Annotated in this window: 55 protein-coding genes and 1 tRNA gene (1 of these 56 cut by a window edge); 41 read left to right on the top strand and 15 right to left on the bottom strand. The window is 68.7% G+C overall.

The window, feature by feature from the left end; genetic code table 11:
* Window positions 1–347, top strand: partial view of a DNA-directed RNA polymerase subunit alpha gene (locus RS83_RS06595; RefSeq protein WP_045278736.1) — the end only. It extends 643 nt beyond the left edge of the window; 347 of the gene's 990 nt are visible here — the last part of the coding sequence; its start codon lies beyond the left edge, outside the window; its stop codon occupies window positions 345–347.
* 32 nt (window positions 348–379) lie between these two features.
* Window positions 380–925 carry a 50S ribosomal protein L17 gene (gene rplQ / locus RS83_RS06590; RefSeq protein WP_045278735.1) on the top strand — a complete coding sequence of 182 codons (546 nt, stop codon included), beginning with the start codon at window positions 380–382 and terminating at the stop codon, window positions 923–925.
* Between the two features lie 73 nt (window positions 926–998).
* Here rplQ and RS83_RS06585 read toward each other — a convergent pair whose 3' ends face one another.
* The gene (locus tag RS83_RS06585) at window positions 999–2,573 is read right to left on the bottom strand and encodes an AMP-binding protein (RefSeq protein WP_045278734.1); all 1,575 of its coding nucleotides are present in this window, start codon (window positions 2,571–2,573) and stop codon (window positions 999–1,001) included.
* A gap of 211 nt (window positions 2,574–2,784) precedes the next feature.
* On the opposite strand from RS83_RS06585, the gene RS83_RS06580 reads away from it, so the two are divergent.
* From RS83_RS06580 to RS83_RS06560, 5 genes are read left to right on the top strand one after another with little or no spacing between them, the layout of a single operon-like run.
* On the top strand, window positions 2,785–3,585 hold the full coding sequence (locus RS83_RS06580) for a sulfite exporter TauE/SafE family protein (RefSeq protein WP_045278733.1): 801 nt from the start codon (window positions 2,785–2,787) through the stop codon (window positions 3,583–3,585).
* A gap of 40 nt (window positions 3,586–3,625) precedes the next feature.
* Window positions 3,626–4,072 carry an FAS1-like dehydratase domain-containing protein gene (locus RS83_RS06575; RefSeq protein WP_045278732.1) on the top strand — a complete coding sequence of 149 codons (447 nt, stop codon included), beginning with the start codon at window positions 3,626–3,628 and terminating at the stop codon, window positions 4,070–4,072.
* A complete protein-coding gene (locus RS83_RS06570) occupies window positions 4,072–4,470 on the top strand; it encodes a MaoC/PaaZ C-terminal domain-containing protein (protein WP_045278731.1) in 399 nt (132 codons plus the stop codon). The genes RS83_RS06575 and RS83_RS06570 overlap by 1 nt, the downstream gene beginning before the upstream one ends.
* Window positions 4,471–4,483: 13 nt before the next feature.
* A complete protein-coding gene (locus RS83_RS06565; protein WP_045278730.1) occupies window positions 4,484–5,614 on the top strand; it encodes a UDP-N-acetylmuramate dehydrogenase in 1,131 nt (376 codons plus the stop codon).
* A gap of 32 nt (window positions 5,615–5,646) precedes the next feature.
* Window positions 5,647–6,048 (top strand): VOC family protein, encoded by a 402-nt coding sequence (locus tag RS83_RS06560; protein WP_045278729.1) that lies wholly within the window; start codon window positions 5,647–5,649, stop codon window positions 6,046–6,048.
* Window positions 6,049–6,109: 61 nt separating this feature from the next.
* On the opposite strand, the gene RS83_RS06555 is transcribed toward RS83_RS06560, so the two are convergent.
* Complete coding sequence (locus RS83_RS06555; protein WP_045278875.1) at window positions 6,110–7,327, bottom strand: pyridoxal phosphate-dependent aminotransferase; 1,218 nt, start codon at window positions 7,325–7,327, stop codon at window positions 6,110–6,112.
* Between the two features lie 154 nt (window positions 7,328–7,481).
* Entirely contained in the window at window positions 7,482–8,567 is a 1,086-nt protein-coding gene (gene ald, locus RS83_RS06550) for an alanine dehydrogenase (protein WP_045278874.1), read from the bottom strand.
* A 131-nt stretch (window positions 8,568–8,698) separates the two neighbouring features.
* On the opposite strand from ald, the gene RS83_RS06545 reads away from it, so the two are divergent.
* Complete coding sequence (locus RS83_RS06545) at window positions 8,699–9,208, top strand: Lrp/AsnC family transcriptional regulator (protein WP_045278728.1); 510 nt, start codon at window positions 8,699–8,701, stop codon at window positions 9,206–9,208.
* A 151-nt stretch (window positions 9,209–9,359) separates the two neighbouring features.
* On the opposite strand, the gene RS83_RS06540 is transcribed toward RS83_RS06545, so the two are convergent.
* The 3 genes from RS83_RS06540 to aceA form a co-directional block, all read right to left on the bottom strand.
* Entirely contained in the window at window positions 9,360–9,794 is a 435-nt protein-coding gene (locus RS83_RS06540) for a hypothetical protein (RefSeq protein ID WP_045278727.1), read from the bottom strand.
* Between the two features lie 110 nt (window positions 9,795–9,904).
* Window positions 9,905–11,560, bottom strand: a complete 1,656-nt coding sequence (gene aceB / locus RS83_RS06535) for a malate synthase A (protein ID WP_045278726.1) — start codon at window positions 11,558–11,560, stop codon at window positions 9,905–9,907.
* Between the two features lie 20 nt (window positions 11,561–11,580).
* Window positions 11,581–12,921 (bottom strand): isocitrate lyase, encoded by a 1,341-nt coding sequence (gene aceA, locus RS83_RS06530; protein WP_045278725.1) that lies wholly within the window; start codon window positions 12,919–12,921, stop codon window positions 11,581–11,583.
* A gap of 149 nt (window positions 12,922–13,070) precedes the next feature.
* Here aceA and RS83_RS06525 point away from each other — a divergent pair, with 149 nt between their 5' ends.
* The 8 genes from RS83_RS06525 to RS83_RS06490 all read left to right on the top strand — a co-directional run bounded on the left by RS83_RS06525 (window position 13,071) and on the right by RS83_RS06490 (window position 22,180).
* A complete protein-coding gene (locus tag RS83_RS06525; RefSeq protein WP_269429880.1) occupies window positions 13,071–14,585 on the top strand; it encodes a helix-turn-helix transcriptional regulator in 1,515 nt (504 codons plus the stop codon).
* A gap of 122 nt (window positions 14,586–14,707) precedes the next feature.
* Entirely contained in the window at window positions 14,708–16,264 is a 1,557-nt protein-coding gene (locus RS83_RS06520; protein WP_045278724.1) for a glucoamylase family protein, read from the top strand.
* Window positions 16,265–16,301: 37 nt separating this feature from the next.
* Complete coding sequence (locus tag RS83_RS06515; protein ID WP_045278723.1) at window positions 16,302–16,928, top strand: TetR/AcrR family transcriptional regulator; 627 nt, start codon at window positions 16,302–16,304, stop codon at window positions 16,926–16,928.
* A gap of 142 nt (window positions 16,929–17,070) precedes the next feature.
* Complete coding sequence (locus RS83_RS06510) at window positions 17,071–18,177, top strand: ABC transporter substrate-binding protein (RefSeq protein ID WP_231587734.1); 1,107 nt, start codon at window positions 17,071–17,073, stop codon at window positions 18,175–18,177.
* Window positions 18,177–18,974, top strand: a complete 798-nt coding sequence (locus tag RS83_RS06505) for an ABC transporter ATP-binding protein (protein WP_045278721.1) — start codon at window positions 18,177–18,179, stop codon at window positions 18,972–18,974. Before RS83_RS06510 ends, RS83_RS06505 begins: the two co-directional genes overlap by 1 nt.
* On the top strand, window positions 18,967–19,815 hold the full coding sequence (locus tag RS83_RS06500; protein WP_045278720.1) for an ABC transporter permease: 849 nt from the start codon (window positions 18,967–18,969) through the stop codon (window positions 19,813–19,815). Before RS83_RS06505 ends, RS83_RS06500 begins: the two co-directional genes overlap by 8 nt.
* Window positions 19,816–19,920: 105 nt before the next feature.
* Entirely contained in the window at window positions 19,921–21,300 is a 1,380-nt protein-coding gene (locus RS83_RS06495; RefSeq protein ID WP_045278719.1) for an NtaA/DmoA family FMN-dependent monooxygenase, read from the top strand.
* A complete protein-coding gene (locus RS83_RS06490; RefSeq protein WP_045278718.1) occupies window positions 21,293–22,180 on the top strand; it encodes a ribokinase in 888 nt (295 codons plus the stop codon). The genes RS83_RS06495 and RS83_RS06490 overlap by 8 nt, the downstream gene beginning before the upstream one ends.
* A 41-nt stretch (window positions 22,181–22,221) precedes the next feature.
* On the opposite strand, the gene RS83_RS06485 is transcribed toward RS83_RS06490, so the two are convergent.
* On the bottom strand, window positions 22,222–22,812 hold the full coding sequence (locus RS83_RS06485) for a PadR family transcriptional regulator (RefSeq protein WP_045278717.1): 591 nt from the start codon (window positions 22,810–22,812) through the stop codon (window positions 22,222–22,224).
* Between the two features lie 103 nt (window positions 22,813–22,915).
* On the opposite strand from RS83_RS06485, the gene RS83_RS06480 reads away from it, so the two are divergent.
* Window positions 22,916–23,425, top strand: coding sequence for a flavin reductase family protein (locus RS83_RS06480; RefSeq protein ID WP_045278716.1), 510 nt, complete (start codon window positions 22,916–22,918; stop codon window positions 23,423–23,425).
* Window positions 23,422–23,829 (top strand): riboflavin kinase, encoded by a 408-nt coding sequence (locus tag RS83_RS06475; protein ID WP_045278715.1) that lies wholly within the window; start codon window positions 23,422–23,424, stop codon window positions 23,827–23,829. Before RS83_RS06480 ends, RS83_RS06475 begins: the two co-directional genes overlap by 4 nt.
* Window positions 23,830–23,841: 12 nt before the next feature.
* On the opposite strand, the gene RS83_RS06470 is transcribed toward RS83_RS06475, so the two are convergent.
* Window positions 23,842–25,341 carry a PucR family transcriptional regulator gene (locus tag RS83_RS06470; protein ID WP_045278714.1) on the bottom strand — a complete coding sequence of 500 codons (1,500 nt, stop codon included), beginning with the start codon at window positions 25,339–25,341 and terminating at the stop codon, window positions 23,842–23,844.
* 121 nt (window positions 25,342–25,462) lie between these two features.
* On the opposite strand from RS83_RS06470, the gene gabT reads away from it, so the two are divergent.
* From gabT to poxB, 8 genes are all read left to right on the top strand, one after another.
* A complete protein-coding gene (gene gabT, locus RS83_RS06465) occupies window positions 25,463–26,830 on the top strand; it encodes a 4-aminobutyrate--2-oxoglutarate transaminase (protein WP_045278872.1) in 1,368 nt (455 codons plus the stop codon).
* 79 nt (window positions 26,831–26,909) lie between these two features.
* Window positions 26,910–28,316, top strand: a complete 1,407-nt coding sequence (locus RS83_RS06460) for a flavin monoamine oxidase family protein (RefSeq protein ID WP_045278713.1) — start codon at window positions 26,910–26,912, stop codon at window positions 28,314–28,316.
* The gene (locus RS83_RS06455; RefSeq protein ID WP_045278712.1) at window positions 28,313–29,197 is read left to right on the top strand and encodes a universal stress protein; all 885 of its coding nucleotides are present in this window, start codon (window positions 28,313–28,315) and stop codon (window positions 29,195–29,197) included. The genes RS83_RS06460 and RS83_RS06455 overlap by 4 nt, the downstream gene beginning before the upstream one ends.
* On the top strand, window positions 29,197–30,738 hold the full coding sequence (locus RS83_RS06450; protein WP_045278711.1) for an APC family permease: 1,542 nt from the start codon (window positions 29,197–29,199) through the stop codon (window positions 30,736–30,738). Before RS83_RS06455 ends, RS83_RS06450 begins: the two co-directional genes overlap by 1 nt.
* Before the next feature lie 27 nt (window positions 30,739–30,765).
* Window positions 30,766–32,241 (top strand): NAD-dependent succinate-semialdehyde dehydrogenase, encoded by a 1,476-nt coding sequence (locus RS83_RS06445; protein ID WP_045278710.1) that lies wholly within the window; start codon window positions 30,766–30,768, stop codon window positions 32,239–32,241.
* Window positions 32,242–32,307: 66 nt separating this feature from the next.
* On the top strand, window positions 32,308–33,672 hold the full coding sequence (locus RS83_RS06440) for an NAD-dependent succinate-semialdehyde dehydrogenase (protein ID WP_045278709.1): 1,365 nt from the start codon (window positions 32,308–32,310) through the stop codon (window positions 33,670–33,672).
* A gap of 380 nt (window positions 33,673–34,052) precedes the next feature.
* A complete protein-coding gene (locus RS83_RS06435) occupies window positions 34,053–34,871 on the top strand; it encodes an endonuclease domain-containing protein (RefSeq protein WP_052678919.1) in 819 nt (272 codons plus the stop codon).
* A 270-nt stretch (window positions 34,872–35,141) separates the two neighbouring features.
* The gene (gene poxB / locus RS83_RS06430) at window positions 35,142–36,863 is read left to right on the top strand and encodes a ubiquinone-dependent pyruvate dehydrogenase (RefSeq protein ID WP_045278708.1); all 1,722 of its coding nucleotides are present in this window, start codon (window positions 35,142–35,144) and stop codon (window positions 36,861–36,863) included.
* 200 nt (window positions 36,864–37,063) lie between these two features.
* Here poxB and RS83_RS06425 read toward each other — a convergent pair whose 3' ends face one another.
* Together RS83_RS06425 and RS83_RS06420 are read right to left on the bottom strand one after the other, a co-directional pair.
* Window positions 37,064–39,862 (bottom strand): tetratricopeptide repeat protein, encoded by a 2,799-nt coding sequence (locus RS83_RS06425; RefSeq protein WP_045278707.1) that lies wholly within the window; start codon window positions 39,860–39,862, stop codon window positions 37,064–37,066.
* A 43-nt stretch (window positions 39,863–39,905) separates the two neighbouring features.
* Window positions 39,906–41,750, bottom strand: a complete 1,845-nt coding sequence (locus RS83_RS06420; RefSeq protein WP_045278706.1) for an HSP90 family protein — start codon at window positions 41,748–41,750, stop codon at window positions 39,906–39,908.
* 173 nt (window positions 41,751–41,923) lie between these two features.
* On the opposite strand from RS83_RS06420, the gene RS83_RS06415 reads away from it, so the two are divergent.
* The 8 genes from RS83_RS06415 (at window position 41,924) to RS83_RS06380 (ending at window position 47,282) form a co-directional block, all read left to right on the top strand.
* Window positions 41,924–41,996: transfer RNA gene (locus RS83_RS06415), tRNA-Trp, on the top strand.
* A 39-nt stretch (window positions 41,997–42,035) separates the two neighbouring features.
* A complete protein-coding gene (gene secE, locus RS83_RS06410; RefSeq protein ID WP_045278705.1) occupies window positions 42,036–42,308 on the top strand; it encodes a preprotein translocase subunit SecE in 273 nt (90 codons plus the stop codon).
* A 41-nt stretch (window positions 42,309–42,349) separates the two neighbouring features.
* A complete protein-coding gene (nusG, locus tag RS83_RS06405) occupies window positions 42,350–43,405 on the top strand; it encodes a transcription termination/antitermination protein NusG (RefSeq protein WP_045278870.1) in 1,056 nt (351 codons plus the stop codon).
* A gap of 292 nt (window positions 43,406–43,697) precedes the next feature.
* Window positions 43,698–44,129, top strand: coding sequence for a 50S ribosomal protein L11 (gene rplK, locus RS83_RS06400; protein ID WP_045278704.1), 432 nt, complete (start codon window positions 43,698–43,700; stop codon window positions 44,127–44,129).
* Between the two features lie 11 nt (window positions 44,130–44,140).
* Window positions 44,141–44,827, top strand: coding sequence for a 50S ribosomal protein L1 (rplA, locus tag RS83_RS06395; protein WP_045278703.1), 687 nt, complete (start codon window positions 44,141–44,143; stop codon window positions 44,825–44,827).
* Window positions 44,828–45,007: 180 nt separating this feature from the next.
* The gene (locus RS83_RS06390; RefSeq protein WP_045278702.1) at window positions 45,008–45,826 is read left to right on the top strand and encodes an amino acid ABC transporter substrate-binding protein; all 819 of its coding nucleotides are present in this window, start codon (window positions 45,008–45,010) and stop codon (window positions 45,824–45,826) included.
* Window positions 45,827–45,829: 3 nt separating this feature from the next.
* Window positions 45,830–46,495, top strand: a complete 666-nt coding sequence (locus tag RS83_RS06385; protein ID WP_045278701.1) for an amino acid ABC transporter permease — start codon at window positions 45,830–45,832, stop codon at window positions 46,493–46,495.
* The gene (locus RS83_RS06380) at window positions 46,482–47,282 is read left to right on the top strand and encodes an amino acid ABC transporter ATP-binding protein (RefSeq protein ID WP_045278700.1); all 801 of its coding nucleotides are present in this window, start codon (window positions 46,482–46,484) and stop codon (window positions 47,280–47,282) included. The genes RS83_RS06385 and RS83_RS06380 overlap by 14 nt, the downstream gene beginning before the upstream one ends.
* Before the next feature lie 37 nt (window positions 47,283–47,319).
* On the opposite strand, the gene RS83_RS06375 is transcribed toward RS83_RS06380, so the two are convergent.
* Complete coding sequence (locus RS83_RS06375) at window positions 47,320–47,868, bottom strand: GNAT family N-acetyltransferase (RefSeq protein WP_045278699.1); 549 nt, start codon at window positions 47,866–47,868, stop codon at window positions 47,320–47,322.
* A gap of 91 nt (window positions 47,869–47,959) precedes the next feature.
* Between RS83_RS06375 and RS83_RS06370 the strand changes: the two genes are divergently transcribed.
* Complete coding sequence (locus tag RS83_RS06370) at window positions 47,960–48,313, top strand: iron chaperone (RefSeq protein ID WP_045278698.1); 354 nt, start codon at window positions 47,960–47,962, stop codon at window positions 48,311–48,313.
* 27 nt (window positions 48,314–48,340) lie between these two features.
* On the opposite strand, the gene RS83_RS06365 is transcribed toward RS83_RS06370, so the two are convergent.
* Window positions 48,341–49,003, bottom strand: coding sequence for a LysE/ArgO family amino acid transporter (locus RS83_RS06365; RefSeq protein ID WP_045278697.1), 663 nt, complete (start codon window positions 49,001–49,003; stop codon window positions 48,341–48,343).
* A gap of 70 nt (window positions 49,004–49,073) precedes the next feature.
* Between RS83_RS06365 and RS83_RS06360 the strand changes: the two genes are divergently transcribed.
* Window positions 49,074–49,967 (top strand): LysR family transcriptional regulator ArgP, encoded by an 894-nt coding sequence (locus RS83_RS06360; protein ID WP_045278869.1) that lies wholly within the window; start codon window positions 49,074–49,076, stop codon window positions 49,965–49,967.
* On the opposite strand, the gene RS83_RS06355 is transcribed toward RS83_RS06360, so the two are convergent.
* Window positions 49,964–50,461, bottom strand: coding sequence for a MarR family winged helix-turn-helix transcriptional regulator (locus tag RS83_RS06355; RefSeq protein WP_045278696.1), 498 nt, complete (start codon window positions 50,459–50,461; stop codon window positions 49,964–49,966). The two genes, RS83_RS06360 and RS83_RS06355, sit on opposite strands and share 4 nt — an antisense overlap.
* Window positions 50,448–52,163 (bottom strand): MDR family MFS transporter, encoded by a 1,716-nt coding sequence (locus RS83_RS06350; protein WP_082071558.1) that lies wholly within the window; start codon window positions 52,161–52,163, stop codon window positions 50,448–50,450. Before RS83_RS06350 ends, RS83_RS06355 begins: the two co-directional genes overlap by 14 nt.
* Window positions 52,164–52,445: 282 nt before the next feature.
* Between RS83_RS06350 and RS83_RS06345 the strand changes: the two genes are divergently transcribed.
* From RS83_RS06345 to RS83_RS06325, 5 genes are read left to right on the top strand one after another with little or no spacing between them, the layout of a single operon-like run.
* On the top strand, window positions 52,446–53,081 hold the full coding sequence (locus RS83_RS06345; protein WP_045278695.1) for a SipW-dependent-type signal peptide-containing protein: 636 nt from the start codon (window positions 52,446–52,448) through the stop codon (window positions 53,079–53,081).
* 7 nt (window positions 53,082–53,088) lie between these two features.
* A complete protein-coding gene (locus RS83_RS06340) occupies window positions 53,089–53,706 on the top strand; it encodes a SipW-dependent-type signal peptide-containing protein (RefSeq protein ID WP_045278694.1) in 618 nt (205 codons plus the stop codon).
* A 37-nt stretch (window positions 53,707–53,743) separates the two neighbouring features.
* Window positions 53,744–54,364, top strand: a complete 621-nt coding sequence (locus RS83_RS06335) for a signal peptidase I (protein WP_052678917.1) — start codon at window positions 53,744–53,746, stop codon at window positions 54,362–54,364.
* Complete coding sequence (locus RS83_RS06330; RefSeq protein WP_045278693.1) at window positions 54,361–55,002, top strand: hypothetical protein; 642 nt, start codon at window positions 54,361–54,363, stop codon at window positions 55,000–55,002. The genes RS83_RS06335 and RS83_RS06330 overlap by 4 nt, the downstream gene beginning before the upstream one ends.
* Window positions 54,999–55,490, top strand: coding sequence for a hypothetical protein (locus RS83_RS06325; protein ID WP_045278692.1), 492 nt, complete (start codon window positions 54,999–55,001; stop codon window positions 55,488–55,490). The genes RS83_RS06330 and RS83_RS06325 overlap by 4 nt, the downstream gene beginning before the upstream one ends.
* A 19-nt stretch (window positions 55,491–55,509) precedes the next feature.
* On the opposite strand, the gene RS83_RS06320 is transcribed toward RS83_RS06325, so the two are convergent.
* Window positions 55,510–56,202: a YqaJ viral recombinase family protein gene (locus tag RS83_RS06320; protein WP_045278691.1), complete on the bottom strand. Its 693-nt coding sequence runs from the start codon at window positions 56,200–56,202 to the stop codon at window positions 55,510–55,512.
* Window positions 56,203–56,299: the final 97 nt, after the last annotated feature.

The following is a 56,299-nucleotide window of genomic DNA, read 5'->3' as shown; positions in this document are numbered from 1 at the left end:
TGACCGAGCTGTTCGGCCTCGCCCGAGAGCTGAACGTCGAGGCCGAGGGCATCGAGATCGGTCCGGCGCCGGTGGAGGCAGTGAACTCCAGCGAGCTGTCGATGCCGATCGAAGACCTCGACCTGTCGGTCCGCTCGTACAACTGCCTGAAGCGTGAGGGCATCAACACCGTTTCCGAGCTCGTCGCCCTGTCGGAGACGCAGCTCATGAACATCCGCAATTTCGGCCAGAAGTCGGTCGACGAGGTGCGCGACAAGCTCATCTCGCTCGGTCTGTCGCTCAAGGATTCGGTGCCCGGTTTCGACGGCGCCCACTTCTACGGCGGCAGCGAAGACGAGTCCTTCTGAACCCCGACCTTCTGACCAGGAGTTAGACGATTATGCCCAAGCCCACCAAGGGTCCCCGCCTCGGAGGCGGCCCCGCCCACGAGCGCCTCATGCTTGCCAACCTCGCAGCGGCGCTCTACACCCACAAGTCGATCAAGACGACCGAGACCAAGGCCAAGCGCCTGCGTCCGCTCGCCGAGCGTCTGATCACCTTCGCCAAGCGTGGCGACCTGCACGCGCGTCGTCGCGTGCTCGCCGTCATCGGCGACAAGAGCGTCGTGCACACGCTCTTCGCTGAGATCGCTCCGCTGGTCGCTGACCGTGAGGGTGGCTACACCCGCATCACGAAGGTCGGCAACCGCAAGGGTGACAACGCCCCCATGGCAGTGATCGAGCTCGTTCTCGAGCCCGTCACGCCGAAGGCGAAGTCGGCCAAGAAGACCGCTGCCGCTGAGAAGCCGGCAAAGGTCGAGGAAGCCCCCGCCGAGGAGGCTCCCGTCGAGGAGGCTCCCGCCGAGGACGCTGCCGACGCCGGTGCCGAGTCGCAGGCCGAGGGCGAAGCAGCCGAGGCTGCCGCCGAGGACGCTGTCGAGAAGTAAGCACTCTCATCACGACGAAGCCCGCCGCCCCTTCCGGGGTGGCGGGCTTCGTCGTTCTCCGGAGCCGCGGGGGTCAGCGCGAGCGGAGGTCCTTGCGCAGGATCTTGCCGGACGCCGACTTCGGGATCGCCTCGATGAACTCCACCTGCCGGACCTTCTCGTGCGGCGCGACGCGTGCGGCGACATGGGCCATGACAGCATCCGCGTCGAGCTCCGCGCCCTGCTGCACCACGACGAACGCCTTCGGCACCTCCTGACCGTCGTCGTCGGATGCACCGATGACTGCGGCATCCGCGATCGAAGGATGCTCCAGCAGCACCGCTTCGAGCACGGCGGGCGCGACCTGATAGCCCTTGTACTTGATGAGCTCCTTCAGACGGTCGACGATGCGGAAGATCCCATCGTGCGTCACCGTCGCGACGTCGCCCGTGTGCAGCCAGCCGTCGCCGTCGAGCATCTCGGCGGTCGCGTCCGGGCGGTTCAGGTAGCCCTTCATCACCTGGGGGCCGCGGATCAGGATCTCGCCGGGCTCGCTGACGCCCTCGGTGGGCGCTTCGACGTCACGGCCCGTCTCGGAGTCGACCAGCCTGGCCTCGGTGCCGGCGAGGAGCAGCCCGACGCTCGAGCGGTCCAGGTCGTCTCGGTCTGCGGGGATCGCGTGCGTCACCGGGCTCGTCTCGGTCATGCCGTAGCCCTGGCAGACCGTGCAGTGCAGACGTGTCGCGACCGCAGACGCGAGTGCGCCGTCGAGGGGCGCGGCGCCGGAGAAGATCACCTTGATCGACGACAGGTCGTACTGGTCGACGAGCGGATGCTTCGCCAGGGCGACCGCGATCGGCGGTGCGATGAACACCCAGGTCGTCCGATGCTCTGCCACGACCCTGAGGAAGTCGGTGAGGTCGAACCTCGGCATGGTGACGAGCGCAGCGCGCTGGCGAAGTGCGAAGTTCAGCAGCACGGTCATGCCGTAGATGTGGAAGAAGGGGAGCACTGCGAGCACGCGGTCGTCGTCGGCGAGTGAGATCGTCGAGCGGCACTGGCTGACGTTGGCGACCAGGTTGCGGTGCGTCAGCATCACGCCCTTCGGGCGGCCGGTCGTGCCGGAGGAGTACGGCAGCACTGCGAGGTGCTCGGCCGGGTCGAACGACACCTCCGGAGCCGGGTGGCCTTCGCCGAGGAGTGCGGGGAGAGAGGGATGCCCGTCGGCGCCGTCGAGCACGATGAGATGGTCGGCCGCGATGCCGACCTTCTCGGCTGCCGCCTGCGCGCCTGGGAGCAGTGGTGACACGGTGACCAGCCAGTCGGCCTCGGCGTCGGTGAGCTGGTTGGCGATCTCGTCGGGTGTGTAGAGCGAGTTGATGGTGGTTGCGGTGGCGCCGGCGCGGAGGATGCCGTGGAAGACCGTCGCGAAGGCGGGGATGTTCGGGCAGAGCACGCCGACCCGGGTGCCGACGCCGACCCCGCGCGCTGCGAGCGCGCCCGCGAAGAGCTCGATCTGGCCGATGAGCTGGCGGTACGTGGTCTCGGCGCCGCTGGTGCCGTCGATCAGTGCGACGGCGTCGAGTCTGGCTTCGTCGAGGTCGCCGAACAGGAAGTCGAAGACGGAGACGTCGGGGATCTCCACATCGGGGAACGTGCTGCGAACCATGAGATCTCCTTCGATCCGGCCGGAGACCGCGTCGTCCCCGGGAGTGGGATCAAGTGTCGCATAGTCGGGGACTGCGTCCCAGGGGTCATCGAGGATTCGTGTGGGAACGGATGCAGAGCCTCGCCGCCTGAGCGCGAGACGGGACGAACGCGGTGCGGGAGTAGGCTGGGATCGGTGCGGCCTTCGTCGGGTCGCGTGGGAGGAACGAAGCGTGAACGACGTCGCCACCGGTCTGCATCGGGGCCCGCGAGCATACGCGGCCTTCATCGGGATCGGCCTTCTCGCCGGGCTCCTCTCCGGCCTGTTCGGCGTCGGAGGCGGCACGGTGATCGTGCCCCTGCTCGTCCTGTTCCTGCACTTCGATCAGCGCCTCGCCGCGGGCACCTCGCTCGCCGCGATCGTGCCGACCGCGAGCGTCGGCGTGATCTCGTACGCTGCGTCCGGTTCGGTCGCCTGGATCCCGGCGCTGATCCTCGCCGCCGGCGCAGTGGTCGGCGCGCAGATCGGCACCCGCCTGCTGCCTCGGATCTCGCAGACCGCGCTGCGATGGGGCTTCGTCGGCTTCCTCGTCGTCGTGATCGTCACGCTGTTCCTCGTCGTCCCCTCTCGCGATGCCGTGTTCGAACTCACCTGGCTCACCGGCGTCGCCCTGGTCGCGGTCGGTGTGGGGACCGGCGTCCTGGCTGGACTCATCGGCGTCGGCGGCGGAGTGATCGTGGTGCCGGTGCTGATGCTCGTCTTCGGCACCAGCGACCTCGTCGCGAAGGGCACCTCGCTGCTCATGATGATCCCGACCGCGATCTCCGGAACGATCGGCAACATCCGTCATCGCAACGTCGACCTGCTGGCCGGCGCGATGATCGGCATCGCTGCCTGCACGACCACGGCCCTTGGCGCATGGATCGCGACCATCGTCGACCCCTCCGTCGGCAACGTGCTGTTCGCGGCATACCTCGTCGTGATCGCAGTGCAGATGGCGCTCAAGGCGATCCGCGGTCGCAAGAAGGGCTGACCGGAGCGCGGGTGTCGGCTGCCCTCGGTAGGATCGAGGGGTGGCAGTGAACCCAGAACTGGTCGGCCGGGAGTTCCCGCCGACGCCCCCGTATCTCGTCGGACGAGAGAAGGTCCGCGAGTTCGCTCGCGCCGTCTTCGCCGATGCCCCGCAGCACACCGACGTCGAGGCGGCCCGCGCGGCCGGATTCGCCGACGTCGTCGCGCCGCCGACCTTCGCGATGGTGGTCCAGGATCAGACGCTGCAGCAGCTGCTCGCCCTCGACGACTCCGGCATCGTGCTCGCGCGCACGATCCACGCCGAGCAGCGCTTCACGTATTCGCGTCCGATCGTGGCCGGTGACGAGCTCGTCGGGCAGCTGAAGGTCACCGGCATCCGCACGATGGGTGGCAACGCGTTGATCACCAGCGAGGCCGAGATCACCGACGTCGACGGTGCTCATGTCGTGACCGCGACCAGCGTGCTGCTGGTCGGAGAGGGGGAGTGATGGCCTACGCAGTCGGAGACACGATCGCCGCGCGCACCGTGCACCTCGATCGGGAATCGCTCGTGCGCTACGCCGGTGCCTCCGGAGACTTCAACCCCATCCACTACCGCGATGACATCGCGGCGTCCGTCGGGCTTCCCGGCGTGCTCGCGCACGGCATGTTGACGATGGGCATCGCCTCATCGGTCGTCGTGGCCGCCCTCGAGCCGGGCACGCGGATCCTCGATTACGGCGTCCGCTTCACCAAGCCCGTCGTGGTCGACCCAGTCGACGGCGCCGACGTGCACGTGCTCGCGACCGTCGGCGCGGTCGACGGCGAGTCTGCTCGCATCGATCTGAAGGTCACGTTCGACGAGACCACTGTGCTCGTCAAGGCGCAGCTGCGCGTCGCCGTCTGATGGGCGTCGTCTGATGCGCGAGATCGAGCCGATCCGTCTCGCCGAGCTCACGACGTTGCGCACCGGCGCCGCCCCCGAGCGGATGCAGGAGGCGCACACCACCGAGGGCCTCGTCGAAGCGCTGCGCGACACGTGGTCCCGCGGAGACGACTGGTTCGTGCTCGGCGGCGGATCGAATCTGTTCGTCGGCGACGAGCCGTTCGAGGGCACCGTCATCCGGGTGCTGACCGAGGGCATCGAAGAGCTGCCCTCTCCGCACGCAGGGCGCGTCCGTCTCAGGGCCCAGGCAGGACACGGGTGGGACGCGCTCGTCGCCTACGCGGTCGAGCACGGCTACGCGGGCCTCGAAGCGATGTCAGGCATCCCGGGCACCGTCGGCGCCGCGCCGGTGCAGAACATCGGTGCCTACGGTCAGGAGATCCAGGAGACGCTGGTCGAGGTCGAGCTGATCGACGAGAGCACCGGCGAGATCTCGACCGTGCCGGCATCCGAACTCGGTCTCGGCTTCCGCACCTCCGTGCTCAAGCACCACTACGGCAGCGTGCCGGAGCGACGTGCCGTGATCCTGTCGGCCACGGTCGACCTGGTGGTCGCGAGCGAGCGCATCGTGCGAGGCGAACAGCTGCGACGGGCACTCGGACTCTCCGACGACACTCCCGTGCCGCTCGCCTGGGTGCGCGACCGCATCCTCGCGACCAGGGCGTCGAAGGGCATGCTGCTCGACGAGAACGACCCGGACACCCATGGCGTCGGCTCGTTCTTCCAGAACGCGATCGTGCCGGAGGGCGTGGCGCGCGCACTGCCGCCGGAGTGCCCGCGCTGGCCGGTCGCGCCGGATCTCGACGCCGTGACCGTGATCCCGCTCGCGACGTACGAGGGGCTCGTCGAGGCGCCTCGACGCCAACCGGCAGACGTCAAGGTCAGCGCCGCCTGGCTCATCGAGCAGGCCGGCATCCGCAAGGGTTTCAAGCTGCCGCAGTCGCGCGCATCGGTGTCGACCAAGCACGCGCTCGCGCTGACGAACCGAGGAGGCGCGAGTGCCGCCGAGGTCGCGCAGCTCGCGCGCTTCATCCAGAGTCGCGTGCACGCCGAGTTCGGACTCGTGCTGCAGCCGGAGCCGGTGCTCGTCGACGTCGAACTCTGACGCGGTTCGAGCTCCGGGACTACACTCGCCGCATGAGTGGACTGACTCCGTACCTGCTGTTCCCCGGGAACGCGGCCGAGGCGATGCGGCACTACCAGTCCGTGTTCGGTGGCGAGCTGCGAATGTTCGACTACGCCCAGTTCGACCGGCACGACGGCCCCGCCGACGCGATCGCGCACGCGATGTTGGAAGGGGTCGTCGACCTCTCCGGCGCGGATGCAGGCATCGACGCGGATGCTGTGCAGATGAACGGCATGTTCTTCTCACTCCTCGGCACCGCCGACGCCTCGACGCTCACCGGCTGGTTCGCCGATCTCTCGGTCGGTGGACGCGTGATCGATCCGCTGCAGCGGCGCCCCTGGGGTGACTGGGACGGAATGCTCGTGGACCGCTACGGCATCCGCTGGCTGATCGGCTATCAGCCGGAATCCTGACGACACGACGAAGGCCCCCTCCGCAGACGACTGCGCGAGGGGGCCTTCTCGATTCGTGGGGTCAGGCGAACAGACGCTGGAGGCGCTGCACCCCTTCGAGGAGCGCATCGTCGCCGAGGGCGTAGGAGAGGCGGAGGTAGCCGCTCGGTCCGAACGCCTCACCGGGGACGACCGCGACCTCGGCCTGGTCCAGGATGAGGTCGGCGAGCTCGAGCGAGGTGGTCGGCGTCACGCCGCCCCAGGTGCGGCCGAGCAGGCCCTGCACATCGGGGTACACGTAGAACGCGCCGAGCGGGTTCGGGACCCGGACGCCGTCGATCTTCGACAGCTCAGCCACGATCAGGCGGCGGCGCCGGTCGAACGCCTGGCGCATCTGCTCGGCCTCGTCCTGCGGACCGTTCAGCGCGGCGATCGCCGCCTTCTGCGCGACGTTGTTCACGTTGCTCGACAGGTGCGACTGCAGGTTCGCGGCGATCTTGATGGCGTCCGCGGGGCCGACCATCCAGCCGACACGCCAGCCGGTCATCGCGTAGGTCTTCGCGACGCCGTTGACGAGGATCGTCTGACCCGCGACCTCGGGGACCGCCTCGACGATCGACGTCGCCTTGGTCGGGGTCCCTGAGCCTGTCGAAGGGTACGTGAGGTTCTGGTAGATCTCGTCGCTGATGACCCAGATGCCGTGCTCGAGCGCCCACTCGCCGATCGCCTTCGTCTCGTCGGCGGTGTAGACCGAGCCGGTCGGGTTCGACGGTGAGACGAAGACCAACGCGGTCGTGCGCTCGGTGCGGGCCGCCTCGAGCTGTTCGACGGTGACCTTGTAGTCCTGGTCGGCACCGGCGAAGACCTCGACCGGAGTACCGTCGGCGAGACGGATCGCCTCAGGATAGGTGGTCCAGTACGGCGCAGGCAGCAGCACCTCGTCGCCGGGGTTCACCACGGCCTGGAACGCCTGGTACACCGACTGCTTGCCGCCGTTGGTCACGATGACCTGGCTCGGCGAGACCTCGAGGCCCGAGTCGCGCAGTGTCTTCGCGGCGATCGCCTCGCGCAGTGCCGGGAGTCCGGCCGCCGGCGTGTATCGGTAGCTCGCGGGGTCGGCGAGTGCCTCGGCGGCGGCATCCACGATGAACTGCGGCGTCGAGAAGTCCGGCTCGCCCGCCGCATACGAGATCACGGGCTTGCCCTCGGCCTTGAGAGCCTTCGCCTTGGCATCGACCTTGAGGGTCGCGGATTCGGCGATCGCGGACAGTTTGCGGGAGAGAGGAGCTCGTTCGGTCACGACTACGAGCGTACCCGGGTGGACACGCACCGCGCAGGGAATGACGCCCGATCGAGCGAGGAGTCAGAACACGCCGCGCCGGGCGGAGCCGGCGCGGCGTGTTCTGACCCCTCACGGGTCGGAGGGGGAGGGAGGAGCGAGGGAACGCAGGGGGTCAGAGGCCGTGCGCCTGAGCGACGGCATCGAGCATGATGCGGCCGCCGTGCACATTCAGGCCCTTCGCGAGTGCGGCGTCGTCGGCTGCGGCACGGTCCCAGCCCTTGCCGGCGATCGCCGAGACGTAGGGCAGTGTCGCATTGGTGAGCGCACGCGTTGCGGTCTCGGGCACGGCGCCCGGCATGTTCGCGACGCAGTAGTAGATCGAGTCGTGCACCGCGAACGTCGGGTCGTCGTGCGTGGTCGGGCGCGAGCCCTCGAAGCATCCGCCCTGGTCGATCGCGATGTCGACCAGCACCGAGCCGGGCTTCATGGTGGCGACCATGTCGTCGGTCACGAGCTTGGGCGCTGCGGCACCGGGGATCAGGACCGAGCCGATCACGAGGTCGGCGGTGGCGAGCTCCTCGGCGATGTCGTAGCGACTTGATGCGCGGGTCTCGAGTGCGCCGCCGTAGCGGTGCTCGAGCTCGCGCAGACGCGGCAGGGAGATGTCGATCACGGTGACCTTCGAGCCCAGGCCGAGTGCGTTCGCCGCAGCGTGCTCTCCGGCGACGCCGCCGCCGATCACGACGGTCTTCGCTCGCGGGGTGCCGGCGATACCGCCGAGCAGGGTGCCGCGGCCGCCGTTCGAGCGCAGCAGCGCGTACGAGCCCATCGTCACCGACAGACGTCCGGCGATCTCGCTCATCGGCACCAGCAGGGGCAGGCTTCGGTCGGGCAGCTGCACCGTCTCGTACGCCACCGCGGTGGTGCCGGCATCGACCAGCGCGGTGGTGAGGGCCCGGTCCGCGGCGAGGTGCAGATAGGTGAAGAGGGTGAGGTCGGGACGCAGGAAGCCGTACTCCTGGGCGATCGGCTCCTTGACCTTGATCAGCAGGTCGGCCGCAGCCCACACCTCGGCGGCGGAGTCGACGATCTCTGCGCCGACGGCGCGGTACGCGTCATCCGTGATGCTCGATCCCAGCCCTGCACCGGACTGCACGATCACCCGATGGCCCTCGTGCACCAGGCGGTCGGCGCCGGCGGGCGTCAGAGCGACCCGGTTCTCGTTGTTCTTGACCTCGGTCGGTACGCCGATCTTCATCGATCCTCCATGTGTCGTGTCCGTGAAGACTGCTGTCGCGTTCGTGAACACAGAATCGCAGAAACGTCGGTACTTCAACAGATTCCCTTGAGAAGATTCGGCTGCAGTCGAAATGCTGAATAATACTTCGTATGGATGAGGCAGATCGGGCCGCTGGGCCGAAGACTCTTCGGGCGCCGGCGCTCGACCCGATCGACGCGGAGATCGTGCGGCTGCTCAGTCGCGACGGACGGATGACGAACGCCGAGCTGGCCGGCACGCTCGGCGTCGCACCGTCGACCGCGCATGCGCGCCTGCGGTCGCTGATCGATCGCGGCGTGATCACGGGGTTCCACGCGAGCGTGGACGAGCGGATGCTGGGCGCCGGACTCCAGGCGATCATCGGCGTGACGCTGCGCCCGAGCGGGCGGCGGGAGAGCATCGTCGAGTTCGCGGAACGTGTGCGGGTCCTGCCGCAGGTGATCCAGGTGTTCTTCCTCGGCGGCGACGACGACTTCCTGCTCCACATCGCCGTGGCCGACTCGTCGGAGATGCGCGAGTTCGTGCTCGAGCATCTATCGGCGCAGAGCAGCGTCGCATCGACGCGCACGAGCATCGTCTTCGACTACCACCGCAACTCGGTGGCCGCGTCGTTCACCTGAGCGGTTCGCGGCCGGGGCGTTCATTCCGGTCGCACTTCGTGCTGCCCCGGCGGTCGCGGAGCGGCACGAACTGCGACCGGAACGACCCCGGCGTCCAGCGACCGGCACGAAGTGCGACCGGAGCGACCACGCAGCCGGCGATTCGACGCGGTCAGGCCCCGAAGGATGCCGGCAGGGCGCAGTAGTCCGCGAAGCGGCGGACCGGGTTGTCGGGATCGGTGACGTCGACGAGGGCGGATGCCACGCTGTGCGGCGGCTCATCGCCAGCGAGCTGCCACAGGGTGAAGTTCCAGATGCCTCGGGTTCCCTCGTCCATCAACGCGGCCGGACCGGAGACGAGCAGCACGCGCCCGTCCTGCGCTGCGGCACGGAAGGGCGCGATGATCTCGGCTCGCAACGCCTCGCCATCCCCATCCGCGGTGTGTGCGCGCTCGACCTGCTGGCCCGCCGCAGTCAGCGCGGCGGCGAGGTCGTCGGCCGTGCGGCGCGAGCGCTCGGCGTCCACTCCGGTCACCGCCAGGAGCCGATTGCCCCGCGGGTAGAGATGCAGGAACTCGCCGGCGATGTCGCCCCAGACGTCTGTCATGAGTCCAGCGTACGTCCGCGGCGGACCATCGGCTCCGGGTTCGGCAGACGCCGCCGAGCCCCCGATCGCGCCGCTGGATGCGAACGCGATCGGGGGCTCGTGGGGGAGTGTCAGTCTTCGTCGATCAGGTACTTCGAGTACGCGCCGAGGGTGAGGAATGCGGGGAACTCCTCGCGCAGCGACACCTCGCGGAAGATCTCCGCCGCGTCGTCGAACCGGTCGCCGGCGCTCCGCGTCGCCTGGGCGAGCACCTGGGAGATGAGTCCCTCGATGTACTCGGTCGTGATCGCGGTGCCGTCCTGCGTGCTGCGGTCCTGATGGATCCACTGCCAGACCTGCGAGCGGCTGATCTCGGCGGTCGCGGCATCCTCCATCAGGTTGTCGATCGCGACGGCACCCAGACCACGCAACCAGGCCTCGAGGTAGCGGATCGCGACCGACACGTTGTCGCGGACGCCCTGCGCCGTGATCGGGCGACCGATGTGCAGATCGAGCAGATCGGATGCCTGCACGCGAACGTCGTCGCGCTGGCGGTCGACCTGGTTCGGCCGGTCTCCGAGCACCGCATCGAATTCGGCCAGCGCTGTCGGGATCAGGTCGGGGTGTGCGACCCAGGTGCCGTCGAAGCCGTCGCCGGCCTCGCGCTTCTTGTCGGCGGCGACCTTCTCGATCGCCCGTGCCGTCGCCTCGGGGTCGCGGCGGTTGGGGATCGACGCGCTCATGCCGCCGATCGCGAATGCGCCCCGCTTGTGGCAGGTCTGCACGAGCAGGTCGGTGTACGCCCGCATGAACGGCACCGTCATGGTGACCTCGCTGCGGTCGGGGAGCACGAACCGTGCCCCGCGGCCGCGGTAGTTCTTGATGATCGAGAAGATGTAGTCCCAGCGCCCTGCGTTCAGGCCGGCGCAATGGTCGCGCAGCTCGTACAGGATCTCGTCCATCTCGAACGCGGCGGGAAGCGTCTCGATCAGCACGGTCGCCCTGACCGTGCCGTGCGGGATGCCGATGTACTCCTCGCTGAACGAGAAGACGTCATCCCAGAGCTTGGCCTCTTCGCTGGACTCGATCTTGGCGAGGTAGAAGTACGGCCCGCGGCCGCCGTCGATCAGCGCCTGCGCGTTGTGCAGGAAGTAGAGCCCGAAGTCGACCAGGGAGCCGGATGCCGAGGTGCGGCGCCCTGCGCGGTCGATGAAGGAGATGTGCTTCTCCGGCAGGTGCCAGCCGCGCGGACGCATCACGATCGTCGGCGTGCGGTCCGCCGTGACGCGGTACTCCTTGCCCTCGGGAGAGGTGAACGAGAGTTCGCCCCGGATGGCGTCGCGCAACGACAGCTGACCCTCGATGACGTTCTTCCAGGTGGGGCTCGTGGCGTCCTCCTGATCGGCGAGCCAGACCCGCGCGCCCGAGTTCAGCGCGTTGATCGTCATCTTCGGGTCTGTCGGACCGGTGATCTCGACGCGGCGGTCCTCGAGTCCAGGGCCGGCTCCGGCGACGCACCACTCGGTGTCATCGCGGATGTGCGCGGTGTCGTCGCGGAACCGCGGGTCGTGACCGTTGCCGATCTCGAAGCGGCGACGCATGCGGTCGGCGAGCCGGTCATGGCGACGCGAGGCGAAGCGGTGGTGCAGCTCGGTGAGGAAGGCGATCGCTCCGGGGGTGAGGATCTCGTCGTAGCGGTCGCGCAGAGCGCCGTTGACCTCGATCGCCGGACCCTGCTGGGTCGTCTGGATCGGAGCCGTGGTCGGGGGAGCGGTGGGAGTGGTCATGATCGTGGTCCTTTGCGAAATCAGTGGAACTGCGCGGTCTCGGTGGAGCCGGCGAGGGCGAGGGTCGCGCTGTCGGGGTTGAGCGCAGTGGAGATGACGTCGAAGTAGCCGGTGCCCGCCTCGCGCTGGTGCTTGGTGGCGGTGTAGCCGTCTGCTTCAGCGGCGAACTCGGCTTCCTGCAGCTCGACGTATGCGCTCATGGCGCGATCGGCGTAGCCGCGGGCGAGGTCGAACATCGAGTAGTTCAGGGCGTGGAAGCCGGCGAGGGTGATGAACTGGAACTTGTAGCCCAGGTCGGCGAGCTCCTGCTGGAACGTCGCGATCTCGGCATCCGAGAGGTGGCGCTTCCAGTTGAAGCTCGGTGAGCAGTTGTAGGCGAGGAGCTTGCCGGGGAACTGCTCGTGGATGGCCGCCGCGAACGACCGGGCGAGCTCGATGTCCGGCTCGCCGGTCTCGACCCACAGCAGGTCTGCATACGGGGCGAAGGCGAGCCCGCGGCTGATGACCGACTCGATGCCGGGGCGGATGCGGTAGAACCCCTCGGTCGTGCGCTCGCCGGTGGTGAACGCCTGGTCGCGCTCGTCGACATCGCTGGTGAGCAGGTCGGCGGCGAGGGCATCCGTGCGGGCGATGATGACGGTGGGGACGCCGGCGACGTCGGCTGCGAGGCGCGCCGCGTTCAGGGTGCGGATGTGCTGCTGCGTCGGCACGAGCACCTTGCCGCCGAGGTGGCCGCACTTCTTCTCGCTCGCCAGCTGGTCCTCCCAGTGGATGGCTGCAGCTCCCGCCTGGATCAGCGACTGCGCGAGCTCGTAGGCGTTCAGCGGTCCGCCGAAGCCGGCCTCGGCGTCGGCGACGATCGGGGCGAGCCAGTCCTGGGTGATCTCACCCGTGCCGCTCATGGCCTCGGCGTGCTCGAGCTGGTCCTGGCGGATCAGGGCGTTGTTGATGCGGCGGACCACCGCCGGCACCGAGTTCGCGGGGTACAGCGACTGGTCGGGGTAGGTCTGACCGGCGAGGTTGCCGTCGGCCGCGACCTGCCAGCCGGAGAGGTAGATCGCCTTGAGCCCTGCGCGCACCTGCTGCACGGCCTGGCCGCCGGTGTACGCGCCGAGGGCCCGCACGTAGTCCTCGGTGTGCAGCAGATTCCAGAGGTTCTCGGCGCCACGGTGGGCGAGCGTCGACTCCTCACGGACCGAGCCGCGGATGCGGATGACGTCGTCGGCCGTGTATGTGCGCTCGACGCCGTCCCACCGAGGATCCGTCTCCCAGATCTCCTGGAGCTCGGCAGCCGTCTGCACCTGGTCGCCGGCGCGCAGGCCGGCTGGACGGGGTGCGTTGGTTCCTGCGGTGTTCGTCATGATGTCTCCTCGATGAGCGTGGATCGCTGGTCCTGTCGAAGCATCCAGCGGGTGGCGTGTTCCCACTGTGTGTGAAGTTCGGAGCATCCGATGACCGAATGTGCGGAGAAGATCGTAGGAAATTCTGTTTCTGTGACAGAATCGCCGGCATGACCCCTTCGACAGGCTCAGGGACCCAGGATCGCGGCTCAGGGACCCAGGATCGCGGCTCAGGAACCCTGCGCTCCGACGCGGAAGACGCCGACTCGCTCACGATCGGACGCCGCATCCGGCAGTTGCGGACCGCACGAGGCATGACCCTCGACGACCTCGCCGCGGCGGTCGATCGCGCGCCGAGCCAGATGTCGATGGTCGAGACCGGCAAGCGCGAGCCCAAGCTCACGCAGCTGCAGGCGATCGCTCGGGCGCTCGGCGTCACGATCGATGCGCTGCTCGAGGGCGAACCGCTCGACGAACGCAGCGCCGTGGAGATCGCGCTGGAACGAGCGATGAAGGGGCAGACCTTCCAAGCCCTCGGGATCGAGCCGTTCCGCATCGCGAAGAGCGTGCCGACGGATGCGCTGAAGGCGCTGCTCGCGCTGCACGGCGAGATCGATCGCCTCAAGGACGAGCGGGCGGCGACGCCGGAAGAGGCCCGCCGCGCGAACGTGGAGCTCCGGCACCTGATGCGCAGGCAGGACAACCACTTCGCCGACCTCGAGACCACGGCATCCGAGATCCTCGGTGCGGTCGGGCATCCTGGCGGACCGCTCACGCAGCGCACCGCATCCGAGATCGCGGCCTACCTCGGCTTCACCCTCCACTACGCACCGGACCTGCCGCAGACGACCCGCAGTGTCGCCGACCTCGCGCACGGCCGGCTGTACCTGTCGAGCCGGGTGCCGGCGAAGGGCGATGCCCGCACCGCGGTGCTGCAGGCGCTGTCGAGCCGCATGCTCGGGCATTCCGAGCCGCGCAGCTACGCCGAGTTCCTGCGCCAGCGGGTCGAGACGAACTACCTCACGGGTGCGCTGCTGATCCCCGAGGCGCACGTCGTGCCCGCGTTGAAGGACGCCAAGGCCCGCCGTTCGATCTCGATCGAGGATCTGCGCGACGCGTATTCGGTGTCGTACGAGACAGCGGCGCACCGGTTCACGAATCTGGCGACCCGGCACCTCGACATTCCGGTGCACTTCCTGAAGGTGCATGAGTCGGGCACGATCACGAAGGCGTACGAGAACGACGACGTGAACTTCCCGACCGATCGTCTCGGGGCGATCGAGGGCCAGATGTGCTGCCGCAAGTGGACGAGCCGCGTCGTGTTCGACGAGGACGACCGCTTCAACCCGTATTACCAGTACACCGACACCGGCAACGGCACCTACTGGTGTACCGCCCGGGTCGAGGCGTCCAGCGAGGGGCTGCATTCGGTGAGCGTCGGGGTGCGCTTCGCCGACACGAAGTGGTTCGTCGGTCGAGACACCCAGCATCGCGGCGTCTCGAAGCACTCCGTCGAGGTGTGCTGCCGCCGTGCTCCTGCGGATCTCGAGGACCGCTGGCGCGAGCACTCCTGGCCGAATGTGAAGACGCCGCGCACGCTGCTCGCGACGCTGCCGACCGGTGCGTTCCCCGGCGTCGACACGACGGACGTGTACGAGTTCCTGGAGGCGCACGCGCCCAGCTGACGTCGACTGCTTCCGCGGGAGTCCGCTCGGCAGGGGGGGGTTGAGCGAACATAGAACACGTGTTAGGTTTTCGCGTGCTGGAGCGCCGCGGTCTGCGGTGCCGTTCTCGACGAGGAGACACGATGAAGCGATGGATGAGCGCAGTGGTGACGGCCGGGCTGGTCGTCTCCGCCCTGACGATCGCCGGTCCTGCGATGGCCGGCGACGACCGATCCGGCACCCAGGACCTCAAGCGATGGGCCACGGACACCTGGCACTCCCTCGACGCGATGACCGACGAGACGACGGGGCTGCCGGCCGACAACATCACCGGTGACCTGGCGACGGCCAGCGCGTACACCTCGCCGACGAACATCGGCGGATACCTGTGGTCGACGGTGACCGCGCGCGATCTCGGAGTCATCAGCGCGCACGAGGCACGTGACCGCCTGTCGACGACGCTCGAGACGCTGGCCGGCCTCGAGCGCAATGATGCGAGCGGGATGTTCTACAACTGGTACTCCCCGACGACGGGGGAGAAGCTGACCACCTGGCCCGACTCCGGCGACCCTGTGCATCCGTTCCTCAGCACCGTGGACAACGGATGGCTCGCCGCCGCGCTGCGCATCGTGCGCGAGGCGGAGCCTCGGCTCGCGGCGCAAGTCGACGCGCTCTACGACTCGATGGACTTCGCGTCGTTCTTCGACCCCGCCGGTGCTCCTGGACTGCCAGCCGGCACCAATCGCGGCGGCTTCTGGGACGCGGCTCCGCCGGACTGCAGCGTCGAGGCACCGATGTACAACGGCTCGGGAGACACCGCCTACTACACGTGCCATCACTACGACACGACCGTGAGCGAGAGCCGAATCGCCACCTACCTCGGCATCGCCAACGGCCAGATCCCGGCCGAGGCGCTGTACGGCACGCACCGAACCATGCCCCCTGGCTGTGACTGGGCCTGGCAGGAGCAGCTCCCGCAGGGGGAGTACCGCACCTACGGTGACCTCGAGGTCTGGGAGGGCACGTACAGCTACGAAGGGATGTCGTTCGTCCCGAGCTGGGGTGGCAGCATGTTCGAGTCGCTCATGCCCGACCTCCTCGTTCCCGAGACGAAGTGGGGCCCGAAGTCGTGGCGCCTCAACCACCCGATCACGGTCGCCGTCCAGCAGCAGCACGGACTCGACGAGGCCGGGTACGGCTACTGGGGCTTCTCCCCGGCGAGCGATCCCTTCGGCGGATACGCGGAGTACGGCGTCGACATCGCCGGGATGCGGTCGGACGGTTACACCTCGGATGCCGAGAAGACCGACGTCGACGTCGATCGACCGGGGTGTGCGACCGGCACGAATCCCGCTCCCGAGTTCGGCGACGGCGTGGTGACTCCGCACGCATCCTTCCTCGCGCTGCCGTATGACCGCGCGGGCGTGCTGCGCAACCTCCGTGGCATCGAGCACGACCTCGGCGCCTACGGTCCCGGAGGGTTCTACGATGCCGTCGCCGTGCGCAGCGACACGGTCGCCGAGCGGTACCTGTCGCTCGACCAGTCGATGATCATGGCCGCGATCGGCAACGAGCTCACGCGGGATAAGCTCAAGGACTACTTCGTGGATCGCGAGATGGAGCAGCGTCTGCGACCCGCGATGCGACAGCAGGAGTTCGGCTCGTCGTGGGGGACGCAGGGCCACGGCCACACGGGCTGAGTCGCGAGCTCCCCACGCCGAGGGATGGGAGCAGGCAGTGGGTGCGGACGGACAGCCGGCAGCGGGTCGTGGGTCTCGCGGCCCGTACGCCACAGGCCAGGCGCGGCGCCAGGCCATCGTGGACGAGGCGCTCGTGGTGTTCTCGCGCACCGGGTTCCACGGCGGATCCCTGCGCGAGATCGCCAAGCGCGTGGGAGTGACCCCCTCCGGTCTGCTGCATCACTTCGCCGACAAGGAGGAGCTGTTCGCCGAGGTGCTGCACCAGCGCGACGAGGCGGTACGCGCTGCGGCGGGCGACCCGGCGGAGCACACCCTGATCGAGCAGGCGAGGCGGGTCGTCGCCCACAATCAGACGTCGAGGGGCCTGACCTCGCTGTACGCGATCGTCTCTGCGGAGGCGACGGATGCCGAACACCCATCGCACGGCGACTTCGCTGCGCGCTATCGGGCCAGGGCTGATGAGGCCGCCGAGATCCTCCGTCGCGGCCAGGATGCCGGCGAGGTGCGGGACGACATCGATCCCGTGCTCGCGGCGCGTCTGATCAGTGCGGTCATGGACGGCATCCAGCTGCAGTGGTTGCTGGACGAGTCTGTCGACATGGTGCCGCTGTTCGACGAGTTCGTGCGCCGTTACCTGCATCCCGCAGACCGTTCCCTGGACTGATCCGTGCGGCCGTGCGGCCGTGGGGCTCGCGGCGGTTCAGCGCGCCCTGTTTCGTCAAAAGTTGGTTTGTTCTTGCTTAGTCAATCTTGACTATGTTACTTTCATCGAGCCATCAATGACGAACGGCCGAGAAGGGACCCTCATGGCTACTTCCTCTGCGGAAACCCGATTCCGCATCACTGCCACCCTGACGTGCGTTCTCGCCGCCACGCTGACGCTCGGAGCATGCTCCGCGCAGACGCCAGGCGGCGACACCGCCCCCACGAGTGCAGCAGTCGACACCGACACCTGCCAGCGAAATCAGGACGCAGGCACGATCACCTACATCTCCGGCTACGGCTACTCGGCCAGCGCTGGGCAGCTCGACGTGTTCCTCGCGCAGGAGCTCGGCTACTTCGATGAGCTCTGCCTCGACGTCGAGATCAACGCATCCGGCGCGAACGGGCAGCAGCTCGTCGCATCAGGCCAGGCGCAGTTCACGGCGCTCGGCTCGGCATCCGATGTGATGCTGGCAGCCGCCAACAGCAAGAACCTCACCGCCGTCGCGACCTACGGCACCACCCCGCCGTTCTCGATCTTCGGCAACGAGAAGCTGCAGAGCCTGAAGGATCTCGAGGGCGGCTCGCTGGGCTACTTCATCAACCTCACCCCGATCGCTTCGGCGATGCTCGACGAAGCAGGCGTCGACGTCTCGAAGGTCGAGATGGTGAAGATGACCAACTACGACCCGACCGTCGTGGTTCGCGACCAGGTCGACGCGATCGTCGGCTACGCCTCGAACCAGCCGCAGTCGCTCAAGGCGCAGGACATGCCGTTCAGCGAGTTCCTCCCGTCCGACCTGGGCGTCGAGGGCACGTACAACGTGATGGAGGTCAACTCCCGCTTCCTCGACGAGCACCGCGAGGTCGCCGCCGACTTCATGCGCGCGACGCTGAAGGCGCTGCAGTACTGCCTCGACGAGTCGGACGCCTGCATCGACACGCTCGCCGCCCTCGCTGAGGAGAACAACCAGGGTGCGGCCTTCCCCCGCGACCAGCTCGCCCGCACGTGGGAGGTCGAATCCGCCTGGGTGCGCGAGAGCGCCGGCGGCAACCCCGGCGTGCAGACGGCCGACATGTGGAAGCCCGAGTACGCGCTCGTCGAGCAGTACGGCGGGGTCAAGGACCTCCCGGACATCGCTGACATGATGGATGCCGACCTCACCGCTGACCTGTATGACGGTGACACCCTGATCTGGCCGGCCAAGTGATGGCGGTCGCACAGGGCGCAGGCGTCGAGGTCAGCGGCGTCACCAAGACCTTCGGGGTCGACGGCGCGAAGGTCACGGTGCTCGATGACGTCAGCCTGACGATCGGCATGGGTGAGTTCGTTTCGGTGATCGGCCCCAGCGGCTGCGGCAAGTCGACGCTGCTCAAGGTGGTCGCCGGGCTCATCGACGCCGATTCCGGCACCGTCACGATCGATGGCGAGAGCGTGACCGCGGCGTCCCGTGACAAGAAGATCGGTCTCGTGCCGCAGTCGCCCGCACTGCTGCCCTGGAAGACGGTGCGCGAGAACGTCGAGCTGCCGGTGCGCATCAATGCCAAGGCGAATGCCGGGCGAGCGCTCCGCGACCCGGCTGAGCTGCTCGCGACCTTCGGGCTCGGCAACGCCATGACGAAGTACCCTGGCCAGCTGTCCGGCGGCATGCAGCAGCGTGCGGCGATCGCCAGGGCGTTCGTGTTCGATCCGGCCATCATGCTGATGGATGAGCCGTTCTCGGCGCTCGACGAGATGAACCGCGACCTGCAGCGCATCGCCCTGCTGGAGTTCTGGCAGTCCAACCGCAAGGCCGTGATGTTCGTCACGCACTCCGTGCCGGAGGCGATCATGCTCTCCGACCGGATCGTCGTGATGGCCGCCCACCCCGGGCGCATCGCGCAGGTGATCGACGTGAACCTGCCGCGTCCGCGTGACGAGCACGCCTATGCGACGGACGAGTTCCGCGAACTGGAAGCAGTCGTGCGCGGTGCGCTGCGCGCGCAGACGGAGAACGCCCATGTCTGAGATGACGATCCGCGATACGACAGCGACCCTCGCCACCGCCCGACTGCAGGCTCAGCCGCGACGAGGCATCCCACCCTGGCTGCGGTGGGGATCGTGGGTGCCGACCCTGATCACGTTCGTGATCGCAGCGCTGCTCTGGCAGATCGTGGCATGGACCAACCCGTACGTGCTCCCGACCCTCGAGGCGGTCGGCGCCAGCCTCGTCGACGACGCAGGCATGTACTGGTCGAACTTCCTCGTGACGCTGCTCGAGGTCGTGGTCGGCGCCGCGGCCGGCATCCTCGCAGGCTTCCTGCTCGCGGTGGTGATGGCGGAGTTCCAGCTCATCGAACGGGCCGTGATGCCGCTCGTGATCATCGTCATGGTGACGCCGATCGTGGCGATCGCTCCCGCGCTCGTCGTGGCCTTCGGGTTCGGCATGGTGCCCAAGTTCATCGTGACCGGGCTCGTGGTGTTCTTCCCGATGCTCGTGAACTCGCTCGCCGGGCTCCGCGACGTGGATCACCGAGCGCTCGACGTCTTCAAGACGCTGCACGCCTCGCGCTGGGAGATATTTCGCGAGCTGCGGTTCCCCGGCAGCATGCCCTACGTGTTCGCCGGTCTCCGCATCGCCCTGCCGCTCGCCGTGGTCGGCGCGGCGGTCGCCGAGTTCGTCGCCGCCGGTCAGCAGGCAGGCCTCGGCTCGCTCGTCACGACCTCCGCGGCACAGGCCAACCTCGCCGTCACCTGGGCCAGCATCGCCCTCCTCTGCCTGCTCGGCGTGCTGCTCATCATCGTCCTCGCCCTGGTGCGCAAGCGCGTGCTCTGGTGGAGCGACGGCGAGGTCACTGCGAAAGGCTGACGCGGCATCCCATCCCGGGGCGGGGCCCCACCCGCCCCGGGGTTCCATCGGCATGCCCTGGAACCCCGAATCGACACGAACCACCCACAAGGAAGGCACCAGCACATGACCGATCAGAACAGCGTGAAGCAGCTGCGCCTCGGCCTCTTCGAGAACGCCCAGGCGAACGACTCCGGCACCGCGACCTGGCGCCACCCGGACAACAAGCGGTACCTCTTCGACAAGCTGGAGTACTGGCGCGACACCGCGCGCATGGTCGAGGATGCCGGGTTCGACTTCCTCTTCCTCGCCGACGCGTGGGGCTGGGCCGATGTCGCGGGTGAGCGCCCGGACATCTGCTCGATCGAGGGGCTGGACCTGCCGCGTCTCGACCCGGCGATCATCCTCGCGGCGCTGATCCCAGAGACCACCAGGCTCGGACTCGTCGCCACCGGTTCGACGCTGCTCGAGCCGCCGTACTCCTTCGCGCGCCGGATGGCCACGCTCGACATCCTCTCCGGCGGGCGCATCGGCTGGAACGTCGTCACCACCGGCACAGCCGACACCGCCGTGCAGGGATTCGGCGTGCCGATGGTCGGCCACGACGAGCGCTACCTGATGGCCGACGACTTCATGCAGGTGGTCTACAAGCTGTGGGAGCAGGCCTGGGAGGAGGGCGCGCTCGAGCGCGACAAGTCCGGTCGATTCGCAGACCCGTCGAAGGTGCACCGCATCGCACACGACGGCCCGTACTTCCGCTCGCACGGCTACGGCAACACCTCGCGCTCGCCGCAGGGCACGCCGGTGCTGTTCCAGGCGGGGGCGTCACCTGCCGGCCGCGAGTTCGGCGGCAAGCACGGCGAGGCGATCTTCGTCGGCAGCGGCTCGGTCGACCAGCTCAGGGCGCACTCGAGCGCGATCCGCGAGGAGGCCGTCAAGAACGGTCGCGCGGCCGACGAGGTGAAGATCATGTCGGCGTTCGCCGCGGTCGTCGGCAGCACCGAGGCCGAGGCGAAGCGCAAGTACGCCGAACTCGCCGACGCGCAGAACCCCGACGTCACGGTCGCCTCCTACGCCTGGTTCACCGGCCTCGACCTCTCGGCGTACGCGCCGAGCACCCCGATGTCGGATCTGCGCACCGAGCTCTCCCAGACGCAGGTCGCGCGCTTCGCGGACAAGACCGTCGGCGATGTGCTCGGCGACTGGCACGCGCACGGCGTCGGTGCCCGCCCGATCGTGGGGACGCCTGAGCAGATCGCCGACCGGATGATCGAGCTCGCCGACGGCGCAGACCTCGACGGGTACCTGTTCGCCCCGGTCATCCCGCCGGCATCCACGGTCGATTTCATCGAGCACGTGCTGCCGATCCTCAAGGAGCGCGGTGCGATCGCCGACCAGTCGGACGAGCCGCAGTCGCTGCGCGAGCGCCTGATGGGCACCCCGACGCCGGCGCTCGCCGATTCGCACACCGGAGCGCAGTACCGGCGGTCGATGTCGCGTGTCTGACACGCTCACCGGTGTCGCCGTGGTGGGGAGCGCGAACGTCGACCTCGTGGTCGAGGTCTCGCGCCCTCCACTGGTCGGCGAGACGCTCCTGGGCAGCGCCGGCGGGCGCTTCGCGGGCGGCAAGGGATTGAATCAGGCCGTCGCCTCGGCTCGCAGCGGCGCCCCGACACGCTTCTGCGCGGTCGTCGGTCGTGATGACGGAGCCGAGCTGCTGCAGCAGACGCTGACGGATGCCGGCGTGAGGGCGGTCCTGCGACGCAGCGCCGATGCGCCGACCGGCGTCGCGCACGTGCTCGCGTTGGACGGCGGCGACAACAGCATCATCGTCGCGGCCGGCGCCAACGCCGAGCTGGACGTGTCGGATGCCGTCGCCGGGGTCGAGGGCGCGGCGGTCGTGCTGGTGCAGCTCGAGATCCCGGCGGCCGCGGTCGCCGCAGCCCTGAGCGCCGGTCGCGCTGCCGGCGCGCGTACTCTGCTGAACGCCGCCCCGGCCCAGGATGCCGCGATCGACATGCTCGACGACGTGGACGTGCTCATCGTGAACGAGACCGAATGCGAGGAGCTCGGCGGGGTCGATCGGCTGCGGGCCGCCGGTGCGGGTGCCGTGGTGCTGACCCGCGGCGCAGCCGGGGTGACGCTGCACCGCTCAGGGCAGGAGGCGCTGGACATCGGCGCCTTCCGGATCGATCCCGTCGACACGACCGGTGCCGGTGACGCCTTCTGCGGTGCGCTGGCTGCCGCGCTCGCCGTGGGGGAGCGGATCGAAGACGCCCTGGTGCGCGCGTGCGCGGCCGGCGCGATCGTCTCGCAGCACCGAGGGGCGACGACCGCCGCGCTCTCGCCCGCCTCGATCGCGGCGCTCATCGCATCGCGTCGATAGCCGGGGGCGGGCTGCTCGCGCTGGGCTGCTCGGCCTCCGGGCTACTCGGCGGCGGCGTCGGCGGGTACCGTCTCGCCGGCGAAGACGTACTCGCCGGAGCGCAGGCGGTCGAGCAGATCCATCAGCCACTGCTTCTCCGCGGCGAGCCGGGCGGTGGAGAGGTCGAAGATCTCGCGCACGTACTTCGGTGTGGTCTCCGAACGCAGTGTGTCCTGCACGTCGAAGCCGTTCTGCGTGATGATCGCGTCGCTCTTGATGAGTCGATGCTCGAGGCCGGCGATGACCTCCTGCCGGCTCAGCACGAACATGAACGAGGCGACGGTCATGATCGCCTGGGTGTCGAAGGCGGCGACGTTCCAGAGGTTCTCGCGCAGCATCCGCTGCAGTTCCACCTCTCCGGCCGGCGTGATCCGGTACGTGGTGCGGGCTGGGCGCTTGCCCTCGGCCTCGGTGCCGCTCTCGGCGATGTAGCCGTCGACCTCGAGTGCGCGCAGGGCGTTGTAGATCGAGCCGGGCTGGATGTGCGCCCATTCGTCGACGTGCCAGGTCATCAGCTCTCGACGGAGGAAGTATCCGTGCACCGGCTGGAACTGCTTCACGGCGCCGAGGACGACGAGGCGGGTGGTCGACATGCCCCTCATGCTAACGGCTGCGACTCGAATCTCCTGTTGTTTGCATGATCAAAGTTGCCTATGATCAGAACTAGTCAAAGTTGACTAACGAAAGGAACCCGAAATGACGACTGTCGCGACCGACGCTCTGCCGCGGGACCTCGCCCTCCGCCGGGCATTCTCGGTGTATCCCACCGGTGTGGTCGCCCTCGCGGCCCACGTCGACGACCGTGCCGTCGGCATGGCGGTCAACTCGTTCACCTCGATCTCGCTCGAGCCGGCGCTCGTCGCGGTGAGCGCCGCTCGTTCCTCGAAGACGTGGCCGATCCTGCGCGCCGTGCCCGAACTGGGCATGAGCGTGCTCGCGGCGCATCACGAGCCGCTCAGCCGCTCGCTGTCGTCGCGAGAAGGCGACCGCTTCGGCACGCACGGCTGGCAGCGCACGGATGCCGGCGCGGTGCTGATCGCGGACGCCGCGCTCTGGCTCACGTGCCGCCTGCACAGCACCTTCGACGGCGGCGACCACGAGATCGCGCTCTTCGAGATCGCAGACATCACGGTCTTCGACGATGTCGAGCCGCTGGTCTTCCAGCAGAGCCGCTACCGCTCGATCGCGACCGCCGAGACGTCGTGATCACATCGCCGCTCGCGGTGATCACCGGCGTGGTGGTCCCGGGCGACGGCCGCGGTCGGGTGCTCGGCTTCCCGACCGCGAACCTCGAGTGCGAGCCGCCGGCGCTGCCTGACGACGGCATCTACGCGGCATGGGTGCGGGTCGACGATGATCCGCACCCATGGGCGGCGAGCGTGAGCGTCGGCACGAATCCCACGTTCGCCGGTGCGCGCGAGCGACGGATCGAGGTGCATCTGCACGACGTCGAGATCGACCTCTACGGCCGGATGCTGACGGTCGACCTGGTGGCGAGGCTTCGGCCGACCCTGCGGTTCGACGCGGTCGACGATCTGATCGAGCAGACGGCGGATGACGTGGCGCGCTGCCGGGCGCTGCTCGACGCAGCCGCGGGTGTCGGCAGCTGACGGCAGCAGCGGTCAGTCCCTCGCCGTCTGCAGCAGCGCCCAGAGCTCGGCACGCGCGGGGAACGACGACAGGTCGATCCCCAGCAGCGTCCCCGCCTGCGCGATGCGCGCCCGCAGCGTGTGCCGGTGGATCCCGAGCTCGAGGGCAGCCGGCTCGGCGCGCGCATCGTTGCGCAGCCAGCAGCGCAGCGAATGCTCGAGCTCAGCGGAGCCGGACTCGTCGTGTGCACGCAGCGGGGCGAGGCGCGATTCGGCCACGAGTCTCGCCTCGTCCGTGGCGAGAGCGCTGAGGATGCTCGAGCCGACCGTGTCCGCATAGCGCTCGGCGCCGGTGCCCGACCGCTGCCGCAGTGCCGTGAGCGCCTGGGCGTGCGCTCGCGAGAAGGCGTCGTAGCCTTCCGGCTCCGAGACGCCGAGCCGGATGCCGAAGCGCGTCGCGAGCTCGTCGAGGAGATCGTCGTCCGTGGCCGAGACGCAGACCGTGACGCCCTCGTCCGATTCGGCGAGGAAGAACGCGGTGCCGTGGTCCGCCCGCTGGCGCTCCCACCAGTCGGCGATCGGACCGGCCGGGGCGTCGGAGGCGACGGCGACCACCACCGGAGCCGCAGGGAGTCCGCCGATCACCCGCCGTGTCAGGGTCGGATCGTCGGCGAGCAGCGACTCGAGGAGCTGCGTGTGCAGGCGACGGCGGCTGCGCGCCAGCTGCTCGCTCTGCTCCAGCGCGAGTCCTGACATCGCGATCACCGAGGTCACGACCGACCTCGCCTCCTGATCCAGGGCATCGGTCGCGATCGCGATCACGCCGCGCAGGTGCCCGCCGCGTCCGATCGTGAAGAGCATGAAGGTGTCGTCGCCGATCGTCAGCGACTGCCCGGCTTCGAGCCCGCGGGCGAGGATCTCCATCACCCGATCGCCGAGCTCTGCCAGCACCACAGGATCGACCGACTCGCGGGGATGCGAGAGCAGCAGCGCACCGGCGGCATCGAACATCCCGGCCCACACGCCGAGACGACGGCCGAGCTCGGCGAGGGTGGCGTCGAGCCCGTGCGGACGCAGCGCGGCGAGGGCGAGCGCTCGCTGCGTGTCGAGGGCCCACGAGCGGCGCGCGTACGCCTGGGCGGCGATCGCCTCGGAGTGCGCCCTGGCGACGGCGATGAACGGTGTGCGGTAGGGCACCTCGAAGAGCGGCATCCCCCTGGTCGTGCAGGCGGCGAGCAGTTCGTCTGGGATGCCGGCGCGATGCACCTCGGTGCCGAAGCCCAGCCCGAGCACGCCGCGGTCGATCAGCCGTGCGACGTACGTGTCGGCAGCATCCGGGTCGTCGAACTGCGTGCCGGTCGTGAGCAGTACGAGATCCTCGGCGAGGAAGGGGGTGGGATCGGCGAGGTCGGAACTGTGCACCCAGCGCAGCGGTCGGTCGAGTGCGCCGTCGGACAGCGACGCATCGGGGGAGACGAGGCGCAGCCCGAGATCTCGACGGGCGAGCAGTGCGCGCAGCGTCGGCTGGTCCACGACGACTCCTCTCCGAGCGGACCGGCGCGATCAGGGGCTTGTACGCGCTGGCAGATCCGTGATCCAGATTGTACAGGTCGGCGAATGCGTGGGTCCTCGCGACGCCCGTACGCTCGCGAACATGGCACTCCTCGACACCACTGCTGTTGCTGTTCCTCTCGGCGGACCCGACCTCCCCCAGGAGCGTCGCCTGGTCACCGAGCTTCCTGGCCCCCGCTCGGCCGAGATCCTCGCCCGCAAGGCGGATGCCGTCGCCGCCGGCGTCGGACACACCGTGCCCGTCGCGACCGTGGCAGCAGGCGGCGGCGTCGTCGTGGACGCCGACGGCAACTCGCTCATCGACCTCGGCTCCGGCATCGCGGTCACCACGGTCGGCAACGCGCACCCGAAGGTCGCCGCCGCCGTCGCCGCCCAGGCGGCGCAGTTCACCCACACCTGCTTCATGATCTCGCCGTACGAGTCGTACATCGAGGTCGCCGAGGCGCTCAACCGGGTCACCCCCGGTGACTTCGCGAAGAAGAGCGCGCTGTTCAACTCCGGTGCAGAGGCCGTCGAGAACGCGATCAAGATCGCCCGCAAGCACACCGGCCGTCAGGCCGTCGTCGCCTTCGACCACGGCTACCACGGCCGCACGAACCTGACCATGGCGCTCACGGCCAAGTCGATGCCGTACAAGAGCGGATTCGGTCCGTTCGCCCCCGAGGTCTACCGCGCTCCGATGTCGTACCCGTTCCGCGACGGCCTCGAGGGCAACGAGGCGGCAGCGCGCGTCATCCTGCAGCTCGAGAAGCAGATCGGCGCCGACAACCTGGCCGCCGTCATCATCGAGCCCATCCAGGGCGAGGGCGGCTTCATCGTCCCCGCTGACGGCTTCCTGCCCGCGATCCTCGACTGGTGCCGCGCGAACGGCGTCGTCTTCATCGCCGACGAGGTGCAGACCGGCTTCGCCCGCACCGGACACATGTTCGCGAGCGAGATCTTCGGCATCGAGCCCGACCTCATCACGACAGCCAAGGGCATCGCCGGCGGCCTCCCGCTCGCCGCCGTCACCGGTCGCGCCGAGATCATGGACGCCTCGCACGCCGGCGGCCTCGGCGGCACCTACGGCGGCAACCCGATCGCCTGCGCCGCAGCGCTCGCCGCGATCGACGTCTTCGAGAACGACGGCGTCATCGAGCGGGCCCGCGAGATCGGCACGATCCTCACGCAGCGCCTCACCGAGATCCAGGAGCACGACGCCCGCGTCGGCGACATCCGCGGCCACGGTGCGATGATCGCCGCCGAGTTCGTCGACCCCGAGACCAAGGCACCGGATGCCGCGCTCACCGCGGCCGTCGCGAAGGCCTGCATCGCGCAGGGCGTCATCGTGCTGACCTGCGGCACCTACGGCAACGTCATCCGATTCCTGCCGCCGCTGTCGATCGGCGACGCGCTGCTGAACGAGGGACTCGACGTCGTCGCAGCGGCGCTCGCCGCCACCGCGAAGTAGTCGCACACAAGCGTCCGGTCGCGACCCTGATCGGGGGATTGCGGGTCGCGACCGGCATTTTTCAACGAAGGAGATGCAGATGGCTGAGATCACCCGGGACGTGCTCATCGTGGGCGCCGGAGCCGCAGGGCTCACGGCGGCGAACGACCTGCGGAAGGCCGGCCTCTCGGTCGCCGTCCTCGAGGCGCGCGATCGCGTCGGAGGACGTCTGTGGACCGACGTCATCGACGGCGCCATGCTCGAGCTCGGCGGACAGTGGGTCTCGCCCGACCAGGACGCGCTGATCGACACGGTCGCCGAGCTGGGCCTCGAGACCTTCAGCCGCTACCGCGAGGGCGACAGCGTGTACGTCGGACCTGACGGCGTCGCCTCGCGCTTCACCGGCGAGATGTTCCCGGTGTCGGCCGAGACCGAGCGGGTCATCGCCGAGATCACCGAGCGCCTCGATGCGATGGTCGCCGAGATCGACCCCGATCGTCCGTGGGAGCACCCGAACGCCGCCGAGTGGGACTCGATCACGTGGGATGCCTGGCTCCGCCAGCAGACCGACGACGACGAGGCAGTGCTGAACCTCGCGTTCGCGACCGGCTCTGCGATGCTCACGAAGCCCACGCACTCGTTCTCGCTGCTGCAGTCGCTGCTGATGGCAGCATCCGCCGGCTCGTACTCCCACCTCGTCGACGCCGACTTCATCCTCGACAAGCGCGTCGTCGGCGGTCTGCAGCAGGTGCCGCAGCTGCTCGCCGAGCGCCTCGGCGACGACGTGCTGCTGAACCAGCCGGTCCGCTCGCTCGAGTGGAGCGACCCGTCGACGGGCTCAGGGACGCAGTTCGTCGTCGCGACGACGGATGAACTCACGGTGAAGGCGCGCTACGCGATCCTCGCGCACGCACCGGTGCTGTACAGCCGCATCTCCTTCGTGCCGCCGCTGCCGCGACGACAGCACCAGATGCACCAGCACATCTCGATGGGCTTCGTGATCAAGGTGCACGCGGTCTACGACCGTCCGTTCTGGCGCGAGCAGGGACTCAGCGGCACCGCGTTCAGCCCGTACGAGCTGTCGCACGAGGCATACGACAACACGAACCACGGTGATGAGCGGGGAACGCTCGTCGGCTTCGTGAGCGACCGGAACGCGGACGACGTGTTCGCGCTCTCGGCCGAGGAGCGCAAGGAGCGCATCCTCGAATCGCTCTCGCACTACTACGGCCCCGAGGCCAAGAACCCGGTCGTCTACTACGAGAGCGACTGGGGCACCGAGGAGTGGACCCGCGGTGCGTACGCCGCGAGCTTCGACATGGGTGGCCTGCACCGCTACGGCGCAGACCTCCGTTCGGCGGTCGGCCCGATCCACTTCGCGTGCAGCGACCTCGCCGGCGCCGGCTACCAGCACGTCGACGGTGCGATCCGCATGGGGCACCTCGTCGCCTCGAACATCGTGGACTCGAGCCGCACGGCGAGCGAGACGGCAGCGGGCGCGGAATGACCGGTGCCATCGTCGTCGGGTATACGGCGACGGATGCCGGCGCTGACGCCGCGGCCCTCGGCGCGCGCCTCGCGCGCAGCCTGGGTGCCACCGTCCATCTGGTGATCGTGCTGCCGACCGAGGGCACCCGGAGCGCCGCGGTGCCGCCGGAGCGCGCATACGAGGACCACATCAGGGGACAGGCCAAGAAGTGGCTGGAAGCCGCGATCGTCCGACTGCCGCAGGAGCTGACCCGCAGCGGGCACGTGCGCTTCGCCGAGTCGTTCGCGGAAGGGCTGATCGCGGCCGGCGAGGAGTTCGGCGCTCGGCTGATCGTCGTCGGTGCGGCCGGCGGCGGGCTGTTCGGCCGCCACCGGCTCGGCAGCGTGGCGTCCGAACTGCTGCACTCGTCGAGCATCCCGGTCGCGCTCGCGCCCAGGGGCACCGCAGATGAGGACGACCACGTCATCCCGCGGGTCACCGTCGCCGTCGGCACCCGTCCGGGCGCCGAGAACCTGCTCGACGAGGCCGCGTCGGTCGCGGCGACGAGCAAGGTCGGGCTGCGCCTCGTGTCACTCGTGCCGTTCGATGTGCCGCCCGGCCTCGACACCGGAGCGATCCGGCTCGTCGGCGACGCGCACGCGCATGAGGTGCTGGCGATGGCCAAGGAGCTGCTGCCCGAGGGACTCGAAGCGGTGGTCGAGGAAGCACCGGGCGACAGCGTCGAGGATGCCGTCGCCCACCTGTCCTGGCTCCCCGGCGAGGTCGTCCTCGTCGGTTCCAGCCGACTCGCACAGCCTCGGCGGCTGTTCCTGGGCTCCACGGCGGCGAAGATGCTGCACGAGCTGCCCGTCCCGATGATCGTCGTCCCGCGCACGCGCGCCGAAGCAGGAGTCCGCTGATGAGCAGCTCGAAACGGGCGACGGAGCCCGCAGCAGTCACCACCGGCATCTCGAGCAAGGGGCTGAGCGCAGGAACGGTGGGTCTGATCGGCGCCATCGTGATCGGCATCTCGTGCATCGCCCCTGCGTACACGTTCACGGCTGCGGTCGGTCCGGTCGCTTCCACCGTCGGATCGCAGATCCCCGCGATCATCCTGATCGGCTTCATCCCGATGCTGCTGGTCGCCTTCGGCTATCGCGAGCTGAACAACCGGATGCCGGACTCCGGCACCTCCTTCACCTGGGCGACGAGGGCGTTCGGACCCTGGATCGGCTGGATGGCGGGGTGGGGGCTCGTCGTCGCGACGATCCTGGTGCTCTCCAACCTCGCCGGCATCGCGGTCGACTTCCTCTTCCTCCTGATCTCGCAGATCTCCGGCAACGCCGACATCGCCGGACTCGCCAGCAACACCTGGATCAACATCGGCGTGTGCCTGCTGTTCATGCTCGGCGCGACCTGGGTGTCGTACCGCGACATGCAGACGACGCAGAAGCTGCAGTACTGGCTCGTGAGCTTCCAGATCCTGGTGCTGGTGTTCTTCGCCGGGGCCGCGATCGTGCAGGCCGTGAACGGTAACGGCTTCGACTACCAGCCGTTCGACCTCAACTGGTTCAACCCCTTCGCGATCTCGTCGTTCAGCGCGGTCGCCGCCGGCCTCTCACTGTCGATCTTCATCTTCTGGGGCTGGGACGTCACGCTCACGATGAACGAGGAGACCAAGGACCCGGAGAAGACGCCGGGCCGTGCCGCCACCGCGACGGTGCTCACGATCGTCTCGCTCTACCTGCTGCTCGCGGTCGCGATGATCATGTTCGCCGGCGTCGGCAGCGGCGCGCTCGGGCTCGGCAACGAGGACATCCAGGAGAACGTGTTCTTCCACCTCTCCGGCCCGATCCTCGGCCCGCTCGCATTCCTCGTCTCGCTGGCTGTGCTCACCAGCTCCGCATCCTCGCTGCAGTCGACGTTCGTCGGACCCGCGAGAACGCTGCTGGCGATGGGACACTACGGCGCACTGCCGAAGTCCTTCGCGAAGGTCAGCCCGCGGTTCTTCACGCCCGGGTACGCGACGATCGTCTCGGCGGTCGTGGCATCCGCCTTCTACGCCGTGATGCGCCTGGTCAGCGAAGACACCCTGTGGGACACGATCCTCACGCTCGGCATGATGATCTGCTTCTACTACGGACTCACCGCCTTCGCCTGCGTCTGGTACTTCCGCAAGCAGTGGTTCGACTCGGCGCGGAACGTCTTCTTCACGTTCCTGTTCCCGCTCGTCGGCGGTCTGATCCTCGCGGTGCTGTTCTTCACGACGCTGATCGACTCGATGGACCCGGCATACGGATCCGGCACGCAGATCGGCGGTGTCGGCATCGTCTTCATCCTCGGGATGCTGATCATCGTGGTCGGCATCGCGGTGATGATCTGGAACGCCGTCAAGCGCCCGGCCTTCTTCCGCGGCGAGACCCTCGGCATCGATGCGCCGCCGAGCCGTCGCCGCCGCTGACCCCCACTCCTCACAGAAAGAGAACCCATGAGCACTCAGATCGCACCGGCCGAGCAGGCACTGCTCGACAGCGTCCCCACCGGCCTCTTCATCGGCGGACAGTGGACGGATGGTGAAACCGGCAAGACCTTCGACGTGAAGGACCCGGCCACCGGCGCGGTCATCCGCACGATCGCCGATGCGACGCCAGGCGACGGCATCCGCGCGCTCGATGCGGCCGTCGCGGCGCAGGACGCCTGGGCGGCGACCGCACCCCGGAAGCGCAGCGACATCCTCCGTCGCGCGTTCGACCTCGTGCAGGAGCACAAGGAGGACCTCGCGCTGCTGATGACCCTCGAGATGGGCAAGCCCCTCGCCGAGGCTCGTGGCGAGGTCGTCTACGGCGGCGAGTTCCTCCGCTGGTTCAGCGAGGAGGCAGTGCGCATCAACGGCCGCTACGGCCTGAACCCCGAGGGCACCGGCCACATGGTCGTCTCGCAGCGCCCGGTCGGCCCGTCGTTCTTCGTGACGCCGTGGAACTTCCCTTTCGCGATGGCGACGCGCAAGATCGCACCAGCACTCGCCGCCGGCTGCACCGTGGTCATCAAGCCCCCGGCACTCACGCCGCTCACCACGATGTACTTCGTGTCGCTCCTCGAGCAGGCAGGGCTCCCCGAGGGTGTCGTGAACGTCGTGCAGACGTCGAAGTCGAGCGCGCTGTCCGCGCCGATCATCGCCGACCCGCGGCTGCGCAAGCTCTCGTTCACCGGCTCGACCGAGGTCGGCCGCAAGCTCATCGCCCAGGCAGCCGAAGGCGTGCTCCGGGTCTCGATGGAGCTCGGCGGCAACGCGCCGTTCGTGGTGTTCGAGGACGCCGATCTCGACAAGGCCGTCGACGGCGCGCTCGCGGCGAAGTTCCGCAACATCGGTCAGGCCTGCACGGCAGCCAACCGCTTCATCGTGCACAAGGACGTCGCCGGCGAGTTCGCCAAGCGCATCACCGCGCGTGTGAACGGCATGAAGATCGGCCGCGGCACCGAGGACGGCGTCGCGATCGGACCGCTCATCGACGAGGATGCCGTCGCCAAGGCGGGCGAACTCGTCGACGAGGCGGTCGGCCGTGGCGCGACGCTGCTCGCCGGTGGCAAGGCGCTCGAGGGCGTCGGCACGTTCTACGAGCCGACCGTGCTCACCGACGTCGTCGCCGGCAGCGCCATCCTCCGCGAGGAGATCTTCGGACCGGTGCTCGCGATCGCGACCTTCGAGTCCGAGGAAGAAGCCGTGCGCCTCGCCAACGACACCGAGTACGGACTCGTCTCGTACGTGTTCACCGAGAGCCTGCAGCGCGGGCAGCGGATGATCGATGCGCTCGAGACCGGCATGATGGGACTCAACGTGGGCGTGGTGTCGAACGCCGCGGCTCCCTTCGGCGGCGTCAAGCAGTCGGGCGTCGGTCGCGAGGGCGGCTTCGAGGGCATCCACGAGTACCTGTCGACCAAGTACACGCTGATCCCGGTCTCCTGAACACCCGGGTGGGGCCCTGAGCCTGTCGAAGGGCCCCACCGCTTCCCCCACCTGAGAGGACGAACCATGACCGACTACGCCGTCATCAATCCCGCCACCGGCGAGACGCTGGCATCCTTCGACACCTTCACGGACGCGCAGATCGACGACGCCGTCGCAGCGGCGGACAGCGCACACCGCGAGTGGTCGCGCTCGACCACCGTCGCCGAGCGTGCAGCGTTGCTGCGTCGCGCGGCAGAGCTGCACCGCGAGCGCCGCGAGGAGCTCGCCGACGTCTTCGTGCGCGAGATGGGCAAGCCTCGCGAGGCCGCCCTCGGCGAGGTCGACTTCGCCGCCGACATCGCCGAGTACTACGCCGACCAGGCCGAGGCCATCATGGCCGATCAGCCGATCGCGATCCTCGGCGACGGCACCGCCATCATCCGCCGGTCCTCGCTGGGGCCGCTCGTCGGCATCATGCCGTGGAACTTCCCGGCGTACCAGATCGTGCGGTTCGCGGCTCCCAACCTGATCGTCGGCAACACGATCCTGCTGAAGCCAGCGCCGCAGTGCCCCGAGTCGTCGACGGCGATCGAGGCGATCTACCACGACGCCGGATTCCCGAAGGGCGCGTACCAGAACGTGCTCGCCACGAACGAGCAGATCGCGACGATGATCGCCGACCCGCGCGTGCAGGGCGTGTCGCTGACCGGTTCGGAGCGCGCCGGCGCTGCGGTCGCCGAGATCGCCGGCCGCAACCTCAAGAAGGTCGCGCTCGAGCTGGGCGGGTCCGACCCGTTCATCGTGCTCTCGACGGATGACCTCGACGCGACCGTCCGTGCGGGCGTGGATGCCCGCCTCGACAACAACGGACAGGCCTGCAACGGCGCCAAGCGCTTCATCATCGTCGACGACCTGTACGACACCTTCGTCGAGAAGTTCACGGCCGCGATGGCAGCCGTCGAGGCGACCGACCCGACACTCGACGACACGGTCCTCGGACCCGTCTCGTCCGAGACCGCAGCCGAGAACCTGCAGAAGCAGATCGACCAGGCGGTCGAGCAGGGCGCGACGCTGCTGACGGGTGGCACCCGCGACGGTGCGTTCTTCGCACCGACCGTGCTCGCCGACGTGACGCCGGAGATGAACGTGTACCGCGAGGAGCTCTTCGGCCCCGCCGCGGTGGTCTACCGGGTCGCCGACGAGGACGCTGCGATCGAGCTCGCGAACGACACGACCTTCGGGCTCGGCTCCTACGTCTTCACGACGGACGCGGAGCAGGCGGAGCGCGTGGCCGACAAGATCGAGGCAGGCATGGTCTACGTCAACCTCGTGCTCGCCGACAGCCCGGAGCTGCCGTTCGGCGGCATCAAGCGCAGCGGCACGTCGCGTGAGCTGGGCCACCTCGCCGCGGACGAGTTCGTGAACAAGAAGCTCATCCGTATCGGCTGAGCGCTCCCTGCCGAGGAGCCAGAACACGCCGCCGTCCCGGCCGGGACGGCGGCGTGTTCTGCCCTCTCGCTCCCGCATCGCGGACTACCCTCGTGCCGCTGCCGCTGCCGCTGCCGCGGCCGCGTCCGCGACGCGGGTCCGCCCCTCCGCCGAGGGGTCGAAACACGCCGTGCCGGCCGAGCGGCCTGCGGCGTGTCTTGGCTCCTCACTCGGTCTGCACTGCGTGACCGTTGCGGCGAATCTCGCACAACGGCCGGCGCGTGGGGAGCATCACTCGCGGCGGACAGTTCCCGGGCGCGCACAATCGGCGGATGCATCCATCGCCGCTTCCTTCTCATCTCCCCGCTGCGTTCACCATCCGGGAGGCGCGTGGGCACGGTGTGAGCACGAAACGACTGCGCGCGAAAGACCTGAGCAGCCCGTTCCACGGGACGAGGACGAGCGGCACGCTGACGGACGTCGAGCGACTGCAGCTTCTCTTGGACGCGATCCCGGGTCATGCCTTCGCCTGCGGTGTCACTGCTGCCGCCCTCTGGGGACTTCCGCTCTCGCGGATCGTGGAAGCGGATGCCTGGGCGAGGCCGCGCATCGGTGTGCCGCGGCACGCGACGCGAGTGCGACGAGCTGACGTGTTCGGTCATCGTCTGGCGATCGAGGACGACGATGTGCAGTTCGTCCGAGGAATGCCATGCCTCTCGCCGGCCCGGACCTGGATCGATGTCTCGCGCACCCTTCCGATATCGGGCCTGCTGGCGGTCACCGATGCGCTCATCTCTCGCAGACGGCCGCTGGCGACGATCGTCGAGCTGGAGGAGATGCAGCAGCGGTACTCGGGCGGACGCGGTGCGCTCGCACGCGAACGGGCACTGCAGTTGGCTGATGACCGGGCTGAGTCTCCGCGGGAGTCGATGGTGCGCCTGATCCTCATCGATGCTGGCCTGGCGGCCCCGGAGTGCAACGTCGAGATCTGGGACGAGCACCGGTTCGTCGCCCGAGTCGACATGCTCTACCGCGATCGCAAGCTGATCATCGAGTACGACGGAGACCATCATCGAGATCCTGATCGATGGAGCCGTGACCAGATGAGGCGGGCAGAGCTCGAGGCGCTGGGGTACCGATACACGACGGTCACCCGCCGTGACATCGACGATCCGGATGCTCTCGTGCGTCGCATCCGTCGAATGCTCGCCTCCGCGTGATCCGCTCGCCTCCGCGTGATCCGCTCGCCTCCGCGTGATCCGCTCGCCTCCGCGTGATCTGCTCGCCTGAAGAGTCACGACCCGCCGCCGTCCGCCAACGGGTGACGGCGTGTTCTGGCCCCTCACCGTAACGGCGCTGCCGCATGGCCGTGTTCCTCCCGAGGGGTCAGAACGCGCCGTGCGGATCGAATGCGGCGGGGCGTGTCCTGACCCTTCGCGTCGGAGAACGGAGACGGGACCCGCGTGCGGGAGCAGGCGTAGGGTCGAAGCATGGCCAATGTCGCTGAGAACATCGTCAAGACTCTGCACGCCAACGGGATCGATCGCGTCTACGGTCTCCCCGGAGATTCGCTGAACGGCTTCACGGACGCCCTCCGAAAGGACGGCACGATCCGATGGGTGCATGTGCGGCATGAGGAGTCCGCTGCCTTCGCGGCGGCGGCGGATGCTGCGACCACGGGCCAGCTCGCAGTCGTCGCCGGGTCCTGTGGTCCAGGCAACCTGCACCTGATCAACGGCCTGTACGACGCGAACCGTTCGCGGGTGCCCGTGCTCGCGATCGCGGCGCACATCCCCACGAACGAGATCGGCACGGGGTACTTCCAGGAGACTCACCCGCAGGAGCTCTTCCGTGAGTGCAGTGTCTACGTCGAGTACGTCGCCGACCCGCGACAGATGCCGCGCCTGCTCGAGATCGCGATGCGCGCGGCGATCGAGAAGCGCGGCGTCGCCGTGCTGGTGATCCCCGGTGACGTCGCGCTTGCCGACATCGCCGATGACCGTGCGGTCGTGATCGAGCGCACCCGACCGGTCGTCGTTCCCAGTGGTGCCGAGCTCGAGCGTGCGGCGACGCTGCTGAACGAGGCCAAGAGTGTCACGATCCTGGCCGGTGCGGGTGTCGAAGGCGCGCACGACGAGGTCATCGCGCTGGCCGACCGCCTGGGCGCGCCGATCGTGCACGCGCTCCGCGGCAAGGAGTTCATCGAGTACGACAACCCGTTCGACGTCGGCATGACCGGACTGCTCGGCTTCGCTTCCGGGTACCGCGCCATGGAATCGGCCGATGCGCTGCTGGTGCTCGGCAGCGACTTCCCGTATGAGCAGTTCTATCCGGATGGCGCGACCACGATCCAGGTCGACATCCGCGGCGAGCAGCTCGGCAAACGTCATCCGCTCGATCTGGGGCTCGTCGGCGACGTCGGTGCGACCGCTGAGGCGCTGCTGCCGCGGCTCGCCGAGAAGGACCGCGGCCACCTCGACGACGCCACCGCGCACTACCGCAAGACCCGTGCGAAGCTCGACGATCTCGCGGTGCCGACCAAGGCGGGACGCCCGATCCATCCGCAGTACCTCGCCCGGCTGCTGAACGAGCAGGCGGCGGATGATGCGATCTTCACCGCCGATGTCGGCTCTCCCACGGTCTGGGCGGCCCGATACCTGCGGATGACCGAGCAGCGCCGCTTGATCGGGTCGTTCACACACGGCTCCATGGCGAATGCGCTGATGCACGGAATCGGCGCGCAGGTCGCGCATCCGGACCGTCAGGTCGTCGCGCTCGCCGGCGATGGCGGCCTCGCGATGATGCTCGGCGAGCTGCTGACCCTGACGCAGAACAGACTGCCGGTGAAGACGATCGTGGTGAACAACTCGTCGTTGAACTTCGTCGAGCTCGAGATGAAGGCCGCCGGCTTCGTGACCTACGGCACCGGCCTCGACAACCCGAGCTTCGCCGCGATCGCCGAGGCCATGGGCATCTTCGCGCGTCGGGTCGAGCGGAGCGAGGATCTCCCGGACGCCGTGCGCGAAGTGCTCGCCCACGACGGACCAGCGCTGCTCGACGTCGTCACCGAGCGACAGGAGCTGTCGATGCCGCCGGCGATCGAGGCCGCGCAGGTGAAGGGCTTCGCGCTCTACGCGATCCGCACGGTCATGTCGGGACGCGGAGACGAGCTGCTCGACCTGGCGAGGGCGAACTGGCGCCAGCTGTTCTGAGCGCCCCGATGCCGTGAGGGGCCAAGACGCGCCGCTGGCACGCGGATGCGAACGGCGCGTTTTGACCCCTCAGCGTGAACGCGGGAGCGCGAGCGCGCGACCGAGAGAGCGACCGTGACCGCGCGAGCGCGAGTGCGACCGCGCGAGAGAGAGCGCGACCGCGAACGCGTGAGAGCGACCGCGCGACCGCGCGACCCGGCTCAGCTCTCGATGAGCGCTCGAACCTCGGCGGCCTCGCCGTGGCGACCGAGCGCCTCGAGCGTGTTGCCGAGTTCCAGCGCCGCGACCTGCCGCAGCGGCGGGTGGGCCTCGCCGTGGTCCACGGCGCTGCGGTAGACGGCGACCGCATCGTCGGCGCGGTCGTTGCCGGCGAGCAGTCGAGCGGCGAACAGCTCTGACCCGCCGGCTGAACCGCTGTCACCGATCCCGGCGAAGGAGTCGGCGGCGGTGAGCACCGCGGCGACCGCCTCGTCGATGCGACCCACCTGGGCGAGCGCGCGCCCTCGTGAGTCGGTGACGTCAGCCAGCAGCCATTCGGCCTCGTGCTGCGTGGCGAGGGCGGTGACCTCGTCGAACAGCGCGAACGCGCGCTCATCCTGCCGTCCGCCGTAGATCTGGCCGAGGTTGTGCAGCACCTCCGCGATCGCGCCGACCGCATCCGGTGCCCGCCGCACGATCTCGGCTGCCGACTCCAGCATCTCCAGCGCGTCGTCGTGCTCGTCGAACTGCGCGAGGATCTTCGCCTGCTCGCTCATGGAGAGCGCCTGATCGGCGTGCTCCTCCGCCTCGCCGTAGAGGCCTGCCGCATAGCCGAACGCGCCGAAGGCCTGGCCGTGCTCGCCGGCAGCGCTCAGCGAGCGGGCGAGCATCGATGCGGTCATGGCGCGCGAGCCCGCCGCGACCTCGGCCTGCTCCTCCTGTTCGAGCACCGATCCGAAGAGTTCGGCCGCCTCCTCGGCATCCCCGACTGCGAGCATCGCCCGCGCCAGGCGGAAGTTCGCACCCGCGAGATCGCCGCCCTCCTGCGCGGTCAGGCGTGCCGTCACGCGGTAGCGGGCGACCGCCTTCTCGGGCTCGCCGGCGTCTTCCCAGAGCGCTCCGGCCAGCAGATGCGCCGATGCCAGGGCCTTGGTCGCGCCGATGCCCGCGAGCAGGCGGCACGCCTCGTCGGCATCCGTCGCACCCTCGCGGTACTCGTTCGTGCCGCCACGAACGCGCGCTCGCGTGTGCAGCGCCTGTGCCCGGTGGCCGATGCTGAGGTCGTCCTGCGCGAGGAAGCGTTCGAGGATCACCGAGGTCGCCTCGATGTCGTTCTTCTGCAGCACCGCGGCGATCGCGATGAGTGTCGTGGTGTTCGACAGCCGAGTGTCCTCCGCCTCGGCGAAGGCGCGCGCAGCCTGCTCGGCCAGGTCGAGGGCGGCATCCGCCTCGTCGGACTGCAGGTGCAGCGCGGCGCGGCTGATCGCGAGGTCTCCGCGCGACCAGGCGGGGAGATCGGATGCCTCGGCCAGCGCGTCTTCCAGGTCAGCCGTGGCCTCTGGCGTGTTCAGTCCGAACGTCGCGAGTCCGAGCCGTTCTTCGAGGTCGGCCTGCTCGACCCGGCCGGCCTCGCGCAGCGCCGCCACCCGCTCGGGCAGCAGCGCCAGGGCCTCGTCGGCGCGGTCGAGTGCCACCAGGATCCCGACATGCATCGACAGCAGCTGTGCGCGCTTGGCCGGATCATCGACGGCGAGTGCGCGGGGGAGCGCCTCGAGGGTCTCGTGCTCGGCGCCGAACTGGGCGAGCTCCATCACACGCTCGAACCAGCCGTCGGCGTCGGTCGGGGTGGTCGCCGGTGCGGTCGCCACGAAGGCATCCGATCGGATCGGCACGTCGTAGTGCTCGTCTGCGAGCGCCCGCATCCGCACGAGACTCTTGGCGTGCCCTTCGGTGCCGTCGCGGCGGTCGAACTCCGCGCCGATGTGCTCGGCTGCCGACCAGGCGACCGCGGCGAGCTCTGCTGCGCTCCAGACCCCTTCGTGCGCGCCGAAGAACGGCTCGAGTGCCGGTGACTCGGCGCCGCGCACCGGGGTGTCGCCGTGACCTGCCGCGGTGACGCGATCGAGTGCGAAGGCGAATGCCGCCAGCGCGGCGAAGTGCGCGTCGACGTTGAGTCCGTCGTGCGAGAGCCACGCGATGTGCCGTTCGACGAGTGCCAGTGCACGAGCCTCATTGCCGGTCAGCGCGGCGAACACGATGTTGTTCGCCACGATGCGCAGGTTGTCCGGGTTGTCCTTGGCGAGGCGGTAGCTGCGCAGGTGCGCGGTCTTCGCCTCCTCGCCGCGTCCGGCGCGCAGATACGGCACGAGCACTCGGGAGAGCGCGTGCTCGGGCTCCTCGCCGCAGGAGAAGCCGCCTTCGATCATCTCCTCGACCAGGCGGATCGCATCCTCATCGCGCCCTGTCTCCGCGAAGAACCCGGCGAACTGGCTGCGTCCGCAGGCGTCGCAGTGGCTGTGCTCGTCGCGGGGCGTCGCCTCGAGCTGCACGCGCAGCTGCTCGGCATCCTCGGTGCGGCCGGCGTCCCAGGCGTCCTCGAACCGGGCCGTGAGCACGCCGCTCATGCCGAGTCCGGCCGCACGGTAGTGCGACTCCATGTCGTCGAGCACTGCGACGATCTGCTCCTGCGAGAACGCGGGGGAGGAGCGCAGCGACGACGCCATCCACTTGAACTGCCACATCAGGTCGGCGCCGCCGTTGTCGAGGTCGGCGGGGAACCGCTGCGGATCCTGGTCGTGATGCGCCAGGCACCAGGCGAACGAGTTGAGCATCACGTCGGTGGCACCGGTCATGTTCGCCGAGGCGGTCTGCCGCATCCGAGCCTGGTATTCGAGCTGCTCATCGCCCAGCTCGATCGCGAGTGCGACCGCTTCGGCGACCAGTGCCTGCTCCGCTGGACCCCAGGGGGTGCGGTCGATCTCCTCGATGAGCTGCTGGAAGCGCTTCTTCGGACGAGCCATGCTGATGTGGTTCCCTTCGGGAGGACGGTGTGCGGCGGCAGGTTCAGTGCGCCTCGTCGAAGGGGATGGTGTCCCCTTCCAGCCCCGCGGAGAGGGAGACGAGGTCGCTGAGGGCGGTGGTCATGAGCCGCCGATCGGCATCGCTGAGCGGGTGGTGTCCGGCCAGCAGTGCCTGGATGTAGAGCAGCTGCACGGTACGGGCGAACACGGCGTCGTCGTCGACGCGCACGAGGGCCCTGACGACGCGGTTCGACCAGTTCAGGCAGAGCCGCGCGCTGAGGTCGTCGTCGCGGGCTGCCGAACGGGTCTGGTCGATGCGGTCGAGCACCCCGCCCCACAGCGACCCTGCGATGCCCTTGGTGCGGGTGCGGTCGATCGCGCGGAGCACCTCGGGGTCGGCCACGTACAGCCCCGCGAGGTCGGCTCGATCGATCGAGCGGACGACGACGGAGCAGTCGGATGCCGCCAGCACGGCCCCCGCACGGGCCTCCAGGGCGACCGCGGCGTCCCGGTCGTCGAGCGGCGGCGGGTCGAGCCGGTCGAGCTCGCCCGTCACATCGACCTGCTCGACCGTGACGGCGGGGTACAGCTCCGGGAGCATCCGGATGAGGTCGGCGTCGTACAGGTATCCGCCGTTCACGAGCACTTCGGAGCTCGGCGAGATGCCGGCGACCTGGCGGAACTCGTCGACGGATGCCGCATAGCGCACGTGCGGGTAGCGCTCGACGAGGTCGCCGATGGTGACGGTGCCGTGCGTGGTCTCGACCGTCAGCCAACGCGTGATGAACTGCGCGAGCTCCGGGTCGTGCCGCACGAGGGATTTCAGGCCGACCTCGTGGATCGCGACGAACTGCGCCAGGCGGTGCGGTTCGCGCAGGCCCAGCTCGAGCACCCATCTGCGGATGCCGGCGCCGAGCTGTTCGCGAACGCGTTCGAGTGCGGCGTCCTCCACGAGCGATTCGCGACTCGCGGTCGGCGCGAGTCCGGTCGAATCGATCACCGCCCGCACGAAGAACGCCCACTCCGGCAGCACGTCGTCGACGCGCTCGGCGAGCAGCATCCGCCCCAGATACATGCGCGTGGCCTGTCGGGCCCCTGGCGGCGGGGCGAAGGGCAGCACGTAGGCGAGTCCGCGCGTGCCGGTCGCCGATTCGCTCAACTCGATCACGTCGAGGGGGCCGGCGCCGAGCAGATCGCGCCCGTAGGACACGGCGGCTTCGACATCGGAGGCGGCGTCGAGGAACGGCGGCTCGCGGGTGATGTCGATCGTGCCGCCCTGGGCGTCGATCGTGACGCGGACCGGGAGGAACTCTCCGAACGTCGTCGCGAGCTCGTGCACGGCGGCCGGGCGGAGCAGCTCGTCGGCGTCGAACCGCGGCACCAGGTGCACGCTGGTGCCGATCGGCAGTGCCTCGTCGATCTCGGCGACCTGGAAGGTGCCGTCAGCGCTGCCGGTCCATTCGACCGAGGCGCCGCCCTTGGCGCTGCGCGAACGGATGACGATCGTGTCGGCGACCATGAAGCAGCTCAGCAGACCGATCCCGAACTGACCGAGGTAGTCGCTGCGCGGCAGGTCGAAGATGTCGCGCTTCGAGCTGCGTCCGACCGTCGCGAGCAGATCGGCGACCTCGGCCGCGGTGAGCCCGACGCCGTCATCGCGCAGCACGAACTCGCCGTTCTCCGCGGTCAGCGGTGTGATGCGGATCGTCCCGCCACCGCCGTCGACCTCACGCCGTGCCGCGATCGCATCGCGGGCGTTCTGCAGGAGCTCGCGCAGGTAGACCCTGGGGCTCGAGTAGATGTGCCGGCTGAGCAGATCGACGACTCCGCGCAGATCCACCTGGAACTGCTGCACTTCAGCGCTCACCGGCGCTCCCTCCTCCTGCATCCGCTCGCCGAGCCTAACAAGAACACGGGTTCCCGATCCCGGTTCGGCACCGCCGGATCGATGCCGTATGCTTGACGAGCAGTTGTTGTCTGCATTCTTTCGCCATGCCTCGGGTCCACGGACCTCCGGATGATGACAGGATGGAGACGACACCCCGAGACCTCCCGGTCTCTAGGGCGGTAGCTCAATTGGCAGAGCAGCGGTCTCCAAAACCGCAGGTTGCAGGTTCGATTCCTGTCCGCCCTGCGCGTCAGCGTTCGCTGACACACGAAAGGTACATTCAGGATGGATCAGGAAGACCCGCGCGGCGAGGTCGTCGCAGTCGGCGCCACCCGTGAGAAGAAGCAGGGCTTCTTCGGCCGGTTCTTCGGGGGCATCGCCCTGTTCATCCGTCAGGTCATCTCCGAACTGCGCAAGGTCGTCACCCCGACTCGCAAGGAGCTGTTCAAGTTCACCGGTGTGGTGCTCGTCTTCGTTCTGATCGTCATGGGCATCGTCTACGGCTTGGACACTCTGTTCGCGTACGTGACGCACTGGGTATTCGGAATCCCAAGCTGATGACGCCCGCGGCTCCGGCCGCAGCGAGGAGCAAGAACAACGTGTCTGAACGATATTCCGACGATGCCGACTGGGCGACCGCGGCAGAGCAGTCGAGCGAGGAAGACGAGGCCCAGGAGGGCAACGTCCTCGCTGCGGAAGAGCTCTCGGTGACCTCGGCAGAACATGTGGCGCTGCACGTCGAAGACGTGGACGGCGAAGAAGACGACACCGACATCGATGGTGACATCGAGGTCGACGACCCGGAAGCGGATGCGATTGTGAACGACGCTCTCAACCTGGACGAAGCGGCTGAGGCTGAGGCCGCCGCCGAGGTCCTCAACGACGCTGTGGCAGAGGAGACCGCCGAGCACGAGGCCGAGGCGGCCGACGAGGTCACCCCCTACGACGGTCCCGACATCAACGGCGAGGACGACCGCCCCGCGGCCGAGGGCGCTGACGACGACTCCCAGGATGCGGACGACGACGCCGAGGAGGACCCGTACGAGGCCTTCCGTCTCGACCTGCGCATGCTGCCGGGCAAGTGGTACGTCATCCACTCGTACGCCGGTTTCGAGCGCAAGGTCAAGGCGAACATCGAGCAGCGCAAGTCGACGCTCGAGGTCGAGGACGAGATCTACCAGATCGAGGTCCCGATGGAGGACGTCGTCGAGATCAAGAATGGCCAGCGCAAGATGGTCACCCGCGTGCGCATCCCCGGCTACGTGCTGGTTCGCATGGAGCTCACGGAGGACACCTGGTCGGTCGTCCGCCACACGCCTGGCGTCACCGGCTTCGTGGGCAACGCCCACAACCCGACGCCGCTGCGCTTCGAAGAGGCCTTCAACATGCTGAAGTCGCTCGTCGAGGTCAAGGACGTCCCGACCGCCAAGAACATCGCGTCGAAGGGCGGCGTCGCCGTCGCTCGTCCGCTGCCGGCCGAGGTCGACTTCGAGGTCGGCGAGACCATCACGATCAAGGAGGGCTCGTTCGCGGGTCTGCCCGGTTCGATCAGCGAGATCAAGCCGGAGAGCGGCAAGCTCACCGTCCTCGTCTCGCTCTTCGAGCGTGAGACCCCGGTCGAGCTGTCGTTCGACCAGGTCACGAAGATGGTCTGACACGTTTTCCCGAAACGGCCGTCCCCTCGGGGGCGGCCGTTTTCGCGTCCCCGCCCCCTGCTCGTGAGGGGTCAGAACGCGCCGCAGCGCGTCGGGCGGATGCGGCGTGTGCTGGCTCCTCAGCTCGGGGGATGCGGCGGTCGTCGCGCACGGCGGGATCGGGTAGACTTATGTGGTTTGTGCGATGGTCCCTGAGCTTGTCGAAGGGGCGCGCAGACGACCACGGGCCGGAGATGCCGGACCAGTGGGAGAAACGGATGCTCCGGCATCCGATTCGATGAAAGGAAAGAGAATGGCACCGAAGAAGAAGGTGACCGGCCTGATCAAGCTGCAGATCAAGGCAGGTGCAGCCAACCCGGCGCCGCCGATCGGCCCCGCGCTCGGTCAGCATGGCGTCAACATCATGGAGTTCTGCAAGGCGTACAACGCCGCGACCGAGTCGCAGCGCGGCAACGTCATCCCCGTCGAGATCACCGTCTACGAGGACCGCAGCTTCACGTTCATCCTGAAGACCCCGCCCGCAGCGGAGCTCATCAAGAAGGCCGCAGGCATCGCCAAGGGCTCTGCGACCCCGCACACGGTCAAGGTCGCGAAGATCACCAAGGCTCAGGTTCGCGAGATCGCTGAGACCAAGCAGTCCGACCTGAACGCAAACGACATCGAGGCCGCCTCGAAGATCATCGCCGGTACCGCCCGTTCCATGGGCATCACGGTCGAGGGCTGAGGAGAATAATCATGGCTAAGTCCAAGGCTTACAACGCTGCCGCCGAGAAGATCGAGGCAGACCGTTTCTACACCCCGTCCGAGGCAGTCGCCCTCGCGAAGGAGACCGGCTCGGCGAAGTTCGACTCGACCGTCGAGGTCGCGCTGAAGCTCGCAGTCGACCCCCGCAAGGCGGACCAGATGGTGCGCGGCACCGTCATCCTGCCCCACGGCACCGGTAAGACCGCCCGCGTCATCGTGTTCGCGACGGGTCCGGCCGCTGAGGCCGCGATCGCCGCAGGCGCCGACGAGGTCGGTGGCGCCGAGCTCATCCAGAAGGTCGCCGATGGCTGGACCAACTTCGATGCAGCCGTCTCCACCCCTGAGCTCATGGGCCAGGTCGGTCGTCTCGGAAAGGTCCTGGGTCCGCGTGGCCTGATGCCGAACCCGAAGACCGGTACCGTGACCCCGAACACGGCCAAGGCCGTCGAGGAGATCAAGGGCGGAAAGATCGAGTTCCGCGTCGACAAGCACGCGAACGTGCACTTCGTCGTCGGCAAGGCATCCTTCACCGCCGAGCAGCTGAACGAGAACATCGGCGCAGCGCTCGAGGAGATCGTCCGCCTCAAGCCGTCGAGCTCGAAGGGCCGTTACATCCAGAAGGGTGCGGTGTCGACCACGTTCGGCCCCGGCATCCCGCTGGACGTCAACGCCATCTGAGTCTGACTCTCTGAAATGCCCCCGGGTCCGCCCGGGGGCATTTCTGCATCCATGGCCAGCGGATGCAGAAATCCAGCGTCATGCGATGCGGAGTCCCCTGGCGCACCGCATACTGTGATGAGTCCAACAACCGCGCGCCACAGCATCCGCGCACTGCACCTACCCCAGGAGGGTTCCCTCATGTCCCGTCGTCTCATCGCCGTCACGGCTCTCGTCCTCACCGCAGCGGCACTCACCGCGTGCAGCGGCACCAGTGCCCCGGAGTCGACGAGCGGCGGCGAAAGCTCGGCATCCTCCGGCTTCGGCCTGGTGAGCGACGGTACCCTCACGGTCGCGACCGAGGGCACCTACCGCCCGTTCAGCTTCCACGCCGATGGCGGTACCGGCGACCTGACCGGCTTCGACGTCGAGATCATCCAGGCCGTCGCCGACAAGCTCGACCTCGAGGTGAAGTTCGAGGAGACCCAGTGGGACTCGATCTTCGCGGGTCTCGATGCCGACCGTTTCGACGTGATCGCGAACCAGGTCAGCATCAATGACGAGCGTGAGGCCAAGTACCTCTTCAGCGAGCCGTATACGGTCTCGCCAGGAGTCATCGTGGTCGCCGAAGACGACGACTCGATCTCCTCCTTCGCCGATCTCGACGGCAAGACCACGGCCCAGTCGCTGACCAGCAACTGGTACGAGCTGGCCACCGACTCCGGTGCCACGGTCGAGGGCGTCGAAGGGTGGGCGCAGGCGGTCGAGCTGCTGCGCCAGGGCCGGGTCGATGCGACCATCAACGACAAGCTCACCTTCCTCGACTACGAGAAGACCAACAGCCCCTCCGGTCTGAAGATCGCGGCCGAGACCGAGGATGCCGGTACGCAGGCGTTCGTGTTCACGAAGGACAAGACGACGCTCGTCGAAGCAGTCGACAAGGCCCTCGACGAGCTGCGCGCCGACGGCACGCTCGCGGAGATCAGCGACAAGTACTTCGGCGAAGACGTCACGCAGTAACGCATGGAGAACCCCTGGCAGCTGTTCCTCGACTCGCTCGGCCCCATCGCGCTGGCCGGCGTGACGGTGACCGTGCCGCTCGCGCTCGTCTCGTTCGCCATCGGACTGGTGATCGCGGTGGGCGTCGCTCTGATGCGAATCTCGGTGCAGCCGGTTGTGTCGGGCATCGCCCGGTTCTACATCTCGGTGATCCGTGGGACGCCGATGATCGTGCAGCTGTTCGTGATCTTCTACGGCCTCGGGTCGATCGGGCTCAAGATCGATCCGTGGCCGAGCGCGATCATCGCCCTGTCGTTGAACGTCGGCGGGTACGGGGCCGAGGTGGTTCGGGCGGCGATCCTGTCGGTGCCGAAGGGGCAGTGGGAGGCCGCGTACACGGTCGGGATGAATCGCACGCGTACGCTCACCCGCGTGATCCTGCCGCAGGCCGCGCGGGTGTCGGTGCCGCCGCTGTCGAACACGTTCATCTCGCTCGTGAAGGACACATCGCTCGCATCGCTGATCCTGGTGACCGAGCTGTTCAAGGTGGCGCAGCAGATCGCGTCGGCCACGCTGGAGTTCATGGTGCTCTACCTCGCAGCTGCGCTGGTCTACTGGGTGATCTGCCTGGTGCTGTCGTTCGGCCAGAGCGCGCTGGAGAGAAGGTTGGACCGCAATGTCGCGAACTGAACCGGGCGAGCCCCTGCTCACCGCCAGAGGACTGCGCAAGAGCTTCGGCGACAACGAGGTGCTCCGCGGCATCGACCTGACACTGCACCGGGGTGAGGTGGTCGTGCTCATCGGCCCCAGCGGTTCGGGCAAGACGACGGTGCTGCGCGCCCTGAACGGACTCGAGACGCCGGATGCCGGCACGATCGTCGTCGATGGTGGTCCCGACATCGACTTCGCCGCGGCGGCGAAGACGCCGACGCGCCAGCGTGCGCAGACACGGCTGGCGCTGCGTGACCGATCGGCGATGGTCTTCCAGCATCACAACCTCTTCCCGCACTTCACGGTGCTCGAGAACGTGATCGAGGGGCCGTGGCGGGTGCAGCGCCGTCCGAAGGACGAGGTCGTCGCCGAGGCGCTGGCGCTGCTCGACCGCGTCGGCCTGAGCGACAAGGCGGATGCTCGTCCGCACCAGCTCTCGGGCGGCCAGCAGCAGCGCGTCGGCATCGTCCGCGCGCTCGCGCTGAAGCCGGATCTGCTGCTGTTCGACGAGCCGACCAGCGCGCTCGACCCAGAGCTCGTGGGGGACGTGCTCGTCGTCATCAAGGAGCTCGCCGACGAGGGCTGGACGATGGCTGTGGTCACGCACGAGCTGAGCTTCGCACGCGAGGCCGCGGATCATGTGCTCTTCATGGACGGCGGCGTCGTGGTCGAGCAGGGGACTCCGGAGCGGGTCTTCACCGCGCCGCAGCATGAGCGGACGCAGCGCTTCCTCACCCGCATCCTCCGCCCGCTCGACGGGATCTGAGCGCGAGTATCGCCCGCTGGGCGGGGCGGGTCGTCGACTACCAGGGGCGCCCCTGGAGGTCGACATCGCCGGAGGGCCATTCATCGACCTCGCGTGCGGCCGCGCAGACCAGTATGGGGGCTCCCGGAGCTTCCCACACGTGTGTGCCGTCGCTCCTGGAGACGTGGCGTTCGGCGACGTGGACTCTGACCCAGCCGGCGCGCACGTAGAACGGCGCGGCAGCGGGGGCGCAGCCCAGATACCCGAACTCGATGTCCCTGCTCGCACGCATCGCCGCCTGCAACTCAGCGAGGAGGCGCATTCCGAGGCCGCTGCCGCGCGCCTGTGGGCCGACCAGCATCCCTCCGGTGCCGGCGACGGTGACCATACGGTCCCCGACTCGGATGGTGCGGCGCTGATATCCGACGTGTCCGAGCGCCCGGCCGTCGCCGGCGATGATGTGCACGTCGGCGGGGGCATACCCGTATGGAGCATCCGGATCCCAGTCGCCGTGGGCGGCGCCGTATTCGGCATCGAAGAGCGTCCGCAGTTCCGCAACGTCCTGCGTGGTGAGCGCATCGTGTCGGACTCGACGAAGGGCGGTCATGAATTCGATATTCGCAGATGGGGACCGGAACCGGCGGATCGGAACCTGACCCGGACTCGCGGGTGGCTGTTCCAGGTGGCAGGATGCCGTGATGGGCACCATCGACGACTACGTGGCCGACCTCGATCCGGCCGATCGTGACAGCATCCAGCGGGTATACGCCGTCGCGAAGACGCTCGCCCCGGATGCGGAGCAGGGGAAGGGCTACGGGATGCCGGCGCTCGTCTACCGTGGGAAGTCGCTGCTCTCCGTGATGCGCGCGAAGAAGCACATCGGCGTCTATCCGTTCAGCCCTGCGGCGGTGGCGGAGGTCGCGGACCTGCTCGCGGATCACCCCGGAGTCAGCGTCGAGAAGGGCACCATCCGGTTCCAGCCCGAGCATCCGCTGCCGGTGAGCGCGATCACTGCGCTCGTCCATGCGCGTATGGCGCAGATCGACGGATAGCGCGCAGACTCGACGCCTTGCCGCGGATCAGCCGCCGAGCACCGGCAGCACCAGGCTCACGGCGATCGACACCATCACGACCGCGATCACCGCGTCGAGGATGCGCCATGACAGCGGGGTCCGCAACCAGCGGCCGACGTAGCGCGCGCCGAAGCCGAGCGCGGTGAACCAGAGGATGCTGGCGGTGACGGCTCCGGCGGCGAACAGCCAGCGCTCCTCGCCATGCGTCGCCGCGATGGAGCCGAGCATCAGCACCGTGTCGAGATAGACGTGCGGGTTCAGCCAGGTGAGGGCGAGCACCGTGGTCAGCACCGGCGCCAGCGGCGTGCGGGTGCGGGTCGCGGTGCGCGTACCGCCGGACGCCGTCGACATCGAGTCCTCGGCGCTGTCCACCTGCAGAGCGTCGCCGGTGCCGCGCCAGGCGCGGCGCGCAGCCAGCAGTCCGTAGACGAGCAAGAAGGCGGCCCCCGCCCACCGGGCCACCACGATGAGCCAGGGTGCTGCGGCGATCACCGACCCGAGGCCAGCGACCCCGGCGATAATCAGCGCGGCATCCGAGAGCGCGCACACGATCACGACCGCGAGCACGTGCTGCCGACGGATGCCCTGGCGGAGCACGAACACGTTCTGGGCGCCGATCGCGACGATCAGCGAGAGGCCGAGGCCGAGGCCGGCGAGGACGGAGAGCATGCGATCAGCCTACGAACGCGGCAACATCACCACCAGCGAGGATTCCTACCGAACCATTAGCATCGCTTATGTGAGAATCGATCCGGAACTGGCTGCCACCGTCGCTGCGGTCGCCGACGAGGGAACGCTGGATGCCGCATCCCGCCGACTGCGCATCACACCGTCCGCCGTGAGTCAGCGACTCAAGACACTCGAACAGCAGCTCGGCCGCATCCTCATCGTGCGTTCGAAGCCCGCGCGACTGACCCAGGCGGGGGAGGCGGTCGTGCGGCTCGCTCGTCAGATCGCCCTGCTCGAACACGATGCGCTGGCCGGGGTCGGGCTGGATGCCGAGAGCGGCGCCCGGCGGACCACGGTGCCGCTCGCCGTGAACGCCGACTCCATGGCGACGTGGTTCCTCGCTCCGTTGGCGCGGCTGTCGGCCCGGCACGACATCGACTTCGATCTGCACCGCGACGACCAGAACTTCACCGCTCGTCTGCTCGAGTCAGGCACGGTCATGGCCGCCGTCACGAGTGAGAACGTGCCCGTCGCCGGCTGCTCGGTCACGCCGCTCGGCGTGCTCGAATACGAGGCGGTCGCGGCGCCGGCGTTCGCCGAACGGTGGTTCGCCGACGGGGCCACGCCGACCGCGCTCGGGGCAGCACCGTTCGTCGACTTCGACCGCCGTGACACGCTGCAGCACGAGTGGCTGCGCGAGCGCGGCGTGGCACAGCAGGGCGTGCCGCGGCACTACGTTCCGGCGTCCCATGACTACGCGCTCGCGGTCGAGCTCGGACTCGGCTGGGGCATGCTGCCGCTGCCGCAGGGATCGGACGGGCTGGTCCGACTCGGTGGACCGACGTTGCGCGTCGCGCTGTTCTGGCAGCAGTGGAACCTGCGTTCGGAGCTCCTCGACACGATCGCGGCCGAGGTCGCCGCCGAGGCTCGGGCCGTGCTGCAGCCGCGAGGACAGGTCGACTAGCCGGCGGACTCCTGCTCGCCGGCGCCGGGGTTCACGCCCGACGCCAGCGCGTGCAGCAACCGGGTGAGGTTGCCGATGTCGGTGAGGTCCCAGTCGTGCAGGGTGCTCATCAGCATCCCCTCCTGCGGCGCGCGGGCAGCCGCGAGCCGCTCGGCGCCGAGCGGGGTGAGCCGCAGCAGCGAGGAGCGGCCGTCGCTGGGATCAGGCGTGCGCACGATGAGTCCGAGGTCCTCGAGCTCTCTGACGGTGCGGCTGACCTGGCCCTTGTCCATCAGCATCCGCTCCGCCAGCGCGGATGCCGTGACCTGCTCGCATCGCGCGATGGTGGTGAGCGCCTTGTACGCACCGGGGAGCATGCCGGGGCTGACGCGGTTCGCGTTCTCCATGATCAGCCGACGGAAGTGCGTGATCAGCTCGCTGAACTCCGCCTCGAGGGCGCGGACCGCAGCGGTCCGCGCCTCGGGGGATTCGGCCTGGCGGTCAGTCTCGGTCATCGGCGTTCCGGTCGCTGGAGCGTCCTGAGACCACCGTGACCGTTCCGGTCGTCGCACCCGAGAGCGCGGTCGCGTCCGCGATCGCGACATCGGCTGCGTCGTCGACGACACCGCCGTCGGCGGCATCCGTCTTCGTGGCGTCGGCGTGGGCCCGCTCGCTCGTCGTCATCGTGGTCAGCGGCTTGTTCGGCAGGAACAGGATCGCGATCAGGCTGATGACGGCCAGCGGGATGCCGATGAGGAACGCGTGCGAGATCGCCTGCGCGTAGAAGTCCTCGATGATCGAGCGCACCGGCTCCGGGAGCAGACGCACCTCGGGGAGCGTGCCGCTCGAGAGCTGCGCTGCGACTTCGGCACCCTTGTCGCCCAGTTGCGCGATCGCTGTGCCGATGCGCTCCTTGCCGTCGGCGAACAGGGTCGTCAGGGAGTTCGCCAGCACGGCGCCCATGACGGAGACGCCGACCGTGCCGCCGAGGCTGCGGAAGAACGTGACGCCGGAGCTGGCGACGCCCATCTCGCTCGGCTTCGCGACGTTCTGCACGATCAGCACGAGGTTCTGCATCGTCATGCCGACGCCGGCTCCGGTGAAGAACATGTACAGCGAGACGAGCGCGAAGTTCGTGTCGTAGTGCAGCGTCGACAGCAGCGTGGAACCGGCGATCAGCAGCACGGAGCCGAGGATCAGGTAGCCCTTCCACTTGCCGAAGCGGGTGACGAGCTGGCCCACGATCATCGATGAGAGCAGGAGTCCGGCCATCATCGGCAGCGTCATGAGGCCGGCCTCCGTCGGCGAGGCGCCGCGGGACAGCTGCATGTACTGGGCGAGGTAGACCGAGGTGCCGAACATCGCGACACCGATCGAGATCGACGCGATCACCGAGAGGGTGAAGGTGCGGCCCTTGAAGAGCGAGAGGGGGATGAGCGGCTCGCGCACCTTGTTCTCGACGATGATGAACGCGACGGCGGCGATGATCGAGCCGCCGACCATCAGCACGGTCTCGGTGCTCCACCAGTCGAAGGTGGACCCGGCGTTCGTGATCCAGATGAGGATCAGCGAGACGGCGGCGGAGAGCAGCACGATGCCGGTGTAATCGATCGATGCCTTGCGCGTGCGTGCGGTGCTGATGTGCAGCGTCTTCTGCAGGATGATCAGTGCGGCGATCGCGAAGGGGAGTGCGACGAAGAAGTTCCAGCGCCAGTTCGCGACATCCGTGATCCAGCCGCCGAGCAGCGGGCCGCCGACGGTCGCGACGGCCATGACGGCGCCGAAGAGGCCCATGTAGCGGCCGCGCTCACGCGGGCTGATGATGTCGGCCATGATGACCTGGCTGAGAGCTGCCAGGCCACCGCCGCCGATGCCCTGGATGGCGCGGAACGCGATCAGCGTGTTCGTGTCCTGGGCGAATCCGGCGGCAGCCGTCGCGCCGACGAAGATGACGATCGCGAGCTGGATGAGCAGCTTGCGATTGAACAGGTCGGCGAGCTTGCCCCAGATCGGCGTCGAGATCGCCGTGGTCAGCAGGGTGGCGGTGATGACCCAGGTGTACGCGGCCTGGTCGCCGCCGAGGTCGTGGACGATGACGGGCATCGACGTCGAGACGACCGTGGTCGCGATCATCGAGACGAACATGCCGAGCAGCAGCCCCGTGAGGGCTTCGAGCACCTGACGGTGCGTCATCTTGACGGGTGACTCCGTGGTCATGGCGGACCTTTCGTGTGGGCGAGGATCAGTGGTTCCGCGACAGCTCTGGCGCGCACGAGATGGTTGAACTTCGTCAACCATACGCTTGTGGTTGACATGCGTCAACTATCTCCGTGATGAGGTTGTGATCGGATGCGCGCAATGAGTGCTGGTCCTGCGCGAATTAGCCTTGTCACCTGGGATTTGTCTCGGGAGGATTGGGTACGGCTGTACACGCAGGTCCCTGAGGGGCGACCGGTTCACGCGTTCCCACGGTCGCCGGATTCCTGAGGGGGATGGTTCATGTCGAAGAAGAGCAATCAGCGCAAGGTTCTCGCGGTGCTCGCAGGAGGACTCGTGCTCGGAGTCGGCGTCGCAGCGACGCTCGCCGCCTGGAACGACTCGGAGTTCGCGACCGGAACGTTCACATCCGGCTCGTTCAACCTGCAGGGCTCGACCACGGGTGACATCTCGGCGAACTACAGCGACCACAACGTCGACACCGGTGGCACGGCCGCGTCGCTCGCCTTCACACTGCCCGCCGGCCTCGTCGGCAACATGTCGCCCGGTGATTCGGTGTACGCCGGGTTCTGGGTCCGGCTCGCGGCCGGCACGACCACCGGCGCGAACCTCGTCGCGAACGGGACGACCGCCGACGCCGCAGCCACCTCGAACTCCGGCCACCTGGGGTACCAGGTGTACCAGCTGGCACCGGGAGCGACCTGCAACGCGGCATCCGCGACCGGCACCCCCATCGCGACCGGCGCGACCCTCGACGTCCAGACCGGGGTGACGACCGTCGCCCTGACCAAGGGCGCTGACGCCGCCACCGCAGGGACGGCCGTGCAGCTCTGCTTCAAGGTCACCGGTGATGCGACGCTCAAGCAGGGCACCGCGACGACGGCCACCTGGAAGTTCACGGCCACGTCGACGAACTGAGCCGGCCATGACAACCCGCAGCAGCATGCGGGAGGCGAGACGATTGCGCTCCCGCCGCATTCGCGCGGTGCTCGCCGGCGGACTCGTCTTCGGCATCGGGGCGGCTGCGACGCTCGCCGCCTGGAACGACTCCGAGTACGCAGCGGCGACGTTCCAGGCGGGACGGTTCGACATCGTGGGAGCGGTCGACGGCGCCACCTTCGCGAGCCACGCGACGACGGGCGCCGCGGCGACGCTCAGCTTCGCCCTCGCGCCGACGGCCATGGCGCCGGGCACGACGACGTATGCGCTGTTCAGCGTCAAGACGGCGAACCCCTCGGTGGCCGGCACCCTGCAGCTGAACGCCGGCACGCCGGGCGGCACCGGCCTCGCGACCTACCTCACCTACGGGGTGCGCACGATCGCGGGCACCACCTGCAACGGGACCACGTATCCGGCCGGTACGGCAGTCGTCGCTGACGGCTCGGCGCTGACCGCGAACGGAGCGACGACGCAGGCGGTCACGGCGAACGGCGGCGCACCGGTGAACTACTGCATCGCGGTGACGCTGCCCACGACGGCGGCCAACGCGGCGCAGGGTCTCACGATGACGCAGACCTGGCAATTCATCGGGACCTCGTCATAGGCGAACGGATGCCACGGGGACGAGCACGGAGGGACGGATGAGCGCACCGGTGACCAGACGCAGTCTGCGCGAGCAGGCCGTGGTCGCCGCGCCCGGCGTCGGGGCGGTGGTGGTCCCAGAGCCGGGTCCGCGGCGTGCCCGGCCCGGTGGTCTCATCGCCGATGTGCTCCTGTGGATCGCAGCGATCGGCGGTGCGGTGTGCATCCTGCTCGTCATCCTGGCCTTCACCGCCCACATCACGCTGATCATGTTCAGCACCGGATCGATGTCGCCGACCATCCCCGCCGGCTCCGTCGCCGCGGTGCAGCGCATCGACGCGGCGCAGATCGCCGTCGGGGACGTCGTGACGGTCGACCGCGCGGGCGAGCTTCCGGTGACCCACCGGGTGACGTCGATCGAAGCCGGCTCCACGGCTGCCGAGCGGGTGATCACGATGCGCGGCGACGCGAACGCGACGGAAGACGCGTTCCCGTACACCGTCACCTCGGTGCGCATCGTGCTGTTCTCCATCCCCGGCATCGCGACGGCGGTCGCGGGAATGAGCAATCCGGTGCTGCTCGGCGGTCTCACGCTCGCCGCGACGGTGCTCGTGGTCTGGGCGTTCTGGCCGCGCTCGCCGGGTGGGTCACGGCGCCGACGAGCAGGCGGTGCGACATGAGGCGACCTCCCACTGCCGCACCGTTCGCCGTGCTGCTCGCTGCAGGGGCGCTGCTCGTGGCAGCACCGGCGGGGGCCGCTCCGACGACCCAGGTGATCCAGGGGGATGTGCTGCGTCTGGTCTCGGTCGCGGACTGGGACGCGGCATCCAGTCTGCGCCCTGGCGCCCCGGTGCAGTGGGACGTCGCGATCAGCGCTGATGCCCCGGATCCCGGACTGGTGAGCATCGGCGTGAGTGCGTCGGGCTCAGCACCATTGCTCGTCGACGTCTCGCTCTGCGCACGTGCATGGGAGGCCACTGGATGCCCCGGCGGCGCGACGGCGCTGCGAACGGCCTGGAGCATCCCGCGCGACGGTGCCGAAGTGGAGCTCACCCGGATCGCCGACGATCAGACCGCGCATGTGCGTCTCGCGATCACGCTCGATCCGGATGATGTCGGAGGCAGCACCGAGGTGCGCGTGCATGCGCGAGGTGCCGGCGAGTCGGCGGTCGTCGGTCCGGGTGGCGGACTGGCCACGACCGGACTGCCTGCCACGACGCCGTCGATGTTCGGCGGCGGAATCGTGCTCGCGGCTGTCGGTGCGCTGCTCGTGCTCGGGCGACGACGTCGAGCGGTGAGCGGGGCGGGGCCGTCATGAGGCGCTCACGCAGACTGCTCGCCGGTGTCGTCGGGCTCGCGGTGCTGGTCGGCGTCGCCGCGCTGCCGTCAGTGCAGATGACCGAGGCGCGGTTCACCGACAGCGAGTACTCGGCGGCATCCTTCACCGCGTCGACGCTCGAGACACCGGTCATCACGTCCTGCACCGTGACGAGCTTCCTCGGCTCCTTCACCGGATTCACGATCACCTGGACGTCGCCCTACCTCAAGGTGCAGGAGCGTCTCTCGATCAACGCTGTGGCGGTCGACAACGCCAACGTCACGCAGACCGGCAGCGGCCCGTACACGTACTCCGCCACGATCTCGTCCACACTGTTGAACACGTTGCTCGGCTCGTTGCTCGGCTCGTCGAACACCGTGCGGGTGGAGTCGATCTACGCGGGGACGTCGTGGGCGTCGCCTGCCGCGACGAAGACGCTGTCGGTCGGGGGACTGCTCGGCCTCGGCGGCAACAACACCTGCACCTGAGCGCCGTGTCAGCCTCGGGTCACTCGGCCAATGCGAGTGCGCGGAAGGCGTCGCGTTCGCGGAGGTGCTCGCGTCGGCTCGCGGCAGCGGCTGCCGTCGCATCCGCGATCCGGGTCGGCACCTGCATGCCGGTCGTGCGGCGGTAGAGCTCGTCGATCAGATCCGTGGCGAGGCCGACCAGCTTGGCGATCTCACGGTCGTCTCGGTCGATCCACACGCAGCGGGGCTCATCGTGGATCGGCGCGAAGTCGACGTGCTCCTCCCAGACGAACAGCGTGCGCTCGGCGCCGAGCACGTGCTGCTGCCACCAGACCTGACGCAGGTAGGTGCGGGGGATGCCGCGGAACGCCTTGTTCGTCGTCTTGATCTCGGCGAGCTTCACGCGGCCCTCGGCGTCGACCGCGATGCCGTCGGGCGTGGCCAGGTGGCGGTGCTCGACCTTCGCGCGGAAGAGCGCGGACGAGGGGAGGATGCCGTGCGTCGCCGCGACCCACGCCGCGATCTCGGGCTCACGACGGCGTCCGTGATCCGTGTACGCGTTGCCGCCGAAACGGGGGCCACCGCCGAGTTTGGCGTCCGCCGCGCGGACGATCGACTTCTCGCTGGTGAGGCCGGCGACGTCGGTCGCGGTGATGCCGCGGGATCGTGCTCGCAGCCATGCGACGCGGTCGCGGGAGTCCGCGACGATGCGTGCAGCGAGCTCCTCATTCACCCTCTGAGCCTAACTCCACCCGCCGACCTCGTCCCTCGCACACGCCGCTCCGCGGCATCCCTCGCCCTTCCTTCCGGTCCCCCTCGCCCTTCCTTCG

It is taken from the genome of Microbacterium oxydans (genome assembly GCF_000956525.1).
Classification (GTDB): Bacteria; Actinomycetota; Actinomycetes; order Actinomycetales; family Microbacteriaceae; genus Microbacterium; species Microbacterium oxydans_A.
Note: the sequence above shows the minus strand (reverse complement) of the source record. Positions and strands in the feature narration are given on the sequence as shown.

Bases quoted from the DNA above. Each gene is read 5' to 3' on its own strand.
- RS83_RS06440 (WP_045278709.1), top strand. From the start codon at position 32,308: ATGACCGACTACGCCGTCATCAATCCCGCCACCGGCGAGACGCTGGCA.
- RS83_RS06560 (WP_045278729.1), top strand. From the start codon at position 5,647: ATGAGTGGACTGACTCCGTACCTGCTGTTCCCCGGGAACGCGGCCGAG.
- RS83_RS06540 (WP_045278727.1), bottom strand. From the start codon at position 9,794: ATGACAGACGTCTGGGGCGACATCGCCGGCGAGTTCCTGCATCTCTAC.
- RS83_RS06365 (WP_045278697.1), bottom strand. From the start codon at position 49,003: ATGCTCTCCGTCCTCGCCGGCCTCGGCCTCGGCCTCTCGCTGATCGTC.
- RS83_RS06370 (WP_045278698.1), top strand. From the start codon at position 47,960: ATGGGCACCATCGACGACTACGTGGCCGACCTCGATCCGGCCGATCGT.
- secE (WP_045278705.1), top strand. From the start codon at position 42,036: ATGGATCAGGAAGACCCGCGCGGCGAGGTCGTCGCAGTCGGCGCCACC.
- RS83_RS06385 (WP_045278701.1), top strand. From the start codon at position 45,830: ATGGAGAACCCCTGGCAGCTGTTCCTCGACTCGCTCGGCCCCATCGCG.
- ald (WP_045278874.1), bottom strand. From the start codon at position 8,567: ATGAAGATCGGCGTACCGACCGAGGTCAAGAACAACGAGAACCGGGTC.
- rplA (WP_045278703.1), top strand. From the start codon at position 44,141: ATGGCTAAGTCCAAGGCTTACAACGCTGCCGCCGAGAAGATCGAGGCA.
- RS83_RS06350 (WP_082071558.1), bottom strand. From the start codon at position 52,163: ATGACCACGGAGTCACCCGTCAAGATGACGCACCGTCAGGTGCTCGAA.
- RS83_RS06390 (WP_045278702.1), top strand. From the start codon at position 45,008: ATGTCCCGTCGTCTCATCGCCGTCACGGCTCTCGTCCTCACCGCAGCG.
- RS83_RS06510 (WP_231587734.1), top strand. From the start codon at position 17,071: ATGGCTACTTCCTCTGCGGAAACCCGATTCCGCATCACTGCCACCCTG.
- RS83_RS06335 (WP_052678917.1), top strand. From the start codon at position 53,744: ATGAGCGCACCGGTGACCAGACGCAGTCTGCGCGAGCAGGCCGTGGTC.
- RS83_RS06345 (WP_045278695.1), top strand. From the start codon at position 52,446: ATGTCGAAGAAGAGCAATCAGCGCAAGGTTCTCGCGGTGCTCGCAGGA.
- RS83_RS06445 (WP_045278710.1), top strand. From the start codon at position 30,766: ATGAGCACTCAGATCGCACCGGCCGAGCAGGCACTGCTCGACAGCGTC.
- RS83_RS06545 (WP_045278728.1), top strand. From the start codon at position 8,699: ATGGATGAGGCAGATCGGGCCGCTGGGCCGAAGACTCTTCGGGCGCCG.
- RS83_RS06455 (WP_045278712.1), top strand. From the start codon at position 28,313: ATGACCGGTGCCATCGTCGTCGGGTATACGGCGACGGATGCCGGCGCT.
- RS83_RS06570 (WP_045278731.1), top strand. From the start codon at position 4,072: ATGGCCTACGCAGTCGGAGACACGATCGCCGCGCGCACCGTGCACCTC.
- RS83_RS06485 (WP_045278717.1), bottom strand. From the start codon at position 22,812: ATGTCGACCACCCGCCTCGTCGTCCTCGGCGCCGTGAAGCAGTTCCAG.
- RS83_RS06505 (WP_045278721.1), top strand. From the start codon at position 18,177: ATGGCGGTCGCACAGGGCGCAGGCGTCGAGGTCAGCGGCGTCACCAAG.
- RS83_RS06495 (WP_045278719.1), top strand. From the start codon at position 19,921: ATGACCGATCAGAACAGCGTGAAGCAGCTGCGCCTCGGCCTCTTCGAG.
- poxB (WP_045278708.1), top strand. From the start codon at position 35,142: ATGGCCAATGTCGCTGAGAACATCGTCAAGACTCTGCACGCCAACGGG.
- RS83_RS06355 (WP_045278696.1), bottom strand. From the start codon at position 50,461: ATGACCGAGACTGACCGCCAGGCCGAATCCCCCGAGGCGCGGACCGCT.
- RS83_RS06420 (WP_045278706.1), bottom strand. From the start codon at position 41,750: ATGCAGGAGGAGGGAGCGCCGGTGAGCGCTGAAGTGCAGCAGTTCCAG.
- RS83_RS06340 (WP_045278694.1), top strand. From the start codon at position 53,089: ATGACAACCCGCAGCAGCATGCGGGAGGCGAGACGATTGCGCTCCCGC.
- RS83_RS06450 (WP_045278711.1), top strand. From the start codon at position 29,197: ATGAGCAGCTCGAAACGGGCGACGGAGCCCGCAGCAGTCACCACCGGC.
- RS83_RS06380 (WP_045278700.1), top strand. From the start codon at position 46,482: ATGTCGCGAACTGAACCGGGCGAGCCCCTGCTCACCGCCAGAGGACTG.
- RS83_RS06480 (WP_045278716.1), top strand. From the start codon at position 22,916: ATGACGACTGTCGCGACCGACGCTCTGCCGCGGGACCTCGCCCTCCGC.
- gabT (WP_045278872.1), top strand. From the start codon at position 25,463: ATGGCACTCCTCGACACCACTGCTGTTGCTGTTCCTCTCGGCGGACCC.
- RS83_RS06500 (WP_045278720.1), top strand. From the start codon at position 18,967: ATGTCTGAGATGACGATCCGCGATACGACAGCGACCCTCGCCACCGCC.
- RS83_RS06460 (WP_045278713.1), top strand. From the start codon at position 26,910: ATGGCTGAGATCACCCGGGACGTGCTCATCGTGGGCGCCGGAGCCGCA.
- RS83_RS06425 (WP_045278707.1), bottom strand. From the start codon at position 39,862: ATGGCTCGTCCGAAGAAGCGCTTCCAGCAGCTCATCGAGGAGATCGAC.
- rplK (WP_045278704.1), top strand. From the start codon at position 43,698: ATGGCACCGAAGAAGAAGGTGACCGGCCTGATCAAGCTGCAGATCAAG.
- RS83_RS06330 (WP_045278693.1), top strand. From the start codon at position 54,361: ATGAGGCGACCTCCCACTGCCGCACCGTTCGCCGTGCTGCTCGCTGCA.
- aceB (WP_045278726.1), bottom strand. From the start codon at position 11,560: ATGACCACTCCCACCGCTCCCCCGACCACGGCTCCGATCCAGACGACC.
- RS83_RS06585 (WP_045278734.1), bottom strand. From the start codon at position 2,573: ATGGTTCGCAGCACGTTCCCCGATGTGGAGATCCCCGACGTCTCCGTC.
- aceA (WP_045278725.1), bottom strand. From the start codon at position 12,921: ATGACGAACACCGCAGGAACCAACGCACCCCGTCCAGCCGGCCTGCGC.
- RS83_RS06325 (WP_045278692.1), top strand. From the start codon at position 54,999: ATGAGGCGCTCACGCAGACTGCTCGCCGGTGTCGTCGGGCTCGCGGTG.
- RS83_RS06375 (WP_045278699.1), bottom strand. From the start codon at position 47,868: ATGACCGCCCTTCGTCGAGTCCGACACGATGCGCTCACCACGCAGGAC.
- RS83_RS06565 (WP_045278730.1), top strand. From the start codon at position 4,484: ATGCGCGAGATCGAGCCGATCCGTCTCGCCGAGCTCACGACGTTGCGC.
- RS83_RS06525 (WP_269429880.1), top strand. From the start codon at position 13,071: ATGACCCCTTCGACAGGCTCAGGGACCCAGGATCGCGGCTCAGGGACC.
- RS83_RS06520 (WP_045278724.1), top strand. From the start codon at position 14,708: ATGAAGCGATGGATGAGCGCAGTGGTGACGGCCGGGCTGGTCGTCTCC.
- rplQ (WP_045278735.1), top strand. From the start codon at position 380: ATGCCCAAGCCCACCAAGGGTCCCCGCCTCGGAGGCGGCCCCGCCCAC.